Origin of the sequence: Pinisolibacter aquiterrae, assembly GCF_019160155.1 — a bacterium.
GTDB classification, from domain to species: domain Bacteria; phylum Pseudomonadota; class Alphaproteobacteria; order Rhizobiales; family Ancalomicrobiaceae; genus Pinisolibacter; species Pinisolibacter aquiterrae.
In genome coordinates, this window is sequence record NZ_JAFNIH010000018.1 from 112,486 (window position 1) to 170,156 (window position 57,671).

A 57,671-nucleotide genomic window follows, 5' to 3' on the forward strand; every position below is an offset into this window, starting at 1 on the left:
GCGCAATCGATTTGGAATTTCTATCGACCGACGGAACATCATTATTGAATACCGAACGCTCTTCGGGCTCGATGCGGCCGATTTAAACCGATTGGAGCCGTTAGAGGAGCCATGGCAGCCCCCTCCCCCTGGGACGCGACGCGCGCCCGCGAGATCATCGACGCCCATCTCGAGCTGGAAGGTCCGGCCTTGCCGATCCTGCATGCGCTCCAGGAGACCTTCGGCCATGTCCCGCGCGAGGCGGTGCCGATGGTGGCGAGCGCGCTCAACGTCAGCCGTGCAGAGATGCACGGGATCGTCACCTTCTACCACGACTTCCGTGAGGAACCGGCCGGCGAGCACGTCGTCAAGGTGTGCCGCGCCGAGAGCTGCCAGTCGCGCGGCGGGCGCGAGATCGGCGACCGCATCGCCGCCCTGCTCGGGCTGAAGTGGTACGAGACCTCGGCCGACGGACGGGTGACGCTCGAACCCGTCTATTGCCTGGGCCTGTGCACCATGGGTCCCAACGCCATGGTCGACGGCAAGCCGGTCGCCCGGATCGACAAGGTCGGCGCCGCGCGCCTGGTCGAGGAGGTGACGCGATGAGCCGGATCTTCGTTCCGAAGGACGTCGCGGCGCTGGCGCTCGGGGCCGACGCGGTCGCGGCGGCGATCGCCGAGGAGGCGGCGAAGCGCGGCCTCGCGATCGAGATCGTGCGCAACGGTTCGCGCGGCGCCTTCTTCCTCGAGCCGCTGGTCGAGGTGGAAACGCCGTTCGGCCGTGTCGGCTATCGCGAGATCGTGGCCGACGACGTCGCCTCGCTGTTCGAAGCCGATTTCCTCTCCGGCGGCGATCATCCGACCTGCATCGGCAAGACCGACGACTTCCCGTGGTTCGCCGGCCAGACGCGGCTGACCTTCGCGCGCTGCGGCATCGTCGATCCGCTGAGCCTCGACGACTACGCGGCCCTCGGCGGCTGGAAGGGCCTGAAGCGGGCGCTGGCGCTGGGTGAGATCGGCACGCTCGAGGAGGTCTCGCTGTCGGGCCTGCGCGGGCGCGGCGGCGCGGGCTTCCCGACCGGGGTCAAGTGGAAGACGGTCGCCATGGCCAAGGCGGACCGCAAATACGTCATCTGCAACGCCGACGAGGGCGACAGCGGCACCTTCGCCGACCGGATGATCATGGAGGGCGACCCGTTCTGCCTGATCGAGGGCATGGTGATCTGTGGACTCGCCGTCGGCGCCACCAAGGGCTTCGTCTATTCGCGCTCGGAATATCCGCACGCCAACGCCACCTTCGCCCGCGCCATCGAGATCGCGCGCGCGGCGGGTCATCTCGGGCCGAACATCGACGGCTCTGGCCGGGCGTTCGAACTCGAGCTGCGCGTCGGCGCCGGGGCCTACGTCTGCGGCGAAGAGACCGCGTTGATGGAGAGCCTCGAGGGCAAGCGCGGCATCGTGCGCGCCAAGCCGCCGCTGCCGGCGATCGCCGGTCTCTTCGGCAAGCCGACGGTGGTCAACAACTTGCTCTCGCTCGCCACGATCCCGTTCATTCTCGCCGAAGGAGCGCAAGCCTATGCCGACTTCGGCGCGGGCCGATCGCGCGGGACCATGCCGATCCAGATCGCCGGCAACGTGAGATACGGCGGGCTCTGGGAGACCGCGTTCGGCGTGACGCTCGGCGAGATCGTCGAGACGATCGGCGGCGGCACGGCGACGGGCCGGCCGGTCAAGGCGGTGCAGTGCGGCGGGCCGCTCGGCGCTTATTTCCCCGTCTCGCTCTTCGACACGCCCTACGACTACGAGGCCTTCACGGCGGCGGGCGGGCTGATCGGCCACGGTGGCATCGTCGTCTTCGACGACACCGCCGACATGGCCGAGATGGCGCATTTCGCCTTCGAATTCGGGGCGATCGAGAGCTGCGGCAAGTGCACCCCGTGCCGGATCGGCGCGGTGCGCGGCCGCGAGGTGATGGAGAAGGTGCTCGAGGGGCGGGGCGGGGCGGCCGATCTGACGCTGCTCGAGGATCTCTGCGAGACGATGAAGTTCGGCTCGCTGTGCGCGCTCGGCGGGTTCATCCCCTATCCGGTGACCTCCGCCATGACCCACTTCCCCGACGACTTCCGCCGCGCGGGCCTGCCCGCCGCCGCCGAGTGAGGACGCCCATGTCGCTCGTTCCCGAAACCGACTTCGGTACGCCCGCCTCGAAATCCGAGAAGATGGTGAGCCTCACCATCGACGGGAAGCGCGTCAGCGTGCCCGAGGGCACCTCGATCATGCGCGCGGCGATGGAAATCGGCACCGAGATCCCCAAGCTCTGCGCCACCGACATGCTCGACGCCTTCGGCTCGTGCCGGATGTGTCTGGTCGAGATCGAGGGGCGCAACGGCACGCCATCCTCCTGCACCACGCCGGTGCACGAGGGGATCGTCGTCCATACCCAGACCGAACGGCTGAAGAAGCTGCGCCGGGGGGTGATGGAACTCTACATCTCCGACCATCCGCTCGACTGCCTCACCTGCGCGGCCAACGGCGACTGCGAGTTGCAGACCCAGGCCGGCAAGGTGGGCCTGCGCGACGTGCGCTACGGCAAGACGAGCGAGATCGAGACCCATCTGGCTCTGGCCAAGGACGAGTCGAACCCCTATTTCACCTTCGACAGCTCGAAATGCATCGTCTGTTCGCGCTGCGTCCGGGCCTGCGCCGAAGTGCAGGGCACCTTCGCGCTGACGATCTCGGGCCGCGGCTTCGAGAGCCGGGTCTCGCCGGGGATGAACGAGACGTTCCTCGGGTCGGAATGCGTCTCCTGCGGCGCCTGCGTCCAGGCCTGCCCGACGGCGACGCTGTCGGAGAAGAGCCTGATTGCGATCGGCCAGCCGGAACATTCCGTCGTCACCACCTGCGCCTATTGCGGGGTCGGCTGCACCTTCAAGGCGGAGATGCGCGGCGAGGAGGTCGTCCGCATGGTGCCGTGGAAGGACGGCGAGGCCAATCGCGGCCATTCCTGCGTCAAGGGGCGCTTCGCCTGGGGCTATGCCACCCATCGCGAGCGCATCACCAAGCCGATGATCCGCGCCAAGATCACCGATCCCTGGCGTGAGGTCACCTGGCGCGAGGCGATCGAGCATACCGCGTCCGAATTCCGCCGGATCCAGGCGAAGGCGGGGCGGCGGTCGATCGGCGGCATCACCTCCTCGCGCTGCACCAACGAGGAGACCTTCCTCGTCCAGAAGCTGATCCGCGCCGGCTTCGGCAACAACAACGTCGACACCTGCGCCCGGGTCTGCCATTCACCGACCGGCTACGGGCTGAAGGTCGCCTTCGGCACCTCGGCCGGCACGCAGAACTTCGATTCGGTCGAGGACAGCGACGTCGTCGTGGTCATCGGCGCCAATCCGACCGACGGCCATCCGGTCTTCGGCTCGCGCCTCAAGAAGCGGCTGCGCCAGGGCGCGAAGCTGATCGTCATCGATCCGCGCCGGATCGATCTGGTGAAGAGCCCGCATGTCGAGGCCGCCCATCATCTGGCGCTCCGGCCCGGCACCAACGTCGCCGTGCTGACCTCGCTCGCCCATGTGATCGTGACCGAGGGGCTCGTCGACGAGGCCTTCGTGCGCGAGCGCTGCGACTGGGAAGACTTCTCCCATTGGGCCGAATTCGTCGCCGACCCGCGCCACGCGCCGGAGGCGGTCGAGGCGATCTCGGGCGTTCCGGCCAGCGAGATCCGCGCGGCGGCGCGGCTCTACGCGACCGGCGGGCGCGGCGCGATCTATTACGGCCTCGGCGTCACCGAGCACAGCCAGGGCACCACTTCGGTGATGGCGATCGCCAATCTCGCCATGGCGACCGGCAACATCGGGCGGCCGGGCGTCGGCGTGAATCCGTTGCGCGGCCAGAACAACGTGCAAGGGTCCTGCGACATGGGCTCGTTCCCGCACGAGTTCTCCGGCTATCGGCACGTCTCCGACGACGCGACCCGCTCGCTCTTCGAGGAGCTCTGGGGCGTCAGCCTCGACGCCGAGCCGGGGCTTCGCATCCCCAACATGTTCGACGCGGCGATCGAGGGCTCGTTCCTCGGGCTCTACGTCCAGGGCGAGGACATTCTCCAGTCCGACCCCAACACGAAACACGTCGCCGCCGCGCTCTCGGCGATGGAATGCGTGGTGGTCCAGGATCTCTTCCTCAACGAGACCGCCAATTACGCCCATGTGTTCCTGCCGGGCGCGACCTTCCTCGAGAAGGACGGCACCTTCACCAACGCCGAGCGGCGCATCCAGCGGGTGCGCAAGGTGATGACGCCGAAATCGGGCAAGGCGGACTGGGAGATCACCGTCGACCTCGCCCGGGCGCTGGGCCTCGAGTGGGCCTATGCCCATCCGAGCGAGATCATGGACGAAATCGCCCGGGCGACGCCGACCTTCGCCGGTGTCTCCTACGCGCGGCTCGAACGCGAGAGCCTGCAATGGCCGGTCAATGCCGCCCATCCCGAGGGATCGCCGATCATGCATGTCGAGGGCTTCGTGCGCGGCACCGGCAAGTTCATGCTGACGGAATACGTCGCGACGACCGAGAAGGTGGGGCCGCGCTTCCCGCTCCTGCTCACCACGGGCCGCATCCTCTCCCAGTACAACGTCGGCGCCCAGACCCGGCGCACCGACAACGTCGTCTGGCATGCCGAGGACGTGCTCGAGATCCATCCGCAGGACGCGGAGGATCGCGGCATCCGCGACGGCGATTTCGTCAAGGTGGCGAGCCGGGCCGGCGAGACGGCGCTGAAGGCGGTGATCACCGATCGCGTGGCGCCGGGGGTGGTCTACACGACCTTCCACCACCCCGCGACCCAGGCCAACGTGGTGACCACCGAGAACTCCGACTGGGCCACCAACTGCCCGGAATACAAGGTCACCGCCGTGCAGGTCTCGCCCTCCAACGGGCCGACCGCGTGGCAGGAGGACTACGACAGACAGGCCCGCGACGCGCGGCGCATCGCGGCGGCGGAGTGAGGACCATGGACGCGAACCGGCTGGTGACCATGGCCAATCAGATCGCCCAGTTCTTCGCGAGCCAGGGGGCGGGCGCCGAGGCGGCGATCGCCGACCACATCGCCAAGAACTGGGATCCGCGCATGCGCGCGGCGATCCTCGCGCATGTGGCGGCCGGCGGCGCGGGCTTGAGCGACGTCGCCAAGACCGCGCTCGGACGACTTTCCGCCTGAGGGCGAAACCGAAACCCCCGTGGACGCACGGCGCCCACGGGAAGAGCCGGGGGGGCCCGGCCGAGACCGGCGCCGCATCGCGCGCCACAAAAAAAGCGCCATCGAGTTCATCGACGGCCAGGGGGGAATGACATGACCAGCATGGACAGCGTGGGCCGCAACGCGGCCCCGGCGGGAGCGTTCGCGTTCCTCGACCGTTCCCACACGATCGCCGAGCCCGGCTTCAATCGATGGCTGGTGCCGCCCGCGGCGCTGGCGATCCATCTCTGCATCGGCATGGCCTACGGCTTCTCGGTGTTCTGGCTGCCCCTGTCGCGCGCCATCGGCATCACCGCGCCGGTCGCCTGTCCGGCCGACATGGGCCTCGTCGGCGAACTCTTCACCACCACCTGCGACTGGAAGATCTCCAGCCTCGGCTGGATGTACACGCTGTTCTTCGTCTTCCTCGGGTCGTCGGCGGCGATCTGGGGCGGCTGGCTCGAGAAGGCTGGTCCGCGCAAGGCCGGCGTCGTCGCCTCGCTGTGCTGGGGCGGCGGCTTCTTCATCTCCGCGCTCGGCGTCCACTTCCACCAGCTGTGGATGATGTGGCTCGGCTCGGGCGTGCTCGGCGGCATCGGTCTCGGCCTCGGCTACATCTCGCCGGTGTCGACGCTGATCAAATGGTTCCCCGACCGGCGCGGCATGGCCACCGGCATGGCGATCATGGGCTTCGGCGGCGGCGCGATGATCGGCGCCCCGCTCGCCGACATGCTGATGAAGATCTTCGCCACCCCGACCTCGGTCGGCGTCTGGCAGACCTTCATCGTTCTCGGCCTGATCTATTTCGTCTTCATGATCGGCGGCGCGCTCGGCTACCGAGTGCCGCGCGACGGCTGGAAGCCCGCCGGCTGGACCCCGCCGGCGGCCTCCACCAACGCCTTGATCACCTCCAAGCACGTCCATCTCGACGTGGCGTGGAAGACGCCGCAGTTCTGGCTGGTGTGGTGGGTGCTCTGCCTCAACGTGACCGCCGGCATCGGCATTCTCGGCATGGCCTCGCCGCTGTTGCAGGAAGTGTTCGGCGGCAAGCTGATCGGCATCCAGGCGACCTTCTCCGAGCTCACCGCCGCGCAGAAGGGCCAGATCGCCGCGGTGGCGGCCGGCTTCACCGGCCTCCTGTCGCTCTTCAACATCGGCGGGCGGTTCTTCTGGGCCTCGCTCTCCGACAAGATCGGCCGCAAGACGACCTATTTCGTCTTCTTCCTGCTCGGCCTCGCGCTCTATGCCTCGATCCCGTCACTGGCCGGCACCGGGTCGCTCGCCCTCTTCGTGCTCGCCTTCTGCGTCATCCTGTCGATGTACGGCGGCGGCTTCGCGACGGTTCCGGCCTATCTCGCCGACATGTTCGGCACCAAGATGGTCGGCGCCATCCACGGCCGGCTCCTCACCGCCTGGTCGGCGGCGGGCATCTTCGGCCCGGGCATCGTCAACTACATCCGCGAATATCAGCTCGCCCACGGCGTGGCCCGGGCCGACGTCTATTCGATCACGATGTACATCCTCGCCGGCCTGCTGCTCGTCGGCGCGCTCTGCAACTGGCTGGTCAAGCCGGTCGCCGAGAAGCACCACATGAGCGAGGAGGAAGCGGCCGAGGAGAAGAAGGCCGCCGACGACACCCACCAGCACTTCGTCTCCGACGTCACGGCGCTCGGCGGCGAGGTGGTCCATTCCTGGAAGGTGTTCGCGGCCTGGGCGATCGTCTGGATCCCGCTCGCCTGGGGCATCTGGATCACGCTCTCCAAGGCGCTGGTACTGTTCCGCTGAGGACGGCACCCCGTCACGGCGAGACGAAGCGAGAAGGCGTCGGCGCGAACCGGCGCCTTCATCCCTCCGGGCCGATCGCGCCGGTTCGAGGTGCCGGGATGCGCCCGCTCACCGGCGGCGGGCGGCGCGGCGCACTGGACCTCGGCGGCGGATTGGTTCATTAGGAGAGGCGCCGGGGTGGCCGGGACGATCGGACCGGACGACGAACCCTCGCTTCCGCCTCCGAGCCCCCATCGAGAACCCCGTCCTCATGCCGCTCCATTCCTATGTTCTCGCCCTCTCCTGCCGCAACCGCGCCGGGATCGTCGCCGCCGTGTCGATGCATCTGTTCGAGATGGGCGCCAACATCTCCGACGCGCAGCAGTTCGACGACACGCTGTCGGGCCAGTTCTTCATGCGGGTGGTGTTCGAGGTCTCCGGTCTCTCGGTCGAGACGCTGCAGACGAGTTTCGCCGAGATCGTCGAGCGCTTCGGGATGGAGCTCAGGATCCGCGACCGCGCCGAGCCGCGCAAGGTGATGATCCTGGTCTCCAAATTCGACCACTGTCTGGTCGATCTGCTCTATCGCCGCCGCATCGGCGAACTGGCGATGGACGTCACCGCGGTGGTCGCCAACCATCCGCGCGAGACCTATGCCCATGTCGAGTTCACCGACACCTCGTTCCACTACCTGCCGGCCAACAAGGCCGACAAGGCGGCGCAGGAGGGCAAGATCCTGCAGCTGATCGAGACCACCGGCACCGAGATCGTGGTGCTCGCCCGCTACATGCAGATCCTCAGCCACGATTTCGCGGCGGCGCTCCAGGGCCGCTGCATCAACATCCACCACTCGTTCCTGCCCGGCTTCAAGGGCGCCAAGCCCTATCATCAGGCGCACGAGCGCGGCGTGAAGATCATCGGCGCCACCGCCCATTTCGTCACGCCCGACCTCGACGAGGGGCCGATCATCGAGCAGGACGTCGAGCACATCTCGCATCACGACACGCCCGACACGCTGGTCCGCAAGGGCCGCGACATCGAGCGGCGGGTCCTGGCGCGGGCGCTGTCGCATCTGCTCGAGGACCGGGTGCTGCTCAACGGTCACCGCACCGTGGTGTTCAAGGACTGAGGACCGGAATCGTAGGGTGCAATAGCGCGAGCGTATTGCACCATGAGGCAGACTCGGCGGGTGCAATACGCTTCGCCATTGCACCCTACGGAGCCACGGGATCTCGGGCCTCGAACATGACGAAAAGGCCGCCGGATCGCTCCGGCGGCCTTTCGCATTTCTCGCGTCCCCCCGCTCAACTGCGGTTGTAGACGTCCTCGTAGCGGACGATGTCGTCCTCGCCGAGATAGGAGCCGACCTGCACCTCGATCAGATCGAGCGGGATGCGGCCGGGGTTCTCGAGCCGATGGGTGGCGCCGAGCGGGATGTAGACGCTCTGGTTCTCCGAGCACACCGTCACCTTCTCGTCGACGGTGATGCGCGCCGTTCCCGACACCACCACCCAGTGCTCGGCACGATGGAAATGGCTCTGGAGCGAGAGCTTGGAGCCCGGATTGACGGTGATGCGCTTCACCTGATGGCGGCCGCCGGCGTCGATGCTCTCGTAGGAGCCCCAGGGGCGGTAGACCTTGACGTGCTCGGTCGCCTCCTTGCGGCCGGCGGCGGTGAGGCGGGCGACGAGGCCCTTGACCTTCTCCGCCTGGGCGCGATCGACCACCAGCACGGCGTCGCGGGTGGTGACGACCACGACGTCCTTCAGTCCGACCACCGTGGTGAGGCGGCCGGGCGAATGGACGTAGCAGTTCTCGGAATCGAGGAAGGCGGCGTCGCCCTTGGCGCCGTTGCCGTCGGCGTCCTTGTGCGACATGTCCCAGATCGCGTTCCAGGCGCCGACGTCGGACCAGGCGAAATCGGAGGGCACCACGGCGGCGCGCGCGGTCTTCTCCATCACCGCGTAGTCGACCGACTTCGGCGTCGCCTTGGCGAAGGCCTCGGCGTCGAGGCGCAGGAAGTCGAGATCACGGGAGGCGCCGGCGACGGCTTCGGCGACCGGACGGCCGATGTCGGGGGCGAGCCGATCGAGTTCGTCGAGGAAGACCGAGGCCTGAAACAGGAAGTTGCCGGAGTTCCACAGATAGCCCTCGGCGACGTAACGCCCGGCGGTCTCCTCGTCGGGCTTCTCGACGAAGGCGGCGATGGCGGCGACGCCCTCCTCGGCGAGGGCTTCGCCGGGGCGGATGTAGCCGTAGCCGGTCGCGGGACGGGTCGGGCGGATGCCGAAGGTGACGATGCGGCCGGCCGCGGCGGCGGCACGACCGAGACGGACGTGCTCGAGGAAGCCGGCGACGTCGGGCATGGCGTGGTCGGCGGCGAGCACCAGGACGAGCGCCTGCGGATCCCGCGCCAGCGCGAGGCGGGCGGCGGCGGCGATGGCGGCGCAGCTGTCGCGGCGGAACGGCTCCAGGACGATGTCGCCCTTCACCTTCGCGGCGCGCATCTGCTCGGCGACGAGGAAGCGATAGTCCGAGCCGGTGACGATCACGGGCGCATCGAAATCCGGTCCGGTGACGCGCTTCAACGTGTCCTGGAACAGCGAATCGTCGCCGGTGAAGGCGAGAAACTGCTTGGGGTAGCTGTCGCGCGAGGCCGGCCACAGGCGCGAGCCGGAACCACCACACAGGACGACGGGAACGATGAGTGCCATGAGGCCGGTCTCCGATCGGGATCTCGAACGCGAGTGGTCGCATTCGACGGACAGGACCCGATCCTCGCCGACAAACACCAAAAAAGAGAAAATTCGAGGCAAAGCCGCCGCCGGCCGGGCGCGCGATCGGCGACAGGGTGAACGGATCCCTTCCGTCGACGCGGAGCCGCGATGCGCACGAAAGGCGAACATCTCTCTTTCCCCGGCGCGCGTCCCGCGCCATAGTCGGTCCATGGCCCGATCTCCCCGCACCCCGTCCGCCGGCTCGCCGCCCACCGCACCGACCAAGGGACGGCGCGCTCCCGTCGTCGAGACCGACGCCGCCTCGCCGCCCTGGGACGAGACGCCGGCCGCCACGGGCGACGGTTTCGCCGAGGCGCCGCAGAGCGGTTACGACGTCGGCGCGACGCCCCTGTCGGGGTCGATCGGCGACTGGGCGGCGGAGATCGCCAAGGCGGCGAACGCCCCCTCCCCGGCCCCGGCCAAGCCGCGTGGCCGGCCGAAGAAGAGCGACGGCGCGGCGACCGCGAAGGAGCGCGTGGCGAGCGGGCTCAATGCCGTCTCGGGCCTCGAGATCGGTCTGGAACAGGCCGCCGCCGTTCCTCAGGGCGGCGCCACCGCCACGGTCGAGGCGCTGTCGGCGCTGATCTCCTCCGGCAATCCGCTGTTCAAGGACGGCAAACTGTGGACGCCGCATCGGCCGGAGCGACCGCCCAAGTCGGAGGGCGGCATCCGCTTCGTGCTGGAGAGCCCCTACGAGCCCAAGGGCGATCAGCCCCAGGCGATCGCCGATCTGATCGAGGGGATCGAGCGCGGCGACCGCACCCAGGTGCTGCTCGGCGTCACCGGCTCCGGCAAGACCTTCACCATGGCGCAGGTGATCGCCCGGACCCAACGTCCCGCGCTGATCCTCGCGCCGAACAAGACGCTGGCGGCGCAGCTCTACGGCGAGTTCAAGTCGTTCTTCCCGAACAACGCGGTGGAGTATTTCGTCTCCTACTACGACTACTACCAGCCCGAGGCCTACGTTCCACGCACCGACACGTTCATCGAGAAGGAATCTTCGATCAACGAACAGATCGACCGGATGCGCCACGCGGCGACCCGCTCGTTGCTCGAGCGCGACGACGTGATCATCGTCGCCTCGGTCTCCTGCATCTACGGTATCGGCTCGGTCGAAACCTATACCGCGATGACCTTCTCGATCGAGGTCGGCGAGCGGATGGACCAGCGCCAGTTGCTGGCCGATCTGGTGGCGCTGCACTACCGGCGCAACGACGCCGCCTTCCAGCGCGGCGCCTTCCGGGTGCGTGGCGACACCGTCGAAGTGTTCCCGGCCCACTTGGAGGACCGGGCGTGGCGGATCTCGTTCTTCGGCGACGAGATCGAGCAGATCGTCGAATTCGATCCGCTGACCGGGCAGAAGACCCAGGCGCTCAAGTTCGTCAAGGTCTACGCCAATTCGCACTACGTGACGCCGAAGCCGACGCTCAATCAGGCGATCCAGTCGATCAAGGCGGAGCTGAAGCATCGACTCGCCGAACTCGAGGCGGCCGGCCGCCTGCTCGAGATGCAGCGGCTGGAGCAACGCACCACCTTCGACCTCGAGATGATGGAAGCGACCGGCGCCTGCGCCGGCATCGAGAACTATTCGCGCTATCTCACCGGCCGACGTCCCGGCGAGCCGCCGCCGACGCTGTTCGAATATCTGCCCGACGAGGCGCTGGTCTTCGCCGACGAGAGCCACGTCACCATTCCGCAGATCGGCGGCATGTATCGCGGCGACTTCCGGCGCAAGGCGACGCTGGCCGAATACGGCTTCCGCCTGCCGTCCTGCATGGACAACCGGCCGCTGCGCTTCGAGGAATGGAACGCGATGCGGCCGCAGACCGTGGCGGTCTCGGCGACGCCGGGCGGCTGGGAGATGGAGGAGGCCGGCGGCGTCTTCGTCGAGCAGGTGATCCGTCCGACCGGCCTGATCGATCCGGTGATCGACATCCGCCCGGCGACCAAGCAGGTCGAGGATCTGCTCGGCGAGGTGCGGGCGGTGGCGGCGCGCGGCAACCGCGTGCTGGTCACCACGCTGACCAAACGCATGGCCGAGGATCTCACCGAATATTTCCACGAGAACGGAGTGCGGGTCCGCTACATGCATTCCGACGTGGAAACGCTGGAGCGGATCGAGATCATCCGCGATCTGCGGCTCGGGGCCTTCGACGTGCTGGTCGGCATCAACCTGCTGCGCGAGGGTCTCGACATTCCCGAGTGCTCGCTGGTGGCGATCCTCGACGCCGACAAGGAGGGCTTCCTGCGCTCGGAGACCTCGCTGATCCAGACCATCGGCCGCGCCGCGCGCAACGTCGACGGACGGGTGATCCTCTATGCCGACGGCATGACCGGGTCGATGGAACGCGCCATCGCCGAGACCGACCGGCGTCGCGAGAAGCAGGTCGCCTACAATCTCGCCAACGGCATCACCCCGGAATCGATCAAGCGCAACATCTCCGACGTGCTCCATTCGGTCTACGAGCAGGACCACGTCACGATCGAGGCGGGCTTCGCCGAGGAGGGCCATCTCGTCGGCCACAACCTCGCCGCCCATCTCGACGATCTGCGCCGTCGTATGAAGGAGGCCGCGACCAATCTCGAGTTCGAGGAGGCGGCGCGGCTGCGCGACGAGATCAAGCGGCTGGAGGCGACCGAGCTGGTGCTCGCCGACGATCCGCTGGCGCGGCAGACGGCGGTCGACGACGCCACCGGCGGCTATGCGGGCGAGAAGAAATACGGCCGCTCCGCCAATCTGCCGCCGACCAAGGTGCGCAAGAATTCGCTCGACGAGATGACCGTCGGCCGCACCGAGGTGCCGCTCGGCGAGGCCCCACCACGCCGACCGAGCCCGAGCACGGCGGCGGGCACCGCCGGTTACAAGGGCAAGGGACGCGGACGGCGGCGGTGAGCGCGCGCCTTCCGCGCCCGTCGCATCTCACCCCGTGACGTGCGCGGCGATCGTCGCGCGCGCCTCTTCCCGCGCCAGGGCGTCGGGGAAGGCGCGGTCGGGGACGATCAGGGCGACGCCGTTGGGCTCGACCAGGGCGAGGCCCTCGGGGCGATCGATCAGGCGCACGAAGGCGGCCCAGCGATAGGTGCCGTCGTACCAGAAGTTGCTCACGCCGATCCCCTCCTCGGAAATCGTGATCGTCTGCTCGGGATGATCGGGAAAGGTCAGGGCGCCGGCCTGACGATCGGCCCGGCGGGCGAAGACGGTCAGGACCAGCACGGCGAGGGCGAAGCCGAACGCGGGCGTGAGGCCATCCGGCAGGAGATCGCTCCGCTCGCCGAGGATCTTCTCGAGAACGAGCACCGCGACCCATCCCATCGCCAGGGCGCCCGCCGCCACCGCGACGACGAAGCGGGCGATCGGGATCGTCCTGCTCTTCTCGCTCCGGGCGGCGAGGAGGAGCCCGCTCTCGGAGGGCTCGAGGCGATAGGGACGGCAGACGATCGTCATGGGAGGCTCCGAGGCGCGGGCGAGGACCCGCATTCGATCACGGCGGCGCCGTCGCCGCCAGCCGGGCGCGGATGACGTCTTCCGTCACGCAGGCGTTCACGCCGCCCAGCGCCGGCGCAGCCAGGCGGAGCGCCACGCCATCACCCGGCGCTCGAGCGGGACGCCGACGGCGAAGGCGAGCAGGATCGAGACGGCGATGGTGGCGACCATCACGACGCGCGGATCGACCACGCCGGGGTGATGGGCGACGGCGACCGAGGCGGCGACGGTGACGATGCCGTGGCCGAGATAGAGCGGGTAGCTGGCGAGGCCGAGGAGGTGGGAGAGGCGATCGATGCGCGGGCCGCCGGCGACCCGGTGGAGCCGGGTGGCGGCGAGGGCGAGCAGCACCGAGAAGGCGATCATGCCGATCGATTCGGGCACCCGGCGATCGAGCGCGTAGACCGCCAGCGGCAGCGCGAAGACGAAGGCCGCGCCGATCAGGCGGGCGCGATGGCGCTCGACCCATTCGACCGGCGTCTCGGCGACGGCCGCCCCGAGCAGCCAGACGAAGAAATAGAGCGGCAGGGACAGGATCAGCCAGGAGGTCGCGGTATGGACCAGCGCATGGCCGAGCCCGGCGATCAGCAGCGGCAGCAGCGCGATCGCCAGCATCGTGCGGCTGCCGGCGTGGCGCGCGGCGCTGCGCAGCAGCAGACCCCAGACCAGATAGCAGACCATCTCGTGGGTCAGCGACCAACTCGGATTGAAGGCGCCGAAGGGGCCGACGAGGCCCTGCGTCATGGTCAGTTGCGCCGGGATCGCCCAGAACCAGGGGCTCCACAGCGCGTCCGTGCGCCCGCCGACCCGGGCGAAGATCGCCTCGGCCACCAGCGAAGCGGCGAAGAAGACGACGTAGAGCGGCAGGATGCGGCTCAGCCGCGCCTCGAGATAGCGGCGCAGGACGAAGTCGCCGCGCCCGGCCCGGCCGGCGGCGATGCACCAGCCGGACATCACGAAGAAGCCGGCGACCCAGAGTCCGCCCGGAAGAACGCGATCGAAGAAGGCGACGTGCCAATCCTCGTTGCCGAGCCGCGCGAATTCATAGGCATGGCCACAGACGACGAGGGTCGCGAAGACGAAGCGGGCCACGTCGACCGGCCAGTAGAAGCGGACGGAGGCCGAAAACCCCGAAGGATTGATCATGAAGGGAGTCCGTCCGGCGCGCGAGGTCGATCATTCCACCGTTTCGATCGGTTACGAGTGAAGAGTCTTCTTCGCAAAGTCAATCACCGGCGGTGATCCCATCGTTCGATCGATAGCGAACGCACCGTCGCCGTAAAGGTGACTACCTGTGGTGGCGTTCTTCGTCGATCATGGTCGCCGAGATACGGGTCAGGAGAAGATCTAGTCATGCCACAACTCGTGGATGGTCGATGGGTCAAGGACGACGTCGCGGCGTCCGAGATGAAGAGCGGGGCGTTTCATCGGGAGCCGACGCGGTTCCGTCGCTGGATCACCGCCGACGGCGGGCCGGTCGATCCGGCGCTGCTGCCCCCGGATCTCGCCGGCCGGACGATCGAGACGCTGCCGGCGGAGGCCGGACGCTATCGGCTCTACGTGGCGAAGATCTGCCCCTGGGCGAGCCGCACGCTGATCTGGCGGGCGCTCGAGGGTCTCGACGCGGCGATCGCGATCACGGTCGCGGATCCCGAGCTCGGCGACGACGGCTGGAGCTTCCTCGACGCGGACGGGCGCTCGCGCGATCCGGCCGAGGGCATCGCCCATCTCCACCAGCTCTACGTGATCGCCGACCCGACCTACACCGGCAAGGTCTCGGTGCCGGTGCTGTGGGACGAGAAGACCCGAACCATCGTCAACAACGAGAGCGCCGACATCGTGCGGATGCTCGACGGCGCCTTCGACGCCTTCGCCGCCCACCCGGTCGATCTCTACCCGGTCGCGCATCGCGCGGCGATCGAGGCGTGGAACGCGCGGATCTACGACACGCTCAACAACGGCGTCTACCGCGCCGGTTTCGCCCGGTCGCAGGCCGCATACGAGGCCGCCTTCGACGACGTCTTCGCCACGCTCGACGCGCTCGAGGCGCATCTTTCGACCCGGCGCTTCCTTGTCGCGGAGCGGCCGCTCGAGGCGGATTGGCGGCTCTTCGTGACGCTGGTGCGGTTCGACGCGGCCTATTACGGCCTCTTCAAATGCAATCTGCGCCGGATCGCCGATTATCCCGCGCTGTCGGGGTATCTGCGCGATCTCCACCAGTGGCCGGGGGTGGCGGCGACGGTCTCGATCGACGCGATCAAGCGCGGCTATTGGTCGATCCGCCACCTGAACCCGACCGGCATCGTGCCGAAGGGGCCGGCGCTCGATCTCGACGGTCCGCACGGACGCGCCGCGCTCGCCGGCTGATGCGAGCGCCGTGCTTCAGACGAACCGCGCCTCGCCGGCATAGACGGTGAAGCGACCGTCGCGGGCGAAGGCGGCGAGGCCGACGCCGAGCCGTTCGGCGAGGTCGACGGCGAGGCCGGTCGGCGCGGAAACCGAGACGATCAGCGGGATCCCCGCCGCGGCGGTCTTGTGGATCATCTCGTAGGAACAGCGGCTGGAGACCACCACGAAGCCGGCGCCCGGGTCGATCGCCGTGAGCGCCAGCGCACCGACCAGTTTGTCGACCGCGTTGTGGCGGCCGACGTCCTCGCGGGTGAGAAGGACGCGGCCGAAGGCGTCGGCGAGGGCGGCGGCATGGGTCGCGCCGGTCACGGCATTGAGCGGCTGGCCCGCGGGGAAGGCGGCGACGGCGGCGCGGATCGCCTCCGGCTCGAAGCGGGCGGGCGAGAGCGGGCGGGCGACCGGACGCATCGCCTCGGCGATGCTGTCGACGCCGCACAGGCCGCAGCCGGTGCGGCCGGCGAGCGCGCGGGTGCGGGCGCGCAGCGCCAGGGCGCGCGGCTCGGCGATGGTGACGCGCGCCTCGCGGCCGCGCGGCACCTCGGCGACGGCGATCGCCTCGATCTCGTCGAGACGATCGACGACCCCCTCGGTCAGCGAGAAGCCGCGCGCGAAGTCCTCGAGATCCGCCGGGGTCGCCATCATCACCGCGAAGGCGTGGCCGTTGTAGACCAGGGCGATCGGCAGTTCCTCGGCGACGGATTCGCGAAGCTCCGCCACCTCGGCGCCGAGGCGATGGCGCCGGGCGGGCCGTTCACTCGCCCCGGCGGCGACCGTCACGCAGCTCTCGCCCGGTCGGGCTTCCATCGCGGCTCACTCGACGACGATGCGCGGACGCGGACGGGTCGGGGCGACCGGCCCGTCGAGACCGGCGCGGACCTTCTCGGCGATCTCGCGGTAGATCCGCGCCTGCGGCCCCTCCGGGTCGGTGACGACGATCGGACGGCCGCCGTCGGAGCCCTCGCGGATCGCCATGGTCAGCGGCACCTCGCCGAGGAAGGGCACGCCGAGCTTCTCGGCCTCGGCGCGGGCGCCGCCATGGGCGAAGATGTCGTGGCGCGTGCCGCAGTTCGGGCAGACGAAATAGGACATGTTCTCGACCACGCCGAGGATCGGAACGTCGACCTTCTGGAACATGGCGACGCCGCGCCGGGCGTCGATCAGGGCGAGATCCTGCGGCGTGGAGACGATCACCGCGCCGGCGAGCGGCACCTGTTGGGCGAGCGTCAGCTGGGTGTCGCCGGTGCCGGGGGGCATGTCGACGACGAGGACGTCGAGCTCGCCCCAGTCGACGTCGCGCAGGAGCTGGGTGACGGCGCTCATCACCATCGGACCACGCCAGATCATCGGCGCGTCCTCCTCGACCAGGAAGCCGATCGACATCACGCGAATGCCGGCGACGTCGATCGGCACCAGCTTCTGATCGCGCATGTCGGGGCGCCGGCCGCCGAGGCCGAAGAGCTTGGGCACCGAGGGGCCGAAGATGTCGGCGTCGAGCAGACCGACCTTCAGGCCGAGCCCGGCGAGGGCGAGCGCGAAATTGGCCGAGGTGGTCGACTTGCCGACACCGCCCTTGCCGGAGGCGACGGCGACGATGTGGCGAACCCCGGGGAGCGCGCCCTGATGGGCGTTGGTCTTGGGCGCGGCGGCGGCCGGAGCGGCGGCGGCCTTGCGCTCGGCGGTCAGGGTGACCGCCACGCTCTCGACGCCGGGAACGGCGGCGACGTGAACCTCGGCGGCCTTGCGCAGGCCTTCCATCGCGTCGGCGCGGGCGGGATCGACCGCGATCGAGAAATAGACCCGGCCGCCGTCGACGACGACGTCGGAGAGGGCGCCCGATTTCGGCAGCGGCGTCACGCCGTCGGGGCCGGCGAGACCGGCGAGGGCGGAAAGGACGGACTCGCGAGTGACGGCCATGTCGGTTCTCCGATGAAATCTCTCAGGCGCGGGGACGCGACAGACGCCTCCGCCGGACGTTCTTTCGATAGACACCGTCCAAACCGACGCGTCAACGCCCGCCACCCCCGCCATCCCCGGGGTCAGACGTCGCAGGTGGCGGCGCGCGCCACCTCGTCACGCGTGCGCCACCGCCCGAGGAACGACCGGACCACCCGTCGCGACGGGGCGGCCGGCGAAGAAGGGCACGCGCCTCTCGCCTCGTCGTGCGAACCGGGGGGAGACTCGCCCGAGGCGTGTGATTCCCCCTCGTTTCTCGCTTTTCTTCCGAAGCTGAAAATATTGGCGCCGATGACGCTTCCAATATCAATCGATCTCGGCGACGGCGGTAGCGAGCAAGACATCGTCGAATCTGAAATTCCTGCCTCATGTCTTCATTCGCCCCATCGACGTTGTTTCGTGTCGCGTCGATTGACCCGCATCAATGAATTTCGCAGCAGGTCTGCCACAAGACTGGGGCTCGGTTCATGCCCCGGTGGGAAAGCAACGTAAACCGATGTCTCTGCGCGAGTTGGCGGCGAACCTGGGCCTGAGCGTGACGACGGTCTCGCGCGCGTTGGCGGATTATCCGGACGTCGCCGAGGAGACGCGGCGGCGGGTCCGGCAGGAGGCCGAGCGGATCGGCTACGTGCCCAACGCCACCGCGCGGCGGCTTCAGAAGGGCCGGGCCGACGCCATCGGCGTGGCGGCGCCGAACGGGTTCGGAGCGATCGAGGACGCCCATCTCTCCGCCGCATTCGCCGGCGCGTGGTCGCGGCTGGCCGAGCTCGACCAGGACCTGCTGCTGCTGCCGGCCACCGACGTGACCTACCTCACCGGGGCCGAACAACCGACGTCGCAATCCTTCGTCCGCGCGGTCGAGGAGCGCCGTGTCGACGGGATGGTGCTGATCCGTCCGTACCGCGACGATCCGCGCATCGCGGCGATGCGCCGCGCGGGTCTGCCCTTCGTGTTGCTCGGCGCGGAAATGCGGGCGGAGCCCGACCTGCCGGCGGTGGGGACCGACAACGAGGCGGCCGCCGCTCTGGTGTGCGAGCGGCTCGTCCATCACGGCCATCGGCGGCTGGTGTGCATCGGGCCGGCCGAGCCCTACGACTTCACGCTGTCGCGGTTCGAGCATCTGGCGGCGGCGGCGATCCGGCACGGCCTGACGGCGCGGATGGACCGCGCGCCGCTCGGCGAGGACGGAGGCCGCGAGGCGACCGAGCGGCTGCTCGCGGGCGCGTCGGGGCCGCCGCCGCCGCTGGTCTATCTCACCAATCGCATGACCATCGGCGGGCTGACGGCGCTCGCCCGCAGCCCCTGGGTGGTGGGACGGCACGTCGCGGTGATCGGGTTCGGCGACGGGCCGACCCTCCGGCACGGACTGCCGGCGACCACGGTGGTGCATTCGCCGATGTTCGACATGGCGCGCCACGCGGTCGACGCGCTGATCGCGCTGCGCGACGGCCGCCCCTTCGAGGTGATCCGCCGCTGGGCACCGTCCCTGATCCTGCGCCAGTCGGACGGCCCGCCGCAGAACCTCTCCCCCCTGCCCTCCTGACCTCGCCGCTCCCGGCCCGTCGAGAGGGCGGATCGGCGAGATCGGTTCGTCGAGGGCGCCGGGGCACCCGGCCCCCGGACCTCAGCCGGCCGGCGTCGGCTCGGTGTGGCGGCCGGTCGGATCCTCGATGTCCATCTCGACCGAGCCGCCGTCGGCGACGCGATGGTCGAGGTCGGGCTCCTCGGGCTCGCGCACCCGGAAGAAGAGCGCGAAGGCGGCCGGCAGCACGATGATGGTGAGGACCGTCGCCGCGAGGATGCCGCCCATCATGGCATAGGCCATCGGCCCCCAGAAGGCCGACTGGGCGATCGGGATCAGCGCCAGCACCGCCGCCGCCGCCGTCAGCATGATCGGGCGGAAGCGTCGCACCGCCGCCTCGATGGTGGCGTGCCAGGGATGATGGCCGCTCGCCATGTCCTGGTCGATCTGGTCGATCAGAATCACCGCGTTGCGCATGATGATGCCGGCGAGCGCGATGACGCCGAGGATGGCCACGAAGCCGAAGGCGGAGTTGGTCAGGAGCAGCGCCGCCGACGCGCCGATCAGGCCGAGCGGCGCGGTCATGAAGACCAGCATGGTCTTGCCGAAGTGCTGCAGCTGGATCATCAGCAGCACCATCATCACGAGGATCATGATCGGCGCCTTGGCGTTGATCGAATCCTGGCTCTTGGCGGATTCCTCGACCGCGCCCTGCATCTCGATCGTGTAGCCGGGAGCGAGGCTCTCGCGCAGCGGCTTCAGCCCGTCGTAGATGCGCTGAGTGACGTCGTTCGACGGGGTGCCGTCGGGGATGATGCCGCGCACGGTGATCGAGGGCAGGCGGTTGCGCCGCCATTCGATGCCCGGCTCCATCACCGGCACCACTTGAGCGACCTGGGACATCGGCACCGAGCGACCGGAGGCGGTGGTGACGTAGGTCTCCTCGACGGCGGTCAGAAGATCGCGCCGGCTCTCGCCCTGGCGGACGACGATCGAAACGGTCTCGTCGCTCGGGCGGAACTCGCCGATCGGCAGGCCCGAGAGCGCCCCTTGCAGGGTCTGGCGTATGGTCTGGGAGGTGACGCCGAGGGCGCGGGCGCGATCCTGGTCGACGACGAGGCGCAGGGCCGGGACCGGCTCCAACCAATCGTCGTGGACGGTGGAGAGCAACGGATCGGCGCGGAAGGCGTCGGCGACGCGGTCGGCGATCCGGCGCACCTCCTTGCGGTCGGGTCCGGTGACGCGCATCTGCACCGCCCAGCCGACCGGCGGGCCGTTGAACAGCTTGTCGACCTTGAAGCGGATCGAGGGATATTCGGTGCCGATCATGGCGCGGATCTTGTCCACGAGACGCTCGCGCGCGGCGAGATCCTTGGCCACGACCAGCACTTCCGAGAAGTTGGGATTGCGCAGCTGCTGGTCGAGCGGCAGGTAGAAGCGCGGCGCGCCCTCGCCGACGAAGGAGGCGACGTAGTCCTGATCCGCGTCGGCCATGATCTTCTTTTCGATCTCCCGGGTCTTGGCGTCGGTCTCGGCGATGCCGGTGCCCTCGGGGAACCACAGGTCGACGAGCAGCTCGAGCCGGGTCGATTCCGGGAAGAAGCTCTTCGGGACGTATTTGAAGCCCATCACGCCGACCACGAAGGCGCAGAGCGTCAGCACGAGCACGATCAGCCGGTGGCGCACGCCCCAGGCGATGGTGGCGCGCAGCGAGCGATAGAAGCGCCCGTCGAAGGCGTCGCGATGCTCGCCGGTGTGCGGGCGCGCCTTGAGGATCATGTTGCCGATCCAGGGCGTGAAATAGACCGCCGCGATCCAAGAGGTGACCAGCGCGATGCCGACCACCCAGAACAGTGAATTGACGTATTCGCCGGCGGTCGACTTGGCGAAGCCGACCGGAATGAAGCCGGCCGTGGTGACCAGCGTGCCGGTCAGCATCGGGAAGGCGGTGGAGGTATAGGCGAAACTCGCGGCGGAGATCTTGTCGAGACCCTCGTCGAGTTTGCGCTCCATCATCTCGACCGCGATCATGGCGTCGTCGACCAGGAGGCCGAGGGCGATGATCAGCGCGCCGAGCGAGATGCGCTGGAGGTCGATGCCCATCACCTCCATCACCGAGAAGGTGGCGGCGAGCACGGTCGGGATGGTGATCGCCACGACCAGGCCGGCGCGCCAGCCGATCGACAGGAAGGACACGGCGAGAACGATCGCCAGCGCCTCGAGCAGGGCCTCGAAGAACTCGTCGATCGAATGGGCGACGACCTCGGGCTGATCGGAGATGCGGCCGATCTCGGCGCCGAGCGGCAGTTCGCTCTGGATCCGGGTCATGGTCGCGGTCAGCTCGGTGCCGATCTTGGTGACGTTGCCGCCCTTCGACATGACCATGCCGAGCAGGACCGCGTCGTGGCCGTCGAAACGGAAGCGGCGATCGGGCGGATCGATCAGGCCGGAGGAGATCTGGGCGATGTCGCCGAGGCGGATGACCTCGCTGCCCGCGCGGATGCGCAACTCGCGCAGGTCGTCGAGAGTCTTCAGATTGCCGTCGACGGCGATGCGGACCGAGCGGATGCCGGTCTCGACGCGGCCGGCGGGCGTCATCGAATTCTGCTGGGCGAGCGCCTCGGCGATCGACTGGACGGAGATGCCGCGCTCGGCGAGGGTCTTGGAGGCGACGTCGATGAAGATCTTCTCGTCCTGATCGCCGAGGATCTGGGCCTTCTCGATGCCGGGGATGCGCAGGACCGCGTCGCGGGCCTCTTTGGCGAAGTGCTTGAGTTCAGGATAGGAATAGCCCTCGCCGGTGAAGGCGTAGAGGGCGATGTAGGTGTCGCCGAACTCGTCGTTGAAATAGGGACCGAGGACGCCGGCCGGCAGCGTGCCGGAGATGTCGGCGATCTTCTTGCGCACCTGATAGAAGGCGTCGGTCACGTCGCGGCCGAAGACGTCGCCGCGGATCGAGACCATCACCACCGCCGAGCCGGCGCGGGTGTAGGACTTGATGTTCTCGAGGCCGGGGGTCTCCTGGAGCTTCTTCTCGATCTTGTCGACGACCTGATCCTGCATCTCCTCGAGGCTGGAGCCGGGCCACACCGCCTGGACGATCATCACCCGGAAGGTGAAGTCGGGATCCTCCTTCTGACCGAGCGAGGTCACCGAGAAGAACCCGGCGATCACCACCAGCGCGAAGAAGAAGCGGGTCAGATGGCCGTGCCGAATGGCCCATCGCGAGAGGTTGAAGCCCTGGCCGGGCATCATGGAACGGAGCATCGAACTTCTCCTGCCGGAGCGAACCGGGCGAGACGGGCCGATCAGTCGGCGGCGGAGCGGGTGGCGGCGGCGGTGTCGGCCGCCGGCAGGAGAACCTTGCGGCCGGCCACCAGGAACTGGGTTCCGGCGGTGACGACCACGTCGCCGGCGCCGAGGCCCGACAGGACCCGCACCCCGTCCGGGGCGACCGGGCCGAGCACCACGTCGCGCGGCGCGACGGTGGCGGTGGCGGGGTCGACGATCCAGACGCGCGGCTTGCCGGGTTCGCCGGAGAGCGCGGCGACCGGCAGCACGATCGTGCCCTCGGAGACCGGCACGTCGGCCTCGACGGTCGCGGTCATGCCGAGGCGGACGCGGGCGTCGTCGGCGAGCGAGACGCGGATCGCATAGGTGCGCGAAGCGGGATCGGCGGAGCCGGCGATCTCGCGGACGCGGCCGGCGAGCACCAGATCGCGATCGGCCCAGAAGCGCACGGCGACCTTCTGATCCCTGGCGAAGCGCACCACGTCCTGTTCGGGGACGGCGATCGCCACTTCCTTCTCGTCGTCGCGGGCCAGCGTCACCACCGGCGTGCCGGCGGCGACGACCTGACCGACGTCGGCGCGAATGTCGGTGACGATGCCGTCGGCGTCGGCGGAGAGGTCGGCGTAGCCGATCTGGTTCGCCGCCTGATCGCGGGCATAGATCGTCGCCTCGAGCGCGGCCTTGGCCTGGTCGGCCTCGAGGTCGGCGCGGTCGAGGCTGGAATCGGCGACGAAGCCCTTGGTGTTGAGGGTGCGGGCGCGCTGACGGGCGTCGTCGGCGACCTTCACCCGGGCGCGGGCGGCGACCACGTTGGCCTCGGCCGTCTGCAGCGACAGTTTCAGATCGGTGCGATCGAGCCGGGCGAGGACGCGGCCGGCCTCGACCTTCTCGCCGACGTCGACCAGACGCTCGACGATCTTGCCGGGGACGCGGAAGCCGAGGGCGGTCTCGACACGGGCGCGCACCGAACCGGAATAGCGCAGGGTCCGGGTCTCCGAGCCGGAGGACACGGTGAGGGTGCGGACCGGACGGACGGGCTCGCCCGCGTCGGTCTTCTTGTCTTCCTTACAGGCGGCGAGCGCCAGAAGAGCGAGGGCGACGACGGCGAAGCGTCGCGGCGCGGGGATCGGCATGAGGTGACGTCCTTTTCGGGATCGAAATCGTCGGGTGATCGCGATCCCCTCCTCAGGGGTGACGCAGGGCGCGAATGATGAAGTCGGCGAGTTCCTCGGCGTCGGCGCGCTCGCGGTCGTCGGCGCAATGGACGATCAGGGTCGGGTGCATCATCGAGACGAAGCACTGGCGGGCGCAGACGGCGGCGCGGCGGGTGTCGGCGACGGCGAATTCGCCGCCGGCCTCGCCCTGACGGATCAGTTCCTCGATGACGTCGGCGACCTGGGCCAGATGGGTCTCGATCGCCGGCCATTGCTGGGTCATCGCCACCTCGACCATGTCGTGGACCTTGCGGTCGGCGGTCAGGGTCTCGACGCTGAGGCGATGGTTCTCGACGAGCAAACGACGCAGACGCTCGGACGGGGTTCCGGGCGCGGCCATGATCGCCAGATTGTGACGGTGGCGTTCCTCGAACATCCGGACCGCGATGGCCTCGACGATCTCGAGCTTGGAGGCGAAGAAGCGATAGACGTTGGCCGGGGACATGCCCAGTTCGCGCGCCATGTCGGCGACGGTGGTCTTGTCGTAACCGTAGTGACGGAACAGCCGCTCGGCGACCTCGAGAATGCGCGCGCGCGTGTCCGTTCGCTCTTCGCCGGGGTGATGAGGGGGCACTTCGTCTCTCCGCGCGCCACCCGCATCGTGTGGCTTGTGACGATTATCGTAATTCGTCATTCATAAACAAACCGTGACCGACGGTCAACCGTTCCGGGCAGGGAGAGGCGCCGGGGGCCGCGAGCGCGCGTCAGCACGTGTCTCGAAACGCGCGCGAACGCGCAGGGTGCGATGATCGACATCAACGACGCCGCGCCGCGAAGAGTTCCATGGTGCGCGGCGTCCGCATCGGTTATCGAGGTCGTTCGATCGGGCGCGGTGCGCCCGCTCATGGAGTGGAGACGAGCGGAATGGAACTCACCTCAGAGACAGCCGGGGCCGAAGTCGTCCGCCTCGTCGACTACGTCGCCACCCCCTATCGGATCGACACGGTGCATCTCGATTTCCGGCTCGACGAGACGGAGACGGTGGTGGTCGCCGAGACCGCCTTCACGCCGCGCGACGGCACCGCGCCGGGGACGCCGCTGGTGCTCGACGGCGACGAATTGTGGCTGGTGGAAGCGCGTCTCGACGGCGCCCCCCTGGCGGCGACGGCCTATGAGGCGAGCGAGCGGCGCTTCACGCTGAAGGCGCCGCCGGCCGGATCCTTCCGGCTGATGCTGACGACGCGGCTGCGGCCGGCGGAGAACACCAAGCTGATGGGGCTCTATCGCTCCTCGGGCAACTGGTGCACCCAATGCGAGGCGGAGGGCTTCCGCCGCATCACCTATTTCCACGACCGGCCCGACGTGCTCGCCGTCTACACGACCCGGATCGAGGCGCCGAAGGCGCTGGCGAAGTCCCTGCTCTCCAACGGTAATCCGGTCGAGAGCGGCGACGTGCCCGGCACCGACCGCCACTTCGCGGTCTGGCACGATCCGTTCCCCAAGCCGTCCTATCTCTTCGCCATGGTCGCCGGCACCTTCGACACGATCGAGGATCGGTTCGTGACCATGTCGGGGCGCGAGGTGGCGCTCACCATCTACGTCGAGCACGGGCGCGGCGCGAAGGCGGGCTATGCCATGGACGCGCTGAAGCGGTCGATGCGCTGGGACGAGGAGGTCTTCGGGCGAGAGTACGACCTCGACGTCTTCATGATCGTCGCGGTCGGCGACTTCAACATGGGCGCCATGGAGAACAAGGGGCTCAACGTCTTCAACGACAAATACGTGCTGGCGAGCCCGCGCACCGCCACCGACGTCGACTACGCCCATATCGAGGGCGTCATCGCCCACGAATATTTCCACAACTGGACCGGCAACCGCATCACCTGTCGCGACTGGTTCCAGCTGTGCCTGAAGGAGGGCCTCACGGTCTTCCGCGATCAGGAGTTCTCGGCCGATCAGCGCTCGCGCGCGGTCAAGCGCATCTCCGACGTGCGGCTCCTCAAGAGCCATCAGTTCCCGGAGGACGCCGGCCCCCTCGCCCATCCGGTCCGGCCTAATCTCTACAAGGAGATCAACAACTTCTACACGGCGACCGTCTACGAGAAGGGCGCCGAGGTGGTTCGCATGCTGAAGACCCTCTCGGGGGCGGACGGGTTCCGGGCCGGGATGGATCTCTATTTCGACCGCCACGACGGCATGGCGGCGACGGTCGAGGACTTCGTCGCCTGTTTCGCCGACGCGACGGGGCGCGATCTCACCGACTTCATGCTCTGGTACACCCAGTCCGGCACGCCCGAGGTGATGGCCGCGACCTCCTGGGACGCGGGCGCCGGGCGGCTCAAGATCGTCTTCGATCAGACGGTGCCGCCGACCCCGGGCCAGCCGACCAAGAAGCCGATGCCGATCCCGATCCGCTTCGGGCTCGTCGGGCCGGACGGCACCGACGTGCAGGCGACGCGAATCACCGGGGCCACGGTCGAGGGCGACGTGCTGGTGCTCGAGGCGGCGCGCCACGAGGTGGTGTTCGAGGGGCTGACGGCCCGTCCGGTGCCGTCGCTGCTGCGCGGCTTCTCGGCGCCGGTGCGGCTGACCTCCACGCTCGATCCGGCCGATCAGTCGTTCCTCGCCGCCAACGACGGCGATCCCTTCAACCGCTGGCAGGCGATCCAGTCGCTGGCGATGCGCGGGCTGATCGAGGCGACCGACGCGGTGCGCCACAAGCGGAGCCCGACCGTCGACGGACGCATCGCCGAGGCGATCGTCGCAACCGCCGCGCTCGAGACGCTCGACCCCGATTTCCGCGCCCTCGCCGTCGGCCTGCCGTCGGAGGCGGACGTGGCGCGGGAGCTGGCGCTCGACGTCGACCCGGACGCGATCTTCGCCGCGCGCGAACATCTGCGCGGACTGGTCGCGACGCGCGGCCGCGACGTCTTCGCCGACCTCTACGCCCGGATGGCGCCGGAAGGCGCCTATGCCCCGGACGCGGCCTCGGCCGGACGCCGGTCGCTGCGCAACGCCGCGCTCGACTATCTGGTGCGGGCCGGCGACGGCGCGGCGGCGGTGGCGGCCTATGGCGCCGCCGACAACATGACCGACCGTCTGGCGGCGCTGACGATCGTGGTCGGCGCCGATCTGACGGAGGCCGACGCGCTCCTCGACGACTTCCACGACCGTTTCGCCGACGATCCGCTGGTGGTCGACAAGTGGCTGATGGTGCAGGCGACCGCGCCGGTCGACGGCGCGCTCGACCGGGTGCGGGCGCTGACCGCGCATCCCTCGTTCTCGATCACCAATCCGAACCGGGTGCGGGCGCTGATCACCACCTTCGCCTCGGGCAATCAGACCCAGTTCAACCGAGCCGACGGCGCCGGCTTCGCCTTCGTCGCCGACCGGGTGCTCGAGCTCGATCGGATCAACCCGCAGGTCGCTTCGAGGCTCCTCTCCACGTTCCGCTCCTGGCGGGCGTTGGAGCCGCGGCGGCAGGCCTATGCGGAGGCGGAACTGAAGCGCGTGGCGACCACCGCCGGCCTGTCGCGCGACGTCGCCGACATCGCCGAACGCTCGCTCGGCTGAGGGCCGCGAGCGCGGCGAGACGAGAGGATGCGGGAGCGTCGAAAGGCGCTCCCGCCTTCCGTTTCGGAAGGTCGGTGAAACACCAGCGATACGTCTTCGCCCCACTGGACATCGCGAATCCCCTCGATTCAAATGAGGGTGATTCGAGGCGACGCGTGGGGGTATTCGCCGCCTCGAAAATCAAGAATCGACCGGGGGGTCCCAAACATGGCGCAGGCCGAGTCTGCCCGTGAATCCACTTGGATTCCGTTCACGTGGTCGGCTTTCGTCGGCCGGCCGCGTCTCGAGGGTCACATCCACCTCCTGGCCAGCCCCACCTATCGACAGGTCCTGCGCGCCGAGCCGTGGCTGCGCCGTTCGATCCCCGTTCTGATCGTCACCTTCGTCGTGATCATGGCGCTGACCCGGGTGGTCGGCATCATGGAGACGCGGCGCGCGCTCGAGGACAGTGCGCGCGACGAGGCCGTGCTGATCGCGGCGACGCTCGCCGGCCAGCTCGGCCGCGCCGAAACCCGTCCGGGCGAGGCCGGCTGGGCGTCGGCGCTGCGGCCGCTGCTCGACGACGTGCTTCCGGAACGCGCCACCGCCGACGGCCGCCAGATCCTGATCGCCGATCGCGACGGGCGGATCCTCGCCGCCCACCCGACCGACCCGGCCTTCGAGGGGCGTCTTCTCACCGACGTCTTCGGCACCGCGCAACCGCTCACCACCTTCGGCGCGCGCGCCGGCGCGCTGTCGCTGACGCTGACCGACGGCCGCCGGGTGCTGGCCGCCCTCCATCACGTCGACGGCAATCTCGGCTCGATCGCGGTGTTTCAGCCGGAAGAGCGGATCTACGACGACTGGCGCCGCAATCTGCGCACCACGCTGACGCTGTTCGCCTTCACCGCCGTCATTCTGCTCGTCCTCACCTATGCCTATTTCGCCCAGGTGATCCGGGCCAACAGCGCCGACGCGCTCTATGCCGTCACCACGGCGCGCACCGAGACCGCCTTCCGGCGCGGCCGCTGCGGCTTCTGGGACTGGGATCTGGCGCGCGGGCGCTTCTACTGGTCGGCCTCGATGTTCGAGATGCTCGGCCTCGAGAGCCCGGCCGGCCTGATCGGATTCGGCGAGGTGGCCAAGCTCGTCCATCCGGACGACGTCGATTTCGCCTCCTTCGCCAACGGCCTCATCACCGGCGACATCCACACGCTCGACAAGGCCTTCCGCATGCGCAAGGCCGACGGCGGCTGGCTGTGGTTCCGGGTGCGCGCCGAAGTGGTCGATCGCACCGAGACCGGCTCGCGCCATCTCGTCGGCATCGCCGCCGACATCACCGAGCACCGCCGTCTGGTCGAGACCACCGTCGCCGCCGATCTGCGTCTGCGCGACGCGATCGAGACCATCTCCGAGGCCTTCGTGCTGTGGGATGCCGACAATCGGCTGGTGATGTGCAATTCGAAGTATCAACAGCTCCATTCCCTCGGCGACGACGACATCCGTCCGGGCACGCCCTACAACGCCGTGATGAAGGTCGCGCGCCAGCCGCTGGTGCGCCAGCCGGTCGGGATCGAGGGAGCCTCCGACGACGGCGCCTCCTCCTTCGAGGCGGAGATCGAGGACGGCCGTTGGCTGCAGATCTCCGAGCGTCGCACCAAGGACGGCGGTTTCGTCTCGGTCGGCACCGACATCACGCCGCTGAAGCGCCACGAGGAGCGACTGGTGGAGAGCGAGAAGCGGTTGATGGGCACGGTCCTCGACCTGCGCTCGTCCCGCCGCAAGCTCGAGATCCAGGCGCAGCAGCTGGTCGAACTCGCCGAGAAATATTCCGAGGAGAAGGTCCGCGCCGAGGAGGCCAACAAGATCAAGTCGGACTTCCTCGCCAACATCTCTCACGAATTGCGCACGCCCCTCAACGCGATCATCGGCTTCTCCGAGATCATGAGCCAGGGCGACATGTTGGGGGCGTTCGGGCCGGAGAAATATTCCGAATACAGCCGCGACATCCACCATTCCGGGATGTTCCTGCTCAACGTCATCAACGACATTCTCGACATGTCGAAGATCGAGGCGGGGCGGATGGAACTGGCGCACGAGCAGGTTCCGCTCGACGAGATTCTGGCCGAGGCCGGTCGGATCATCAGCCACGCGGCGGAGCAACGGCATCTGGTGGTGACGCCGGAGGTCGAGCCCGGGCTCTCCTTCACCGGCGACCGCCGCGCGATCAAGCAGGTGGTGCTCAATCTCCTTTCGAACGCGGTCAAGTTCACGCCGGAAGGCGGCCACGTCGGCCTCACCGCGAAGCATGTCGACGGCGCGATCACCATCGCCATCGTCGACACCGGCATCGGCATTCCCGCCGACCACATCACCTCGCTCGGACGCCCCTTCGTCCAGGTCGAAAACCAATTCACCAAGTCGCACAAGGGCTCGGGTCTGGGGCTCGCGATCGCCCGCTCGCTGGTCGAACTCCAGGGCGGCCGCATGACCATCGCCTCGACGCCCGACGTCGGCACCACGGTGACGCTGACCTTCGCCTCCGGGGCGAACGCCGAGGCGGCCGAGACGGACACCGCCGGCGCCACCTGAGGCTCGAGGCGAAGCGGGGCGAACGACGCGCCCCCACGCAAACGACGAACGGCGCCGAGGAGGACCTCGGCGCCGTCGTTCGTTTCGCGCGGGATCGGCGTCAGGGGGACCGAGCCCGCTCGATCCGTGAGCCCTCGATCACTTGGCCGGAGCCGGCGGCGGGACCGCCGCGGGGCCCTGGCCGGGGCCGCCCATCGGGCCACCCATGGGGCCACCCATCGGGCCGGGGCCGCCCATCGGGCCATAGCCGCCCATCGGGCCGTAACCGCCCATCGACCAGCCGCCGCCGGGGCCCATCATGCCCCAACCGGGGTGACCGCCACGGCCCATGCCCTTGCCGCCGGGGCCCATGCCCATTCCCATGCCCATCGGGCCGGCGAGCTCGGCCTCGTCGAGGGTCACCTTGCCGTCGTCGTTGCGATCGAACAGGGCGAAGCGCTTCTTGAAGGGCTTCTCGAACTCGGCCTTGGTGACCTTGCCGTCGCCGTCGAGATCGTGCATGGCGAGGAAGTGCTGCACCGCCGCCTCGGGAGCGCGGCGGCCGACCCAGGTCTCGGCCTCGGACTTGTCGATGATGCCGTCGTGGTTGGCGTCGATCTTGTCGAAGCGCTCGCCGACCAGCTTCATCGCCTCCTCGAGGGTGACGGCGCCGTTCTTGTCGGTGTCGAGGCGGGCGAACAGCTTCTCCATGACGCCGTCGCGCATGGCGCCGCGCATCATCGGGGCACCGTGCCAGCCCATCGGGCCGCCCTGCCAGCCCATCGGACCGTCGGGGCCGCAACCCATCGGACCGCGTGCATAAGCGGCACCGCCGGCGGCCACCGCGAGCACGCCCGCTCCGATCACGATCTTGGTGAGGGTCTTCATCTCGTCTCTCCGTTCGCGAGGGAGGAGCGGCGCCGCCGGGGGAGGAACGGCGTCCGTTTCCATCGCTTCGAAGAGGACCCTACCCCCCGCCACCTTGCGGGGAGTTTGTCGGGAAATTACGGTTCGTTCATGTATTTCCGCGCCGTTTCCTCGGCTTGCCGAGGATGCGCTCATGGATCGCGCGCGTCGCCGTCTCCGTCTCGACGAGATGGGCGGTGAGCGTCGAGAAATCGGGCAGTTCGCCGACCCGGCAGAGCAGATCGAGCAGGCCGCGCGGTGCCCCCTCGGGCCTGAACGGGCCGTCGGTGGCAAGCCGCAGCGCCTGGGTCAGGCCCTGATAGAGGCGCAGCGCCGGGCCGAGATCGTCGAAGTCGGCGAGCGAAAGGTGACCGGCGGCGACGAGGCGGTCGAGCGCCTCGGCGGTGTTGGTGGAAAAGAGCGCGGGATCGTCGGATCCGTGCCGGAGCATCAGATATTGGGCGACGAATTCGACGTCGACCAGACCGCCGGGGATCTGCTTGATGTCCCAGGGGTCGGTGGTGCCCTTGCTCTCGGCGATCAGCTCGCGCATCTCGACGACGTCGGCGCGCAGGCGCTCCGCCTCGCGCGGACGCACCAGCGCCTCGCGGATCGCCGCCTCGACCCGTGGGGCGAAGCCCGGGGACCCGGCGACGACCCGGGCGCGGGTCAGCGCCATCGCCTCCCAGGTCCAGGCCTCGCCGTGGTGATAGTCGACGAAGGTGGAGAGCCGGGTCGCCATCGGCCCCTTGTTGCCGGAGGGGCGCAGGCGGAAATCGACCTCGTAGAGGAGGCCCTGCGCGGTCGGCGCGGAGAGGGCGGCGACCAGTCGCTGGGTCAGGCGGATGTAATATTGGCTCGGCGCCAACGGGCGAGCCCCGTCGGAGGCCTCGCAGCTCTCGTCGAAGTCGTAGAGCAGCATCAGGTCGAGATCGGAGGACGCCGTCATCTCGCGGCCGCCGAGCTTGCCCATGGCGACCACCGCCGCGACGCCGCCGACGACCCGTCCGTGCGCCTTGGCGAATTCGGTCTCCACCGCCTCGAGCAGACGGCGAACCAGCACGCCGGCGAGCGCGGCATAGGCGGCGCCGGCCTGCATCGCCGACAAGGTGCCGGTGAGGACGCGCACGCCGATCAGGAACAACTGTTCCTGGCCGAAGATCCGGGCGCGGTCGAGCTGATCCTCGTAGTCGCGGGCGTCGGCGAAATAGGAGGCGAGCCGGCGATCGAGATCGGCGGTGTCGGGCACGCCGTCGTAGAAGGCCGGTTCCATCAGCGCGTCGAGGACGTGCGGGCGGCGGCCGATGGTCTCGGCGAGCTTCGGGGCGGCGCCCATGACGTCGCAGAGGAGGCGCAGCAGCGACGGGTTGGAGACCAGCAACGAGAAGATCTGCACGCCGGCCGGCAATTTCGCGACGAGGCGGTCGAAGGCGAGGAACGCGGCGTCGGCGTTGTCGGTCTCGGCGAGGGTGGTGAGGAGCACCGGGGTGAGCTCGGTCAGGCGTTCGCGCGCGACCGTCGAGCGGGTCGCGGCGTAGCGGCCGAAGTGCCAGGCGCGAATCGCGGCGGTGACGTCGGCGGGGCGGCGGAAGCCCATGGTGGAGAGCGTCTCGAGCGTGCCGGGATCGTCCTGATCGCCGGTGAAGACGAGATTGCCGAGGCCGGAGGAGAGGGTCGGCGCGTTCTCGAACAGGCGCGCGTAATGGCTCTGCACGGTCTCGAGCCGGCGCCGCAGCGCCGGGGCGAAGTCCTTCGTGCCCTTGAAGCCCATCATCCGGGCGATGCGGGCGACGCCCTCCTCCTCCATCGGCAGGCAATGGCTCTGCTCGTCGGCGACCATCTGGATGCGATGCTCGACGTTGCGCAGGAAGAGATAGGCCTCGGTCAGCTCGTCGCGGACGCGCGCCTCGATCCAGCCGGTCTCGACGAGGCGGGCGAGCATGGCGAGCGTCGAACGACCTCGCAGGGAGGGGTCGCGGCCACCGGCGATCAACTGCTGGGTCTGGACGAAGAACTCGATCTCGCGGATGCCGCCGCGCCCGAGCTTGACGTTGTGGCCGGCGACGGCGATCTCGCCGTGGCCCTTGTGCGCGTTGATCTGGCGCTTGATCGAATGGACGTCGGCGATCGCCGCGTAGTCGAAATACTTGCGCCAGACGAAGGGGCGGATCTCCTTGACGAACATCTCGCCACTGGCGACGTCGCCGGCGCAGGCGCGAGCCTTGATGAGGGCGGCGCGCTCCCAGTTCTGGCCCATGCTCTCGTAATATTGGAAGGCCGCATCGAGGCTCATGGCGATCGGCGTCGCCCCGGGATCCGGGCGCAGCCTCAGATCGACGCGGAAGACGTAACCGTCGGCGGTGCGCTCCTGCATGATCTTGACCATGCGGCGGGTCAATTTGACGAAGAGATCGACCGCCTCGTCGGGGTCGGCGAGACGGGCGACGCCGCGATCGAAGAAGACGATCAGGTCGACGTCGGAGGAGTAGTTGAGCTCGAAGGCGCCGTATTTGCCCATGGCGAGCAGGATCCAGCCGGAGCCCTTCGCCGGGTCGGCGGGGTCGGGCAGCGTGATCTTGCCGCGTTGGGCGACCTCGGCGAGGCAGAAGCGGCAGGTTGCCGCCAGCGTCGCGTCGGCGATGCGGGTGAGCGCGCCGGTCACCGCCATGGCGTCCCAGACGCCGCCGAGATCGGCGAGGCCGCAGGCGAGCGCCGCCTCCTGCTTGACCTGACGCAGCCGCTTCATCAGCGCCGCCTCGTCGGTGAGGTCGAGGGCGTCGGTCGCGGCGACGAGCGCGTCGATGGTCGCGGCCGGATCGTTCGACAGAATGCGGGCGAGGCGGCCGAGATCGCGGCCGGCGAGGTCGGTCAGATGCGGGGAATTGGCGAAGACGCCCTCGAGGAAGCGCTTCGTCTCGGGATGGGCGTCGAGGAGGGCGACGAGATCGGCGGCGGTGTCCTGGAAGCGGGCGCGCTCCATCACGCGGGCCATGGCGGCGGTCGCGGTCTTGCGATCGGGCGGCCGCACGTCGACGACGATGCGGTCGAGCAGCGCGGCGGTGGTCTTCGCGACGCGAACGGTATCGGACATGCTCGACGGGGCTCCCCTGCGGACGGACGCGTCGCCGTGACGGCGAACGGTGCCCAATGGATAGGCACCGGGCGCGGCCGGTCAAGCGGGGGAGAACGCTCAGGCGAGGAACGCCACCTTTCCGCCGTCGAGATCGTAATAGGCGGGGACGATCATCACTTTGCCCGCCTCGACGAGGGGGGCGATCACGGAGGAGTGCGCGACGATGCGCGCGGCGGTGCGGCGCGCGCTCTCCTTGGTCGCCTCGGTGACGAAATCGCCGCCGGCATCCTTGACCGCCAGGGCGGCGGGAACGATCGGCTCGATCATCGGGCCGATCGAACCGGGGAAGGTGGCGTTGCGGGTCACCACCGAGCAGGCGGCGGAGACCGCGCCGCAGCGCTGATGGCCGAGCACGACGATCAGCGGCACGCCGAGCACGGCGGCGCCGTATTCGAGCGTGCCGAGCACGCCGGTGTCGACGAGATTGCCGGCGTTGCGGGCGACGAAGAGTTCGCCGAGGCCGAGACCGCCGAAGAGGAGCTCGGGCGGGACGCGGCTGTCGGCGCAGGACACGATGCTGGCCCAAGGCGCCTGACCACCGGCGACATGGGCGCGCTGGCCGCCGAGGTCGGCGGCGCAGACCTGGGCGTCGGTCACGTAACGCTCGTTGCCGGCCTTCAGCTTGGCGAGCGCCTGGGCCGGGGTGAGATCGGTGGTCGGCCCGCCGGCCGCGCCGGCCGGCGTCGCGGAAAAGCCCGCGGAGGTCGCGACCGCGGCGGCCGCGGCCAGACCCAGAAACGCCCGTCGGTCGACGGCGCGCCGTTCACAGATGTCACACATGGTCGTTTCCCCCTCGAACCGGCGGTTGCCACGCGAACCGCCGATTTCAGACTAGAGGAGAATCGCGCGCGTACAACCGGGCGGCGGCGGCGTGGTTTCCGATCTCATTCGGCGACGGGAAGACTCAGAACGATCCGCAGGCCCGGCGCGGCATCCTCGACCGTGATCTCGCCCTTGTGCAGCCGCATCACGGCGGCGACGAGGGCGAGGCCGAGGCCGGATCCGGGGGTCGAGCGGCTCGCCTCGAGACGGGCGAAGCGCTCGAAGATGCGCTGGCGGTCGGCGGGATCGACGCCGGGGCCGTCGTCGGCGACCGAGAGCAGCGCCCGCCCGCCGGCGCGCGCCACCGTCAGGGTGACGTGCGGGGCGTGATCGTCCCGGCGGCCGTGTTTCAGCGCGTTGTCGACGAGATTGGTGAGGGCCTGGGCGATCAGCTCGCGATTGCCGCTGACCGGAACGGGGCCGTCGGCGACCAGGGTGAAGGCACCGCCCTCGTCCTCGGCGACCGGCTCGTAGAGCTCGGCGACCTCGCCGGCGATCTCGCGGACGTCGACCGGGTCGGCGGCGGTGAAGGCACGGCCGGCCTCGACCCGAGAGATCATCAGGAGCGCGTCGAAGGTGCGGATCAGCGCGTTCGATTCCTCGAGCGTCGCCTCCAGCGCGGCGCGGCGGGTCTCGTCGTCGTCGTCGGAGGCCGCCAGCGCCAGTTCGGCGCGGTTGCGCAGGCGGGTCAGCGGCGTCTTGAGATCATGGGCGATGGCGTCGGAGACGCCCTTGACCCCGCCCATCAATTCGCCGATCCGCTCCAACATGTCGTTGAGCCCGACCGCGAGACGGTCGAATTCGTCGCCCGACCCGCTCACCGGCAGGCGCCCGGAGAGATCGCCGTCGACGATGCGGCGGGAGGCGGCGGAGACCTGATCGATGCGCCGCAGCACCCGGCGCGACAGGAACCACCAGGTGAGGCCGGCGATCACCACCATCAGCACGGCGACGTAGCGAAAGGCGTTGCGGAAGACCGCGCGCACCCGCTCGCGCTCGCCGATGTCGCGGCCGACCAGGACACGGAACCCGTTGTCGAGGGCGAAGGCGCGCACCAGCGCGACGTGGTGGATCTCCTTGCCGCCGTCGAAGCGCATGTAATCGAGCGAGCGGGGGGCGGTGTCGTCGGTCGCCAGCGCGCCGGGGGGCAGCTCGGCGACGTTGCCGGCGATCGGATTGCCGGCGACGTCGACCACGTAGAAGAGGCCGGCGTCGGGGCGACGACTGCGGTCCTCGAGCGCGTAGACGAGACGGACGAGGCCGCCGCGCCGGTACTGATCCTGGAGCGCCTCGACGTCGGCGTCGATCGCCTCGTGGATCTGGCGGGTCATGATGCGGGTGGCGTCGTGGGTGACGACGATCACCAGAAACAGCGAGAAGGCGGTGAAGACCACCAGATAGAGCAGAGACAGTCGAACCGCCGTGGTGCGGGAGAGGCGGCGCAACGCGGCACCCGCCTCGGCCAGACGCCGGCCGAGCGAACGGGGGGCGGGACGGGCCGCCGACGGCGCCGGCGTGGTCACTTCGCCGCCTCGCGCACCATGTAACCGGCGCCGCGCACCGTGTGCAGCAGGGGCTTGTCCTGACCCTTGTCGATCTTGGAGCGCAGGCGCGACATGTGGACGTCGATGACGTTGGTCTGGGGATCGAAGTGATAATCCCAGACGTTCTCGAGCAGCATGGTGCGGGTCACCACCTGTCCGGCGTTCTTCATCAGATATTCGAGCAGGCGGAATTCGCGCGGCTGGAGCACGATCTCCTCACCGGCGCGGGTCACTGTGTGGGAGAGGCGGTCGAGGACGAGATCGCCGACGCGGTAGCTGGTCTCCACGTCGCCGGGGCGATGGCGGCGGGCGAGCGCCTCGACGCGGGCGAGAAGCTCGGTGATGGCATAGGGCTTGGCGAGATAGTCGTCGCCGCCGGCCTTGAGCCCGTCGACGCGGTCGTCGACCTGACCGAGGGCGGAGAGCACCAGAACCGGGGTCTGATCGCCGCGTCCGCGCATCTCCTGGACGATCGAGAGGCCATCGCGGCGCGGCAGCATGCGGTCCATCACCACAACGTCGAAACTGCCGGTCTCGACCGCATGCGCGCCGTCGTCGCCGTCGGCGGCGTGTTCGACGGAGTGACCGGCCTCCTTGAGGGCCTTCACCAGATAGGTCGCGGCTTCGCGGTCGTCTTCGACGATGAGGATTCGCATGAGAGCACCTTACACCAAAGACCGGAGGCGCCGACGCGCCCGGTCTCTGAGGGCACGCGAATTTCTCATCTGCGTCAGAGGCATGAAAAATTCGCGTCGGGAATGCCGTCGGCCGTTTTCGACGCCCGATGGTATCGAGCGAAAAGCGGTCGACGGCGGAGCCTCGAGCTCCACCGCCGACCGAACCTCCGCCCGGGGAACGGGGCAAGGGGGGGATTTTGATCCCCGGCGGAGGGAACCGGATCCTCAGGAGGCGACGAGCGGCAGGGGCACGAAGCGGATGCCGTCCTGGGACTTCAGGCGCAGGAGCACCGCCTTGCGGCCCGACGTCTTGGCGACGCGGATCGCCTCGGTGACGTCGGCGACGGTCGCGACCGTCTTGCCCTGGACCTCGAGCACCACGTCGCCCGGCTTGATGCCGCGCTGAGCGGCGACGCCGGAGGGGTCGACGTCGACCACGGCGACACCGCCGCCCTGGATGCCGACTTCGGAAGCCGGCGACATGGCGAGGCCGAGATCGGAGAGCGAGGTCGAGGAGGCGCCGTCGTCCGGCAGCGTCGAGGCGACCTTGACGTCCTTGGGCATACGGCCGAGTTCGACCTCGATCGCGCGCTCCTTGGCGTCGCGAACCACGGTCAGCATGACCTTGGCGCCGGGTTCATAGGCGGCGACGAGACGGGCGAGATCGCGCGAGTTCTTCACCGGACGGCCGTCGACGGCGAGGATCGCGTCGCCGGGCTTCAGGCCGGCCTTGGCGGCGGGCGTGTCGGGCTGGGTCTGGGCGACCAGGGCGCCGCGCGCCTCCTTGAGGCCGAGGCTGTCGGCCATGTCGCGGCCGATCGGCTGAATGGCGACGCCGAGCCAGCCGCGCACCACCTCGCCGCCCCGCTCGAGCTGGGCGATGACCTTCTGCACGGTGGCGGCGGGGATCGCGAAGCCGATGCCGACCGAACCGCCGGAGGGCGAATAGATGGCGGTGTTCATGCCGACGACGTTGCCCTGGAGGTCGAAGGTCGGGCCGCCGGAGTTGCCGCGATTGATCGGGGCGTCGATCTGGAGGAAGTCGTCGTAGGGACCGGCGCCGATCTCGCGGCCACGCGCCGAGACGATGCCGGCCGTCACCGAGCCGCCGAGGCCGAAGGGATTGCCGACCGCCAGCACCCAGTCGCCGGGGCGCACGTCGCCGGTGGCGAAGGGGACGGTCGGGAAGTCCTTCTTGGTGCCCTCGATCTGCAAGAGCGCGACGTCGGTCTTCTCGTCGGAGCCGACCACCTTGGCGTCGTATTCGGTGCCGTCCTCGGTCACCACCGACACGGCGGTGGCGTCCTTCACGACGTGGAAGTTGGTCACCACCTTGCCTTCGGGCGCGATGATGAAGCCCGAGCCTTGCGCGATCACCTGACCGGCGCCGGGGCCGTGGCGCCAACCCTTGCGCGGGCCCTGGCCCATGCCGGGTCCCGGACCCATGCCGCGGCCGGGGCCGCCCCATTCGCGGAACCAGCGGTCGAGCGGACCGCCTTCCGGCAGATCGGGGAAGCTCTGGGCGAAGGATTCGCGCGCGCCGGGGGCCTCGCCCTTGACGCGGATCGAGACGACGGCCGGGCGGACGCGATCGACCACCGGAGCGAAGGAGAAGTTCTGGAGAAGCGGCGAGACCGCCGGGGCTTCGGCACGGACCGGCGGGGTCTGACCGAGCAGCTGCACGCCGGCGAGGACGCCGACCAGGGCGAGCGAGGCGCCGCCGGCCAGCCAGGTCTTGCGACGCAGGGAGCGGGCGTGGGTGGGGATGTTCGGTTCGCGGTTCATCATCGAATGAGGCCCATCGGGTTCGAAGCGTATTTTCGAGACGGCCCGGGGGGTGCCGTCGACGCTCGAGAAGATGGGGCTCGTCGCCTTACGGCGCCCTGTCGAACGGATTAAACATCCGTAATGCGCCCGGGATCCGCCACCGGACGGCGCGCGCGGCATCGAGCGCCCGCCGCCGTCCGGCGTCGCGAGCACCGGGCGGAGGCGCGGCTCGTCCGGAGGGGAAGCCGTCGCGCGGCGGCGCCGTCAGCGGTCGAGCAGATCGGCCAGCCGCGCCTTTTCCGCCTCGGTGAGCGGGGCCTCGACCGAGGCGCGCGCCCCCTTGCGGCGCAGGGTGCGCCACGCCGCGACGCCGCCCAAGAGCAGCACCGCGAAGGGGGCGAGCCAGAGGATCGCCGTGCGCATCTCGAAGCGCGGACGCAGGAGCACGAATTCGCCGTAGCGCGCGACCAGCCAGTTCTTGACCGCCGCGTCGTCGTCGCCGGCGGTGAGGCGCTCGCGCACCAGGATGCGCAGATCCTTGGCGAGCGGCGCGTCGCTGTCGTCGATCGACTGATTCTGACAGACGAGGCAGCGCAGCTCGGACGAGATCGCCCGGGCGCGCGCCTCGAGCGCGGGGTCCTTCAGCATCTCGTCGGGCTGCACCGCGACCGCGACGCCGGTCGCCAGCGGCTGGACGGCGAGCGCCCAGCCGAGCAGCGCGGCGGCGAGGAGGGGACGGCGAGCGAGGGTGGCACGCATCGGATCTCTCCTCACTCGGCCGCGGCCGGCAGGGCGGCGGAGGCGACGCGGCTCGGCTTGGGCGCGCCGATGCGCAGGCGGCGATCGGTGAGCGAGACGGCGCCGCCGATCGCCATCACCAGACAGCCGAGCCAGATAAGGAGCACCATCGGCTTCCAATAGATGCGCATGGCGACGCCGCCGCCCTGGCTCTCGCCCATCGCCAGATAGAGCTGGGAGAAGCCGTCGAAGGTGGCGATCGCGGTCTCGGTGGTGGGCATCTTGCGGGTGCGGTAGTTGCGCTTGGCCGGCTCCAGCACCGCCACCTCGCGGCCCTTCTCGCGCACCACGAAATGGGCGACGGTGGCGTCGTAGTTGGGACCGACGATCGTCTTCTCCTCGGTCAGCGTCAGGTCGAAGCGCGCGACCTGGACGGTCTCGCCCGGCTTCATCACCAGGACGTGCTCGACCTTCCAGGCGCCCTCGGCGACCACGCCGAAGATCAGCAGGCCGACGCCGAGATGGCCGAGCATGGCGCCCCAGGCGGAGCGCGGCAGGCCGACGGCGCGCCGGAAGGCGACCGAGGGCTCGGAGAAGAGCTTGATGCGGAAGGCGATCTCGGCGAGCGCGCCGAGCGACAGCCACAGCCCGAGGCCGATGCCGAAGGGCGCCAGGATCGGCCCGCCGCGCGTCGCCCACCAGGTCGCGATCGTGCCGAGGATCGCCACGACGAAGACCACGGCGAGGCGCTGCGCCACCGCCAGGAGATCGCCGCGCTTCCAGGCGAGGAAGGGGCCGATCGGCATCACCAGGAGGAGCGGCACCATCAGGGGGCCGAAGGTCATCTCGAAGAAGGGCGCGCCGACCGAGATCTTGCCGCCGGTGGTCGCCTCGAGCAGCAGCGGATAGAGCGTGCCGATGAAGACGGCGGCGCAGGCGGCGGTCAGGAACAGATTGTTGAAGACCAGCGCGCCCTCGCGGCTGATCGGGGCGAAGAGGCCGCCCTTGGTCAGGGCTCCCGCGCGCGCCGCGAAGAGGGTGAGCGAGCCGCCGACGAACAGCACGAGAATGCCGAGGATGAAGACGCCGCGGGCCGGGTCGGTGGCGAAGGCATGGACCGAGGTGAGCACGCCCGAGCGGACCAGAAAGGTGCCGAGCAGCGACAACGAGAAGGTCAGGATCGCCAGAAGGATGGTCCAGACCTTGAGCGCGTCGCGCTTCTCCATGACGATCGAGGAATGCAGCAGCGCGGTGCCGGCGAGCCAGGGCATCAGCGAGGCGTTCTCGACCGGATCCCAGAACCACCAGCCGCCCCAGCCGAGTTCGTAATAGGCCCAGTAGGAGCCCATGGCGATGCCGAGCGTCAGGAACACCCAGGCGGCGAGCGTCCATGGACGCACCCAGCGCGCCCAGGCGGCGTCGATGCGGCCCTCGATCAGGGCGGCGACCGCGAAGGAGAAGGCGATCGAAAAGCCTACATAGCCGAGATAGAGCAGCGGCGGGTGGATGGCGAGGCCGGGATCCTGGAGGATCGGGTTGAGGTCGCGGCCCTCCATCGGCGCGCGCAGGATGCGGGCGAAGGGATTCGAGGTGAGCAGCACGAAGAGATAGAAGGCGACCGCCACCCAGGCCTGGACGCCGAGCACGGCGGCGAGCAGCGTCTTCGGCAGATTGCGCCCGAACCACGCCACCATCGCGCCGAACAGCGCCAGGATCGACACCCACAGGAGCATCGAGCCCTCGTGATTCCCCCAGACGCCGGAGATCTTGTAGATCATCGGCTTCTGCGAATGGGAGTTCTCGAAGACGTTGGCGACCGAGAAGTCGGAGGCGACGTGGGCCCAGGTGAGGGCTGCGAAGGAGATCGCGACGAAGCCGAACTGACCCCAGGCGACGGGGCGCGCCACCGCCATCAGCCGCGCGTCGGCCGCCTTCACGCCCCAGATCGGCAGCACCGACTGGACGAGAGCGAGCGCCAGCGCCAGAACCAGCGCGTAATGTCCGACTTCGACGATCATTCCGTCTCTCCCATCGACCCCGGCCGGGAAGGGCCCCTCGCCCCCTCGGCCGGACGGTCGCCTCAGTTGGTCTTCGGCGTGGCCTTGGCAGCCTCTTCCTGCCAATGGCCGCTCTGCTTGAGCGCGTCGGCGACTTCCTTGGGCATGTATTTCTCGTCGTGCTTGGCGAGCACGCTGTCGGCGACGAAGACGCCGTCGGTGCCGACCTTGCCCTCGGCGACGGTGCCCTGCCCTTCCCGGAAGAGATCGGGCAGGATGCCGGTGTAGGTCACCGCGACCGCATTGGCGCCGTCGGTGACGCGGAAGTGGACGGTGGCGTTCTCGCGCTTCACCGAGCCTTCCTCGACCAGTCCGCCGAGCCGCAGGCGCATGCCCGGCTTCACCGTACCCTGAGCGAGATCCGAGGGCGAGGTGAAGAAGGTGATCTTGTCGTCGAGCGCGAAGAGCACCAGCGCGACGGCGGTGGCGAGCACCAGGCCGGCCAGACCGATCAGCGTCAGTCGCTTCTGTTTACGGGTCATCCTCGGTCTCTCCTCACGATGTCCGACGATCTCATTTCTGCGCGGCGAGCGCATCGAGACGCGCGGTCGCGGCGGGGTCGGCGGCGAGCGCCGTCCGTGCCCGGGCGATCGCGTCGTCGGCCTCCGCCGTCCGGCCCATCACGCGATAGGCGCGGACCAGACGCTCCCATTCCTCGATGGTGCCGCCGGAGCTCTTCAGGCGCTCGTCGAGACGGGCGACCATGTCGCCGATCATCTTGGAGCGGTCGGCGGCCGACATCTGGCCGGCGGCCTGCACTTCCGCGGCGGTCGGACCCGGCGGGGTCGCGGCCTCGGGCGTGGCGAGCGGGGTGACGGCCTTGCCGGCGGCGACCGCCTCGGCCTTGGCCAGTTCCTCGCGGGCGACGCCCATCCACGGATCGGCGTCGGTGCCGGAGGCGACCAGCGCCTTCCAGGCGGCGACCGCCTCGTCCTTCTTGCCTTCCTGCGACAGGGCGGCGGCGAGATACATGCGCGGCAGGACCGCCTTCGGCTCGGCGGCGAGCGCGCCGCGGAAGGCGGCCTGAGCCTCCGGGCCGATGGCGCCGTCGCCGGCCGCCACCAACGCCTCGCCGAGGCCGATGTTGCGGCGCTCGGACGGGCCGGCGATGCGGATCGCCGTGGTCCACGCCTTGGCGGCGTCGTCCATACGGCCGAGCCTCATGTAGACCGGCGCGACCACCTCCCAGCCCCGGGCGTCCTCGGGATTGGCGGCGAGATGCGCCTCGACACGGGCGACCAGCGCCTCGATCGACTGGCCCTCGGCGCCGGCGAGACGCCGGGCGAGCGGGGCGTCGGGCAGATCGGGACGGCCGATCATCAGATAACCGCCGACCGAGAACACGGGGATCACCACCACCGCGAGGACGGCGACGACACGGGCGAGACGGTTCGAGCCGGCGGCGGCCTCGCCCGGCTCGCCACGGCGCGCGGCGCGCAGCAGGCGGCGGGAGATCTCGGCGCGCGCGGCTTCCGCCTCGGCCTCGGGCACCAGCCCGGCCTCGCGATCGCGATCGAGTTCGGAGAGTTGATCCCGGTAGACGGCGAGATCGCCGTCCTCGGTCGCGGCGGCACCGCGGCGGCCGCGCACCAGCGGGGCGAGAACGATCACGACGGCGACGGCGGTCAAGCCGGCGAACAGGGCCCAGATGAACATCACGCCGACAACCGCTCCTCGTTCCGCTCGTTCGTCCCGCCGGCCGAACCATGGGCGGCGAAGGGTCGCTCGAGGGTCAGATACCCTCGGTGGCCGACGACGGCAATGGGACAAGGATCTATCGTGGTCGACCACACGAGATGTTGACCACGGTCAAGATGCGGATTTCGACGGATCAACCGGCGGCGCGGGCGGGCTTGGCGACGCCCAGATCGCGGCTCTTGCGCAGCACCGCCGCGTAGTCCTCGCCGAACACCAGGGCGCTCAGACGGATCGCGCCGTCGACCGCCTCGACCAGCACCGAACGATCGTGGACGGCAGGCGTCTTCAGTTCGTTCATGAGCCGATTGACGATCAATTCCAGGGTGTTCTCGACCTGCTTGCGGGCGCGGACGGCGAGTTCGTTGACGGCGAGACTGTCGACCGCGAGGCGCGCCTCGAGGGTCACGCGGACGGCGAATTCGGCATCGGCGAAGCCCGCCTCGTCGAAGCGCCCCGACCAGCCGTCGTGGCTCTCGATGCGCAGGCAACGGCGCACCAGACCGGGCGCCGCCTCGAGTTGTTTGGACACGGTCTGCGACATCGCACCGCGCGCCGCGCCGAGGCGACGGAACCAGGACGAGACGCTCTCGACCGGCAGGGTCAGCTCGAAATTGCGGGTCAGCTCGTGATAGGCGCGCAGATCGGCGAGGAACCCCTCGCGCGAGGCGGCGTCGTTGCCGCGCGCGGCGGCCTGGGCGGCATGCAGCTCGATTCGGGCGATGACCGCGTCGACCAGGGGCGCGTAGCGGCTGGTGGCGATCAGGCGGGGATCGGAGGTGGCGGCCAGCCGGCAGGCGAGATGGGCGAGGACGGCCGGATTGGCGGCGCGGGTCGAGACCGCGACCGCGATCCAGTCGGCGCCGAGCAGTCCCTGATCGAGCGAGGTGCGCACCACTTCGGTCAGCCGCGAGGGTTCAGCCACGTCGAAGGCGGTGATGTTGTGCGGCAACTGGCCGAGGAGATTGGCGAAGGCGGCTTCGTTCTGGAGGACGTAGGCGATGTCCGACATGGCCCGGAAGGCCGGTTCACCGCCGAGATGGCCGGCGAGCTTCTGGCGCGCCTTGGGATCGGCGCCGACCTCGCGCAGCAGCTCGACCATGACCGCGGCGACCTCGCGACGCAGCTTGCGGGCGATCGGGGCGGCGTCGGCGGTGGCGTCGAGCGGATCGGCGGCGAGCGCGCGCTCCCAGGCGGCGCTGGCGAGATCGCGGCGGATCCAGTTCCAGATGTCGGAGAGGCGCCGGCGCGGGATGCGGCCGAGCGCGGGGGCGGCGGGCGTCTCGTCGACGAAGAAGGGTTCGACCGGGGCGAAGAAGGCGCGTTCCAGCCGGCTCGACCAGGGCTCGGCACCGGCCGCCACGTGGCGTTCGGCCTCCTCTGCCAGTTCGAGGCCCTCGACCGCCTTGAGGATGATCTCGCTCGGGAGGTCGGCATGGCCGGCGGCCCGCAACGAACGGACCAGCATCGCCCTCGCCGCCGGCGAGAGCGATTCCATGTAGGTGCGAACCTTGGACGTGAGGAGCCCCGGTTCGGGCATCGCGCGCTCTCCGTCGGTCTTTCGGGGCCGCTCGTCGCCTCGGCGCGAGCAGCCTCCTCCCAATGTCGTCGAACCGCTCCGGCGGATTGCGAGACGCTCGACGAACGAGGATCCGAAAACGCGCACGAGGATCGGCGCTCGAAGGATCGGCCTTATTTTTTAAGAATTGATGAGTGGCGCGGGGGCATCGTCTCAGGAAATCGGATGCCAGCTGCCGTCGGGCTGGCGGCAGGCCGTCGACCGCCGGGTCTCCTTGCGTCCGTCGATGGTGACGACGTCGACGAAGTCGCGGCAGGTGTACTGATTGACCGCGTAGGCAGGCCCCGGGGTGACCTGACCGCGATGCGAGGTCGCGGCGTTGTGCCATTCGCGGGTGACGCCGGCGGCGCCCGATTCGAGGGCGATGTAGTCGGCCTCGGCGGCGAGACGGCGATCGGTGTCGTCGAGCTGGCGCGCGATGTCGCCGGCGACCCAGCCGGCGTGGAGCGCCATGGCGCCGGCGGAGACCGTCTCGGTGCCGGCCGGGCGGCTCTTGGGGGGCGAACCGATGAGACCTCCGGTCAGTTTCGTGGTCATCCCGTCGAGGTTCGATCCCGACGAGGTCTCCACGCATCCGCCGAGCAGGGCGCAGAGGATGCCGACCGCGCCGATCATGCCGATGTTCATCGCCGCCTTCCGTGTTCGTCCGTGTCCGCCGAGCCCGTTCCGGGGGACGTCGCTTCGCCGATCCGGCCCTCTTTGTCCATGGCATCATGGCCGAAATGGGTCGCGCGAACACGCGAAATCACAGTGCCGGCAGATGCAGCCGGCAACAGAGGCCGCCGAGCGAGGAGGCGTCCAGTTCGAAGGCGCCGCCGTAGAGACGGGCGGTCTCGTCGACGATCGACAGGCCGAGGCCCGAGCCGGGAACGGTCTCGTCGAGGCGGCGGCCGCGCTTCAGCGCCTCGGGGCGCGAATCCGGGTCGAGACCCGGCCCGTCGTCCTCGACGGTGAGGATCAGACGGTGCGGCGCGCCGTCGGCGCCGGTCTCCGGCTCCGCCGTCACCACCACCCGGCTCGCGCACCATTTGCAGGCGTTGTCGACGAGATTGCCGAGGGCCTCCTCCAGGTCCTCCCGTTCGCCGCGGAAGCGCAGGCCCGGGGCGATCCGCGTCTCGATCGCGACGCCCTTGTCGGCGTGGATGCGGCGCATCGCCCGGACGAGGCGCTCGATCACCGGATCGAGGTCGGTGACCACGCCGATGACGCGGCGTTGGGCGGCGATCCGGGCACGGTCGAGATGGTGCTGGACGTGCTCGCGCATCAGGTCGGTCTGCTCGATCACGTGGCGGGCGAGCGACTGATCGGAACTGCGCGCCTCGTTGACGAGCACGGAGAGCGGCGTCTTCAACGCGTGGGCGAGATTGCCGACATGGGTGCGCGCGCGCTCCATCGCCTCGCGATTCGTCTCGATGAGCGCATCGAGTTCGTGGGCGAGCGGGGCGATCTCGGTCGGCATGTCGTCGTCGAAGCGGTCGGCGTCGCCGGAGCGGATACGCGCCAGCGCCCGGCGCATTCTCTCGAGCGGCGCCAGGGCGAGACGCACCTGGAACAGCGCCGACGCGACCGAGCCGAGACCGACCAGGGCCAGAACCGCGATCGCGCGCCAGCGGAAGCCGGCGACGTCGGCCTCGAGTTCGCCGGTGTTGCCGGCGACCGCGAGGCGGAATTCGGAGGCGCCGTCGAAGTCGACGGTGCGTTCGAGCACGCGCAGCCGCTTCTGGTCGGGACCCGCCACATAGGCGGAGGCGACCCGTCCGCGCGACACCGGGACGCCCTCGTCGCTGGGCAGACGCAGGATCTCGCCGATCAGCGAGGGCGAGGCGACGACGACGCGTTCGTCGCCGACCCGGCGCACCACCCAATACCAGCCCGACAGCGGCAGCTCGAACCGCGCCTCGCCGAGATCGTCGGGGACGCGGAAACTGCCGCCGGCGTCGGCCTGCGCGGCGAGCGCGCCGACCAGGGTCTTCATGTGGACGGTGAGGCGGTCGTCGAAGGAGCGTTCGACGAAGTCGCGATAGACGGCGATGAGGACGAAACCCGCGACCACCAGGGACAGCGTGCTCCACAGCGCCGCCAGCAGGAAGAAGCGACGTGCGAGCGACTGGCCGGTCATGTCCCGTCGGTGCTCACGGTGTAGCCGAGCCCGCGCACGGTTTCGATGACCCGATCGCCGAGCTTCTTGCGCAGGCGCCCGACGAAGACCTCGATCGTATTGGAATCCCGATCGAAATCCTGATCGTAGAGGTGCTCGACGAGTTCGGTTCGCGACACCACCCGGCCCTGATGCAGCATCAGATAGGCGAGCAGGCGATATTCGTGGGAGGTCAGTTTGACCGGCGCGCCGGCGATGGTGACGCGCCCGGAGCGGGTGTCGAGGACGACGTCGCCGACCGTCATCTCGTTGCTGGCGCGACCGGCGGCGCGGCGCACCAGGGCCCGGACGCGCGCCAGGATCTCCTCCATGTGGAAGGGCTTGGCGACATAGTCATCGGCGCCCGCGTCGATCCCCGCGACCTTGTCGGACCAGCGATCGCGCGCGGTGAGCAGCAGCACCGGCATCTTGCGGCCGGCGCGGCGCCATCTCTCGAGCACGGTGATGCCGTCCATCTCGGGCAGGCCGATGTCGAGGACGACGACGTCATAGGGTTCGGTGTCGCCGAGAAAATGTCCCTCGGTTCCGTCGAAGGCGGTGTCGACGGCGTATTCGGCCTCACGGAAGGCCTCGGCGAGTTGTCGATTGAGATTGATGTCGTCTTCCACGATCAGCAGTCGCACGTCCGATGTCCCTCTCGCGGTTCGGCCCGGTCGTTCGTCAGCGCCCATCGTACACCACGCGACCGTCGCGCGCATCGAGCAGGATCCGCCGGACGCTGCCGCGCGAATCGAGCAGCGTCACCCGATAGACCAGAATTCCGTCGTCGCCGCCGCAGAGTTCGGCGCGGACGATCTCGCCTTCGAACCGGCGCGCGATTTCGGCGAGGCGCACCGCCCGCCCCTCGCGCAGGGCGCGATCGACGGCGGCCGGGGCGAGGCAGGCGTGATCCGTGACCCCGAGCTCTCCGGCGCCGGCGCCGGACAGGGTCGTGAGGAGGAGGAGCGCCGCGAGACGGATGGACATGGAGCCATTGTCGACGCGGCGCTCTGAACCCATCATGAACGGGCGGGGCCCGAACGGGTCGGCCCGCGCCCTCAGCCGCCGGAGCGCGGCGCGCCGACCGGGCCGTCGGTGAAGAACCGCAGCACGGTGTTCGACAGGCCGAGGCCGCCGACGATCAGACCGGCGGTCTGGGGATCGGCGATGCTCAGCCAGTCGGTCGACATCAGGACGCCGACGACGGCGGCGGCCAGATTGAGCGCGATGGTGCGAAAGCCCTTCATGGGACTGTCCTTTCGATGAGCGGTGGGGGTCTCCGCGGAAGGCGGGGTCAGGTGGCGAAGACCCGGCTGGGGGTCTGCGGTTCGATCCGCGCGGTGTCGAAGTCGGGCGGGGTGCCGTCCGACCACAGGAGATCGACGTGGAAGCCGGGGACGACTTCCATCACCGCCTCCTCGATCGGGCCGAGGTCGGGGTCCTCGACGGTGGTCGTCCCGATCTGGCGGCGATGGACGCCGTCGCCGCCGACCAGAGCGAGATCGACGCGGATGCCGTCGGGCCGGGCGGTCGGGGCGAATTGCGTCTCGCCGGTCTCGGGATCGTCGAGGGTGAGGCCGAAGGGCGCGAGGGCGGCGAGGGCCTCGGCCTCGTCCTCGAAGCGGAGATAGATCGTGGTGGCGGTCATGGGGTCACGCTCCGTAGACGTGGGCCTGTGCCTGGAGGGCGCCGTCGGATCCGACCAGCGGCCAGATCACGAGGTCGTCGATCCAGCCGTTGCAGGCGGCGCCACCCGTGTCCGAGGCGAAGAGCCGGGCGGTGGCGAAGGTCTCGGCCGGGTCCGTGGTCAGATTGCCGACGGTGCCGCCGTTGAGGCAGAGCTTACTCGCCCCGCCGAGGACGCGGGCGACGACCACCCCGAAGCCGCCGGACAAGGTGCCGGTCGCGGCGGTCGCCGAACCGATCGCGTCGCCGTAATAGGTGCCGATCTGGGTGTCGGAGTTGTTGGTGTAGAGGAGGCGCCGGGCGTTGACGTCACCGACCAGGAACTGGATGCCGACGGGCGCCGCGTCGAGCTGTCCGCGCAGGCACAGGGTGGACGCCGCCCCGTTCGGCACCGCGAGGGCCGTCGCGGTGAAGCGGAGGTCGTCGGCGATGCGGGTCACGGCGGCGGTCGCCGGGATCGACACGTAGGAGGACGGCGGCGAGGTCGCGGAGGCGACCTTCTCGACGTTGAAATAGCCGACGTGAACCGAGGAGGCACCGTCGCCGGTATAGGAGGACGCGTTGCTCGACATCAGATAGACGATGAACTGGGTCGCGCCGGCCGCGGTCGCCGTCGTGGTCGCCTCGACGTGCCAGATCCCGCCCGGACGCGCCGTCACCGAGACGCGCGACATCCCCGACGACTGGGAGACGACGGCGCCGGTCGCCGGATTGACGACGAGCGTCTGCGTCGTCGAGAAGGCGGCGCCGGTCACGTAGACGGCGACGTTGCGGCTGCCGGCGCCGGCCTTCACGTCGACCTGCATGGCGAAGGCGTCACCGGCGGCAGCGGCCGTCGGATAGTAGGAGGAGCTGACATAGGCCCGGTGGACGCCGGTCGAGGTGTCCTCGATCAGCTCCGAGAGGCCGGCGGTGCCGTCGGCACCGAGCGCCGTACCGCCGGCCAGCGCGCCACCGAGCGTCCAATTGGCGGCGATCGCCTCCGAATAGGGGCCGTATTTGGTCGCCGACTTGGCTTCGACCAGCAGGCGGCGCCGGCCGGTCGACCAGTCGAAGGCCGGCTGGTTCGCGGCGACCGTGACGAGGGACCCGGTCGGGCCGATCACCCGTTTGGAGCCGGTGGAAATACCGAGGAGATCGGCGATCGCGACCGCTCCGGTGGCGACACGAAAGACGTTGCGGGGCATGTCGAGGAGAACGACCGGGGCGGTGCCGTCGAGCAGACGGTCGGGCGAGACCGACCAGGGCGTGCCGCCGCGCCGCAACGACGACACGCCGACACCGAGCGCGAGACCGAGCATGGGGGCACCTCACACGGTCAGGAGAAGGACTTCGACGGAGGCCGCCGTCAGACCGGCGAGGAGGCCGGTCGAGCCGGTCGCCCAGATCCGCCGCACCGAGATCGCCTCGTAGCCGGCCTGACCGGAGGGCACGGTGATCGGCACCGCGGCGGCGGCGAGATCGCTGGAGGCGCCGAGCGGCGTCACCAGGAGGGTGATCGCCGAGCTGCCGCCGTTCCACACCCGCAACGCCTTGGCGTAGGTGGCGAGATCGGCCGTGTCGGACACCATGGCGGAGGTCAGCGCCACCGCCTCGACGGCCGGCGACTGGCGGGTGGAGGCGGCGGCGCCGAAGCGATCGGCCTCGATGTGATAGGTCATGGGACGTCCTTTCGAGAGATTGAGACGAGACCTCGCGGGGTCACGCGGGTCGGGTGATCGCGGGCGGATGGACGAGGCGCGGGCGCGCTCATTCGAATTCCCAGAGCCAGAGCAGTCCGGCGGCGCCGGCGCCGCCGGCGAGCCCGGTCGCCGAGGAGGCGACGGCGGCCCCCGACCCGCCGGCGCCGCGCGCCGATCCGGCCGCACCGGCGACGTTGCCGACGTTGCCGCGCGCGCCGCCGCCGAAGAACGAGGAGCCGCCCGCCCCGGAGAGGACGTTGGCGGCGTCGAAGCGCAGACCGGCGCCACCGGGTTCCCCGGCGAAGGTCGGATCGCCAACGGTCGCGGTGCCGCCGAGGCCGCCGGTCACCGCCGTCGCCCAGGTGCCGGCGGGCATGCCGATGCCGCCGCCACCGCCCTGGACGACGACGTCCGTGCCGAAGGAGGTGGCGCCACCCGATCCGCCGTTGCCGCCGCTCGCGCTGCCCGCGGCGCCGGCCGCGCCGATGGTGACCGCGCGCGAGGCGATCGCCGACACGTCGAGGAAGCGCAGGCCGAAGCCGCCGGAGCCGCCGCCGCCGCCCGCCGCGCCCGACGACGCCACGCCGGCGGCGCCACCGCCGCCGCCACCGCCGCCGAGCGCCCAGATCAGGACCCAGCGGACGCCGGAGGGGCGGGTCCACGTGCCGGAGGCGGTGAAGAGCCGGGTGGAGAGGAGGCGCCCGCCGCCGGCGAGGCCGCCGGCCGGCAGGGTCATGCGGCCGGTGCTCGCGGCGATGCGCAGCGCCTCGGTCCAGGCGCTGCCGTCGGACGACACCTTGACGGTGAAATCGTCGTCGCCGAGGAGGCCGAGCAGGGCGCGGCCGCTCCATCCGGTCTCGAACAGCAGGGCCGCGTCGCGCGCCGGCAACGCCTTGTCGACGGCGAGCCGCATGTCGCCGCTGCCGCCGGTCTCGTCGCAGGCGAAGAGCGCGGCGTCGGATTTCACCGCGAAGCGATTGACCGCATCGGCGGCGGTGCCGACGCCGAGGCGGGCGAGCGATCCATCGGCGAGCGACGCGGCCTCCACCCAGCCGGCGGCCTCGGCGAGATCGGCCCAGGCGCTGCCGTCGTGGAGCAGCATCCGGCTCTCGTCCTCGACCCAGCACAGCCATCCGGCGCGCGGGGTCAGGATCTCCCAGGCCCCGTCGCGCTCGCAGGCGATCGCCCCGGCGGCGCCGCTCCAGGCCCCGCTCGCGCCCGCGGCGACGAGCCAGCGTCCGCCGCTCGCCGGGGAGGCCGGTGGCGCGGCGAGATCGCGGTCGGCGACCGAGAGCTGGATCGCGCCGTCGAGGCGGACCAGGGCCTCGTTGTGGGTGACGTGTTTCTGCGCCTGCGACGCCTCGATGACGGGCAGGACCAGACGCGGGGTCGTCGACATGGCGGACATCTCCGGGGATCGCCCGCCGACGGCGGCGGGACGGTCGATGAGCGAGGAACGGGGAGCGGAACGGGTTCAGAGACGGAAGACGGCGGCGCGGGCGGTGCCGACGCCCCATTCCCCGTCGATCTGGGCGACCGAGACGGTGACGTCGACCGGGCTCGGGCCGAGGGCCGCGTCGCGCTCGGCGCGCGGCCAGGTCCAGGTGGACGACGTCGTCTCGGTCGTCAGGATCTCGGTGCCGTCGCGGACGAGGGTCAGCCGCCACCGTTCGCTCGCCGCCCCGAGCGGAACCTCGAGCAGAGCCCAGGAATCGGCGCCGGCCACCCGCGACCGGCGAATCCAGGTGACGGTGACGTCGCCGCCGGCGGGATCGACGGCGACGGCGAGATGGGCCGGGCTCCAGGGCCTCAGTCCGTTGCCGAGCGGGGTCGCCGTGGTGGCGATCCAACTGGCGGCGGTATAGGCCTCGGCCGCGGGGCCGATCCGGAGATCGACGGCGCGGCCGAGATCGTCGCGGGCGACCGGCAGCGTGATCAGCCGGTCGTCGAGTAGGACGAAGGGCGCGCCGGCCGGAACGATCTCCGCGCCGGCCGCGTCCGATCCGCCCTGCCGGCGCAGAAGCCCCGACAGTCTCCACGTCGAGGCGGCGATCAGCTCGGCCTCGACGAACTGGACCACCTCCCACTCGCCGCTCGGCGCCCGGACGGCGGCGCGGTTCGCCCCGTCGAGGACGAGACGTTCCGAGGCCCCGGCGAGGGCGCCGCCCCACAGGCGGACGTCGAGGACGGTCCTGCGATCCCAGATCGCCACCGGCCCGGGCGCGAGATCGGTCGCGGTGACGCCCATCACCGCCGGGCGGCCGATCGTCGCGATCTCGACGAAGGTGGCGGCGTCGTAGCCGCGTCTCACCGACAGCGGTCCGGTCCAGGGTGCGGCCCAGGCGGCGAGATAGGGCCGGTGGAGGTCGGCATCCTCGGCCGCATGGGCGATGTCGAGGACGTGGACGATCGGCGCGCCGCGCACCGTGGCGAGCAGGCCGACGCGGTCACGGGTGCCGCCACGGATCGGCCGATAGGCGGCGGGATCGAGGGTTCGCGCCTCGACCGCTCGGGTGTCGCCGTCGGCGATGCCGGTGATCACCACGCGCTCGGCGCGCCCGTCGACGTCGAGGGTGACGACGTCGCCGGGCTCGAGGTCGACGCGGCTCGGATCGAGCCGGAAGCTCGCCGTCGTCCGCCCGGCCCAGAGATCGGCGAGCCACCCCTCGGCGACGCCGCACATCACCTCGATCGGCGCGACGACCGCGAGATCGGCGCCGGAGGCGCGCCGGCTCGAGCCGAGACGCCGTCCGACCGAGACCGTCGTGCGGCGATGGTCGAGCAGGGCATCGGAGAAGGTCGCCGAGATCTCGCCCGGCAGCTCGCTCTCCTGGCCGCGCCGCCATTCGATGCGCGCCGCGTCGGCGGTCTCGACGAGCTCGTCCCCGGCGACGGCGACGTCGACCCGGCGGTCGCGCCCGGCGAAGCGGATCGCCGTGCCGACGTCGAGGGCGTCGACGCCGAAGGCGGCGAGGATCGGGTCGAGCGCGTCGCGGGTCGACATGCGCCGGTCGATGACGAAACCGTCGACGCACCCGGCGACGGCGCGGAATTCGACCGCCTCGAAGCCGGCGTCGGCGAGGACGGCGGCGATCAGCCCCTCGATCGAGAGGCCGCCCAGGCGTCCGCTCAGCCAATGGCCGTTGTGCCAGGCGGAGGCGTCCGCCCAGACGTCGGAGGCGCTCGGGAAGGCGGGAAACGGCCGCGCGTCCCAGGCCCACAGATGGATCCCGTCGGGATCGACCATCGCCCGGCCGGTGAGCGCCGAGACGGGGTTGTTTCCGGGGTTGCGATCGGGATCCCAATGGTCGAGCACGGTCTCGATCACGCGGCGCTGGAGGAAGTCGTCGCGCACGCCGGAGGAGAACACGGGCAGGCGCGCCTCCGCCGACTTCGGGTCGGGAAAGGCGGCCGGGTCGTTGGAGCCGAGATCGACGGCCGGGCAGCCGAGTTCGGTCAGCCAGATCGGCTTCGACCCCGGCACCCAGGCGGTCGGCGTCGGCGAGCGCACCCCGGCGGGGCGGTCGTGATGGGCGTTCGACCACCAGCCGAAGAGATCCTTCGGCCGGAACACCCAATCCTCGCCATGGGCGGCATCGGCGATCGGCGTGCGGATCTGGGCGAGACGGTCGGCGTCGGAGGCGTAGTACCAGTCGTAGTTCTCGCCCCCGGCGACGCGGGCGTCGAGGTGGTCGCGATCGGTCGGCCGGTCGGCGAGCGCGGCGTCGAGATGGGGGCCGGGTCGCCAATCGGTCAGCGGGAACCAGGCGTCGATGCCGACGACGTCGATCGCCGGGCTCGCCCACAGGGGATCGAGGTGGAAGATCACGTCGCCGGAGCCGTCGTCGGGGTGATGGCCGAACCACTCGCTCCAGTCGGCGCCGTAGGTCAGGGTCGCCGCGGGACCGAGAACCGTCCGCACGTCGGCGGCGAGGGCGACCAGCGCCTCGACGAAGGGGTGGGCGCCGGTCGCGTCGCGCAGGCGGCCGAGGCCGACCAGTTCCGAGCCGATCAGGAAGGCGTCGACGCCGCCGGCCGCGACCGCCAGATGGGCCATGTGCAGGATCATCCGGCGATACGACCATTCGTCGGGCCGCGAGCAGACGACCTGCGTCCCCGACACCGCGAAGGCGGAAACCGGGACCGTGCCGACGAACGCGGCGATCTGGGTCCGCGCGGCGGCGGTGCGATCGACCGTGCCCGGGCGACCGGGCGCGGGATCGCAGGTGATGCGGCCGCGCCAGGGAAAGGCCGCCTGCTCGGTGCCGCCCCAGGGGTCGGGCAGGCCGTTGCCGGCGGCGATGTCCATGGCGAGGAACGGATAGAGCGTGACGGCGAGGCCGCGTTCGCGGATCGCGGCGATCGCCTGGACGATCGAGACGTCGGTCGGGGTGCCGCCATAGGCGGCGCGGCCGTCGACCCGGGCGACGACGCGCGCCTCCGCGCGGCTCACCCCGGCGACGGACCAGACCGCGCCGGTCTGCGGCGCGAAGATCCAATCGGCGAGACCGCCCATCACCTTGTCGGCGCTCTCGACCGCCGGGCGCACCCGGCAGGTGCCGGCCCGCAGATCGTCGCCGAACCAGGTGACCACCAGCGCGATGCGCCGAAGCTCGGGACAGAGCTCGATCGCCTCGTCGAGAGCGGCGAGGAAATCGGTGGCGCCGGTGGTGACGTGGCGGTTCTCGGCGAGCGCGGCCCCGTCGACGGTCCGGGTCAGGGCGGTGGTCGCATAGCCGTATTCGGTCGCGCCCGGGATCATGGTCAGCGCGCGGATCTTGCCCTCGAGCGTATCGGCGACGCGGATCACCTCGAAGGTGAGCTGGGGGATGCGATTGCCCCAGTCGTCGAGCGGCAGGCGTTCGAACACCACATAGGCGGTGCCGCGATAGGCGGGCGCGTCGTCGCCCTGACGCGCCAGGATCAGCGCGTCGGGCTCCTGATCCTCGCCGCCGTGGTGGACCCGCATGGTGATCGTGTCGGTGTCGAGCAGGGTTCCGTCGGCCCAGACCCGGGCGATCCGGTGGATCGGTCCCTCGCAGAGGCCGACGGCGAAATTGGCGTAGTAGTGATAGGACGTGACCGAGACGCCGCCCTTGCCGCCGCGGGACTCCTCGTTCGCGACCTCCTCGTGACGGGTCGCCCAGATCACCTGGCCGGCGAGGCGGACCCGGCCGTAGACGCGCGGGATCGGTTCGCCCTCGGTCGAGGCCTGGACGTCGAGATCGGACAGGCGCGGCCCCTCGACCGACCTGCCGGAGCGCAACAGGGCGCGGTCGATCACCGCCCCGGCGAGGCCGCCGATCGCCTGAGCGACGACCGCGCCGAACCCGAGCGCGCCGCCGAGGGCACTGCCGGCGGCGGCGAGAAGAAGCGTGGCCATGGGACGTCACTCCGAGGAGGTCGGGTCGGCGAGGACGCCGGGAAAGGCGAAGGCGCAGGCCAGACGGCGGCGCCACCAGGTCCCCAACGGGCTCTCGACCACCGCCGAGCCGTCGTAGGCGTGGACGAAGCGGGTCGGCGTGGCGAGGATGCCGGCGTGTTTGGCCGGCAGATCCGGGCGCCAGCGGAACAGCACCACGTCGCCGGGGGCGGCGCGATCGACCGGGACCGGCACGAGATGGCGCCCGGCAGCGGCGGCGAGGGTCTCGCGGCGCCCGGCCTCGGCCCAATCGGCGGCATAGGCGGGGAGATCCTCCGGCTCGTCGCCGTAGAACTCCCGCCAGATGCCGCGCACCAGGCCGAGACAGTCGCAGCCGACCCCTTCCAGGCTGGCGCGATGGCGATAGGGGGTGCCGATCCAGCGGCGGGCGGCGGCGACGATGGCCGCGCGGCTCGAAGGCGCGGCGGGGGCGACGGGATCGAAGGTCATGTGACGTAGGCTCCGCCGTCGTTGACGACGCTTCCGACGGTCGGCGAGACGATCAGGAAGTCGTTGCCGGGAATGTGGGGAAAGCCGCGAAAGGCGACCGCGTTGTCGAAACGGTCGCGGCAGGTCTCGAAGCGGCGGTCGCAGCCGGGTGTCACCGCGAGCGCGACGCCGACGGCGAGGCTCTCGGCGATCGGCTGCCACAGATCGAGCACCACGCCCTGAAGATCGACGCCGTGAAAGCGGATCTCCGAGCGCCGTCCGGCGAGCGGACCGGAGACGAAACGGGCCATGCCGCGATCGAAGTCGCCGGCGGCGACCGCCTCGAGCCCGGAGACCCGGATGCGATGGGGATCGAGCACCGCGTCGACCACCGCCGGCACCTCGGCGACGGCGAGACCGCAGCGCGCGTCGCCGAGCTCGGCGTCGCAGCGATGCTGGAAGAGCCGGCCCCGGGTCTCGTCGAGGACATGGGCGAGCGAGCGCACCTCGGCGGTGAAGGCGCCGTCGATGCGGACGATCTCGCCGAGGGTGCCCTTGCGCAGGGTCACGCGCCGGTCGGGCGCGCTCCAGTCGACGAGGTCGATCTCGACGGCGGCGCCGTCCCACAGACCCGCCTCGACGTCGGCGGCGGTGATCGCCTCGGACGACAGCGCGCCCTCGATCTCGAGGCCGCCGACGGAGAGATCGGCATGGGCGGTCGCCTCGGTGGCGCCGAGGCCGGTCGCCGCCTCGTGGGTGACGCCGCCGTAGACCAGCGCGTGGTCGTGATCGGTGAAGCCGAAGACCCGGCCGTCGACGCGGGTCAGGCGCCAACAGGTGGCGAAGGTGCCGACGCCGCTCGCGAGCGCGGCGGCGAGATCGGGGGGAAGCGTCTTCATGCGGCGAGTTCCACGATCGGAATGGTCGGGATGGCGCCGGCGAGAAAGGCGGTCAGATCGACGCGGATCTCGTCGGTGTCGAAGCGGGCGGGCACCAGGAAGCGAAATCCGGCGGTGACCGCCGCGCCGGCCGGCGGGATCGACCCGGCGAGAAAGGTCACGCCGCCGTCGCTCGGCGACACGGTGAAATGGACGCCGCGCGTCTTCTCGACCCCGGCGACGGCGACGCGGACGCTGTCCTCGACCGGCCGGGTGAGAACCCGCGTCCACGGCCGCAGCGGCGCGCCGTAGACCTTGATCAGCTGAAACCGCGCGGTCGTGCCGTCGCCGGTTCCGAGCGGCTGGTCGAGCGGCGTCGGCGCGGCGGAGGCCGGCCCCGAGCGATCGTCGAGCGGGTCGCGGAAGAGAAACCCGTGCAGCCGGCCGCGCCGCGCCTCGAAGAAGGCGATCACCGCCTGGAGATCGTCGAGGGAGAGGACGCCGGATCCGGCGTCCCAGCGGCGGCGGCTGTCGGCCCAACGGGCGTTGCGGACCTCGCGACCCGACCCGAGGGCGACGATCTCGGTCTTGCGCCCCGGCCCGCCGGTGGCGCCCAGGGCGACGGCGAGCGGAAACTCCACCGCGTCGACGATGACGGTGTCGGTCATTCGCTTCGTCCTCCATACATTTGATTTTCCTCAACGACGCTTCCGGGCAGGCCGGGTAACCATCGCGTAGAAGGAGGAGACGAGAGAGATGAGCGTTCATTCTTCCCATGACCTCGCGGAGGAATTCCCCGAACACGCCGAACGGATTCGTTCGCTGGTGCTG

At 70.1% G+C, this 57,671-nt stretch carries 44 protein-coding genes (1 of these 44 running past the window's edge); 12 read left to right on the forward strand and 32 right to left on the reverse strand.

The window, feature by feature from the left end:
- The first annotated feature begins 111 nt into the window (after positions 1 to 111).
- From J3S89_RS03620 to purU, 6 genes are all read left to right on the forward strand, one after another.
- On the forward strand, positions 112 to 585 hold the full coding sequence (locus J3S89_RS03620) for a formate dehydrogenase subunit gamma (protein WP_217926108.1): 474 nt from the start codon (positions 112 to 114) through the stop codon (positions 583 to 585).
- On the forward strand, positions 582 to 2,135 hold the full coding sequence (locus J3S89_RS03625) for an NADH-ubiquinone oxidoreductase-F iron-sulfur binding region domain-containing protein (RefSeq protein WP_217926109.1): 1,554 nt from the start codon (positions 582 to 584) through the stop codon (positions 2,133 to 2,135). Before J3S89_RS03620 ends, J3S89_RS03625 begins: the two co-directional genes overlap by 4 nt.
- Before the next feature lie 8 nt (positions 2,136 to 2,143).
- Positions 2,144 to 4,981, forward strand: a complete 2,838-nt coding sequence (fdhF, locus tag J3S89_RS03630; protein ID WP_217926110.1) for a formate dehydrogenase subunit alpha — start codon at positions 2,144 to 2,146, stop codon at positions 4,979 to 4,981.
- Positions 4,982 to 4,986: 5 nt separating this feature from the next.
- On the forward strand, positions 4,987 to 5,193 hold the full coding sequence (locus J3S89_RS03635; protein ID WP_217926111.1) for a formate dehydrogenase subunit delta: 207 nt from the start codon (positions 4,987 to 4,989) through the stop codon (positions 5,191 to 5,193).
- Between the two features lie 132 nt (positions 5,194 to 5,325).
- Positions 5,326 to 6,996, forward strand: a complete 1,671-nt coding sequence (locus tag J3S89_RS03640; RefSeq protein ID WP_217926112.1) for an OFA family MFS transporter — start codon at positions 5,326 to 5,328, stop codon at positions 6,994 to 6,996.
- Between the two features lie 250 nt (positions 6,997 to 7,246).
- Positions 7,247 to 8,104: a formyltetrahydrofolate deformylase gene (gene purU, locus J3S89_RS03645; RefSeq protein WP_217926113.1), complete on the forward strand. Its 858-nt coding sequence runs from the start codon at positions 7,247 to 7,249 to the stop codon at positions 8,102 to 8,104.
- Between the two features lie 175 nt (positions 8,105 to 8,279).
- Here purU and J3S89_RS03650 read toward each other — a convergent pair whose 3' ends face one another.
- Positions 8,280 to 9,689, reverse strand: coding sequence for a mannose-1-phosphate guanylyltransferase/mannose-6-phosphate isomerase (locus tag J3S89_RS03650; protein ID WP_217926114.1), 1,410 nt, complete (start codon positions 9,687 to 9,689; stop codon positions 8,280 to 8,282).
- A 232-nt stretch (positions 9,690 to 9,921) separates the two neighbouring features.
- Between J3S89_RS03650 and uvrB the strand changes: the two genes are divergently transcribed.
- Positions 9,922 to 12,645 carry an excinuclease ABC subunit UvrB gene (gene uvrB, locus J3S89_RS03655; RefSeq protein ID WP_217926115.1) on the forward strand — a complete coding sequence of 908 codons (2,724 nt, stop codon included), beginning with the start codon at positions 9,922 to 9,924 and terminating at the stop codon, positions 12,643 to 12,645.
- Positions 12,646 to 12,672: 27 nt separating this feature from the next.
- Here the strand turns inward: uvrB and J3S89_RS03660 are convergent, their stop codons facing one another.
- Both J3S89_RS03660 and J3S89_RS03665 read right to left on the reverse strand, forming a co-directional pair.
- On the reverse strand, positions 12,673 to 13,197 hold the full coding sequence (locus J3S89_RS03660) for a YcxB family protein (protein ID WP_217926116.1): 525 nt from the start codon (positions 13,195 to 13,197) through the stop codon (positions 12,673 to 12,675).
- Positions 13,198 to 13,293: 96 nt separating this feature from the next.
- Positions 13,294 to 14,382, reverse strand: coding sequence for an acyltransferase family protein (locus tag J3S89_RS03665; RefSeq protein ID WP_217926117.1), 1,089 nt, complete (start codon positions 14,380 to 14,382; stop codon positions 13,294 to 13,296).
- 207 nt (positions 14,383 to 14,589) lie between these two features.
- Here J3S89_RS03665 and J3S89_RS03670 point away from each other — a divergent pair, with 207 nt between their 5' ends.
- Positions 14,590 to 15,603 (forward strand): glutathione S-transferase family protein, encoded by a 1,014-nt coding sequence (locus J3S89_RS03670; RefSeq protein WP_217926118.1) that lies wholly within the window; start codon positions 14,590 to 14,592, stop codon positions 15,601 to 15,603.
- A gap of 15 nt (positions 15,604 to 15,618) precedes the next feature.
- On the opposite strand, the gene fdhD is transcribed toward J3S89_RS03670, so the two are convergent.
- Together fdhD and J3S89_RS03680 are read right to left on the reverse strand one after the other, a co-directional pair.
- Positions 15,619 to 16,449, reverse strand: a complete 831-nt coding sequence (fdhD, locus tag J3S89_RS03675) for a formate dehydrogenase accessory sulfurtransferase FdhD (protein ID WP_217926119.1) — start codon at positions 16,447 to 16,449, stop codon at positions 15,619 to 15,621.
- A 6-nt stretch (positions 16,450 to 16,455) separates the two neighbouring features.
- Positions 16,456 to 17,559 (reverse strand): Mrp/NBP35 family ATP-binding protein, encoded by a 1,104-nt coding sequence (locus tag J3S89_RS03680; RefSeq protein ID WP_217926120.1) that lies wholly within the window; start codon positions 17,557 to 17,559, stop codon positions 16,456 to 16,458.
- A 535-nt stretch (positions 17,560 to 18,094) separates the two neighbouring features.
- On the opposite strand from J3S89_RS03680, the gene J3S89_RS03685 reads away from it, so the two are divergent.
- Positions 18,095 to 19,141, forward strand: a complete 1,047-nt coding sequence (locus J3S89_RS03685) for a LacI family DNA-binding transcriptional regulator (protein WP_217926121.1) — start codon at positions 18,095 to 18,097, stop codon at positions 19,139 to 19,141.
- A gap of 81 nt (positions 19,142 to 19,222) precedes the next feature.
- On the opposite strand, the gene J3S89_RS03690 is transcribed toward J3S89_RS03685, so the two are convergent.
- The 3 genes from J3S89_RS03690 to J3S89_RS03700 are packed head-to-tail and all read right to left on the reverse strand — an operon-like array spanning position 19,223 to position 24,199.
- Positions 19,223 to 22,387, reverse strand: coding sequence for an efflux RND transporter permease subunit (locus J3S89_RS03690; protein ID WP_217926122.1), 3,165 nt, complete (start codon positions 22,385 to 22,387; stop codon positions 19,223 to 19,225).
- Positions 22,388 to 22,428: 41 nt separating this feature from the next.
- On the reverse strand, positions 22,429 to 23,544 hold the full coding sequence (locus J3S89_RS03695) for an efflux RND transporter periplasmic adaptor subunit (protein ID WP_217926123.1): 1,116 nt from the start codon (positions 23,542 to 23,544) through the stop codon (positions 22,429 to 22,431).
- Positions 23,545 to 23,596: 52 nt separating this feature from the next.
- Complete coding sequence (locus J3S89_RS03700) at positions 23,597 to 24,199, reverse strand: TetR/AcrR family transcriptional regulator (protein ID WP_217926124.1); 603 nt, start codon at positions 24,197 to 24,199, stop codon at positions 23,597 to 23,599.
- 290 nt (positions 24,200 to 24,489) lie between these two features.
- Between J3S89_RS03700 and pepN the strand changes: the two genes are divergently transcribed.
- Together pepN and J3S89_RS03710 are read left to right on the forward strand one after the other, a co-directional pair.
- Positions 24,490 to 27,138, forward strand: a complete 2,649-nt coding sequence (pepN, locus tag J3S89_RS03705; RefSeq protein WP_217926125.1) for an aminopeptidase N — start codon at positions 24,490 to 24,492, stop codon at positions 27,136 to 27,138.
- A gap of 207 nt (positions 27,139 to 27,345) precedes the next feature.
- A complete protein-coding gene (locus tag J3S89_RS03710; RefSeq protein ID WP_217926126.1) occupies positions 27,346 to 29,709 on the forward strand; it encodes an ATP-binding protein in 2,364 nt (787 codons plus the stop codon).
- 138 nt (positions 29,710 to 29,847) lie between these two features.
- Here the strand turns inward: J3S89_RS03710 and J3S89_RS03715 are convergent, their stop codons facing one another.
- The 24 genes from J3S89_RS03715 to J3S89_RS03830 all read right to left on the reverse strand — a co-directional run bounded on the left by J3S89_RS03715 (position 29,848) and on the right by J3S89_RS03830 (position 57,508).
- A complete protein-coding gene (locus tag J3S89_RS03715) occupies positions 29,848 to 30,576 on the reverse strand; it encodes an EF-hand domain-containing protein (RefSeq protein WP_217926127.1) in 729 nt (242 codons plus the stop codon).
- Positions 30,577 to 30,703: 127 nt separating this feature from the next.
- Positions 30,704 to 33,685: a bifunctional [glutamine synthetase] adenylyltransferase/[glutamine synthetase]-adenylyl-L-tyrosine phosphorylase gene (locus tag J3S89_RS03720; RefSeq protein ID WP_217926128.1), complete on the reverse strand. Its 2,982-nt coding sequence runs from the start codon at positions 33,683 to 33,685 to the stop codon at positions 30,704 to 30,706.
- A gap of 99 nt (positions 33,686 to 33,784) precedes the next feature.
- The gene (locus tag J3S89_RS03725; protein ID WP_217926129.1) at positions 33,785 to 34,507 is read right to left on the reverse strand and encodes a carbonic anhydrase; all 723 of its coding nucleotides are present in this window, start codon (positions 34,505 to 34,507) and stop codon (positions 33,785 to 33,787) included.
- A gap of 104 nt (positions 34,508 to 34,611) precedes the next feature.
- Positions 34,612 to 36,072 (reverse strand): sensor histidine kinase, encoded by a 1,461-nt coding sequence (locus tag J3S89_RS03730; protein WP_230488935.1) that lies wholly within the window; start codon positions 36,070 to 36,072, stop codon positions 34,612 to 34,614.
- Positions 36,069 to 36,749 carry a response regulator transcription factor gene (locus J3S89_RS03735; RefSeq protein WP_217926130.1) on the reverse strand — a complete coding sequence of 227 codons (681 nt, stop codon included), beginning with the start codon at positions 36,747 to 36,749 and terminating at the stop codon, positions 36,069 to 36,071. Before J3S89_RS03735 ends, J3S89_RS03730 begins: the two co-directional genes overlap by 4 nt.
- A gap of 246 nt (positions 36,750 to 36,995) precedes the next feature.
- Positions 36,996 to 38,555, reverse strand: coding sequence for a Do family serine endopeptidase (locus J3S89_RS03740; protein WP_230488936.1), 1,560 nt, complete (start codon positions 38,553 to 38,555; stop codon positions 36,996 to 36,998).
- Between the two features lie 246 nt (positions 38,556 to 38,801).
- Positions 38,802 to 39,296 carry a cytochrome c-type biogenesis protein gene (locus J3S89_RS03745; protein ID WP_217926132.1) on the reverse strand — a complete coding sequence of 165 codons (495 nt, stop codon included), beginning with the start codon at positions 39,294 to 39,296 and terminating at the stop codon, positions 38,802 to 38,804.
- A gap of 11 nt (positions 39,297 to 39,307) precedes the next feature.
- Complete coding sequence (locus J3S89_RS03750; protein ID WP_217926133.1) at positions 39,308 to 41,293, reverse strand: heme lyase CcmF/NrfE family subunit; 1,986 nt, start codon at positions 41,291 to 41,293, stop codon at positions 39,308 to 39,310.
- Between the two features lie 62 nt (positions 41,294 to 41,355).
- Positions 41,356 to 41,814, reverse strand: coding sequence for a cytochrome c maturation protein CcmE (gene ccmE / locus J3S89_RS03755; protein ID WP_217926134.1), 459 nt, complete (start codon positions 41,812 to 41,814; stop codon positions 41,356 to 41,358).
- 31 nt (positions 41,815 to 41,845) lie between these two features.
- On the reverse strand, positions 41,846 to 42,988 hold the full coding sequence (ccmI, locus tag J3S89_RS03760; protein WP_217926135.1) for a c-type cytochrome biogenesis protein CcmI: 1,143 nt from the start codon (positions 42,986 to 42,988) through the stop codon (positions 41,846 to 41,848).
- Positions 42,989 to 43,163: 175 nt separating this feature from the next.
- On the reverse strand, positions 43,164 to 44,567 hold the full coding sequence (locus J3S89_RS03765) for a hypothetical protein (protein WP_217926136.1): 1,404 nt from the start codon (positions 44,565 to 44,567) through the stop codon (positions 43,164 to 43,166).
- 192 nt (positions 44,568 to 44,759) lie between these two features.
- Positions 44,760 to 45,233 carry a hypothetical protein gene (locus J3S89_RS03770; protein WP_217926137.1) on the reverse strand — a complete coding sequence of 158 codons (474 nt, stop codon included), beginning with the start codon at positions 45,231 to 45,233 and terminating at the stop codon, positions 44,760 to 44,762.
- A gap of 118 nt (positions 45,234 to 45,351) precedes the next feature.
- The gene (locus J3S89_RS03775; RefSeq protein WP_217926138.1) at positions 45,352 to 46,725 is read right to left on the reverse strand and encodes a sensor histidine kinase; all 1,374 of its coding nucleotides are present in this window, start codon (positions 46,723 to 46,725) and stop codon (positions 45,352 to 45,354) included.
- The gene (locus tag J3S89_RS03780) at positions 46,722 to 47,387 is read right to left on the reverse strand and encodes a response regulator transcription factor (RefSeq protein WP_217926139.1); all 666 of its coding nucleotides are present in this window, start codon (positions 47,385 to 47,387) and stop codon (positions 46,722 to 46,724) included. Before J3S89_RS03780 ends, J3S89_RS03775 begins: the two co-directional genes overlap by 4 nt.
- Before the next feature lie 37 nt (positions 47,388 to 47,424).
- Entirely contained in the window at positions 47,425 to 47,730 is a 306-nt protein-coding gene (locus tag J3S89_RS03785; RefSeq protein ID WP_217926140.1) for a PepSY domain-containing protein, read from the reverse strand.
- Positions 47,731 to 47,801: 71 nt separating this feature from the next.
- Positions 47,802 to 47,990 (reverse strand): hypothetical protein, encoded by a 189-nt coding sequence (locus J3S89_RS03790; RefSeq protein ID WP_217926141.1) that lies wholly within the window; start codon positions 47,988 to 47,990, stop codon positions 47,802 to 47,804.
- Positions 47,991 to 48,037: 47 nt separating this feature from the next.
- Positions 48,038 to 48,391, reverse strand: coding sequence for a hypothetical protein (locus J3S89_RS03795; protein ID WP_217926142.1), 354 nt, complete (start codon positions 48,389 to 48,391; stop codon positions 48,038 to 48,040).
- 4 nt (positions 48,392 to 48,395) lie between these two features.
- Positions 48,396 to 49,730 (reverse strand): phage head spike fiber domain-containing protein, encoded by a 1,335-nt coding sequence (locus J3S89_RS03800; RefSeq protein ID WP_217926143.1) that lies wholly within the window; start codon positions 49,728 to 49,730, stop codon positions 48,396 to 48,398.
- Positions 49,731 to 49,739: 9 nt separating this feature from the next.
- A complete protein-coding gene (locus J3S89_RS03805) occupies positions 49,740 to 50,090 on the reverse strand; it encodes a spike base protein, RCAP_Rcc01079 family (protein WP_217926144.1) in 351 nt (116 codons plus the stop codon).
- 88 nt (positions 50,091 to 50,178) lie between these two features.
- The gene (locus J3S89_RS03810) at positions 50,179 to 51,510 is read right to left on the reverse strand and encodes a DUF2793 domain-containing protein (RefSeq protein WP_217926145.1); all 1,332 of its coding nucleotides are present in this window, start codon (positions 51,508 to 51,510) and stop codon (positions 50,179 to 50,181) included.
- A 75-nt stretch (positions 51,511 to 51,585) separates the two neighbouring features.
- A complete protein-coding gene (locus tag J3S89_RS03815; protein WP_217926146.1) occupies positions 51,586 to 55,494 on the reverse strand; it encodes a baseplate multidomain protein megatron in 3,909 nt (1,302 codons plus the stop codon).
- A gap of 6 nt (positions 55,495 to 55,500) precedes the next feature.
- Positions 55,501 to 55,983 carry an NlpC/P60 family protein gene (locus J3S89_RS03820; protein ID WP_217926147.1) on the reverse strand — a complete coding sequence of 161 codons (483 nt, stop codon included), beginning with the start codon at positions 55,981 to 55,983 and terminating at the stop codon, positions 55,501 to 55,503.
- Entirely contained in the window at positions 55,980 to 56,861 is an 882-nt protein-coding gene (locus J3S89_RS03825) for a DUF2163 domain-containing protein (protein WP_217926148.1), read from the reverse strand. The genes J3S89_RS03820 and J3S89_RS03825 overlap by 4 nt, the downstream gene beginning before the upstream one ends.
- A complete protein-coding gene (locus J3S89_RS03830; protein ID WP_217926149.1) occupies positions 56,858 to 57,508 on the reverse strand; it encodes a DUF2460 domain-containing protein in 651 nt (216 codons plus the stop codon). The genes J3S89_RS03825 and J3S89_RS03830 overlap by 4 nt, the downstream gene beginning before the upstream one ends.
- An 88-nt stretch (positions 57,509 to 57,596) precedes the next feature.
- On the opposite strand from J3S89_RS03830, the gene J3S89_RS03835 reads away from it, so the two are divergent.
- Positions 57,597 to 57,671 carry the start of an HP1242/YdcH family protein gene (locus tag J3S89_RS03835; RefSeq protein ID WP_217926150.1) on the forward strand. Its footprint extends 183 nt past the window's final position, so the window shows 75 of its 258 coding nt (coding positions 1-75); the start codon lies at positions 57,597 to 57,599; its stop codon lies off the right edge, out of view.

Coding starts and splice junctions, on each gene's coding strand:
- J3S89_RS03620 (WP_217926108.1), top strand. CDS start 112: ATGGCAGCCCCCTCCCCCTGGGACGCGACGCGCGCCCGCGAGATCATC.
- J3S89_RS03625 (WP_217926109.1), top strand. CDS start 582: ATGAGCCGGATCTTCGTTCCGAAGGACGTCGCGGCGCTGGCGCTCGGG.
- fdhF (WP_217926110.1), top strand. CDS start 2,144: ATGTCGCTCGTTCCCGAAACCGACTTCGGTACGCCCGCCTCGAAATCC.
- J3S89_RS03635 (WP_217926111.1), top strand. CDS start 4,987: ATGGACGCGAACCGGCTGGTGACCATGGCCAATCAGATCGCCCAGTTC.
- J3S89_RS03640 (WP_217926112.1), top strand. CDS start 5,326: ATGACCAGCATGGACAGCGTGGGCCGCAACGCGGCCCCGGCGGGAGCG.
- purU (WP_217926113.1), top strand. CDS start 7,247: ATGCCGCTCCATTCCTATGTTCTCGCCCTCTCCTGCCGCAACCGCGCC.
- J3S89_RS03650 (WP_217926114.1), bottom strand. CDS start 9,689: ATGGCACTCATCGTTCCCGTCGTCCTGTGTGGTGGTTCCGGCTCGCGC.
- uvrB (WP_217926115.1), top strand. CDS start 9,922: ATGGCCCGATCTCCCCGCACCCCGTCCGCCGGCTCGCCGCCCACCGCA.
- J3S89_RS03660 (WP_217926116.1), bottom strand. CDS start 13,197: ATGACGATCGTCTGCCGTCCCTATCGCCTCGAGCCCTCCGAGAGCGGG.
- J3S89_RS03665 (WP_217926117.1), bottom strand. CDS start 14,382: ATGATCAATCCTTCGGGGTTTTCGGCCTCCGTCCGCTTCTACTGGCCG.
- J3S89_RS03670 (WP_217926118.1), top strand. CDS start 14,590: ATGCCACAACTCGTGGATGGTCGATGGGTCAAGGACGACGTCGCGGCG.
- fdhD (WP_217926119.1), bottom strand. CDS start 16,449: ATGGAAGCCCGACCGGGCGAGAGCTGCGTGACGGTCGCCGCCGGGGCG.
- J3S89_RS03680 (WP_217926120.1), bottom strand. CDS start 17,559: ATGGCCGTCACTCGCGAGTCCGTCCTTTCCGCCCTCGCCGGTCTCGCC.
- J3S89_RS03685 (WP_217926121.1), top strand. CDS start 18,095: ATGTCTCTGCGCGAGTTGGCGGCGAACCTGGGCCTGAGCGTGACGACG.
- J3S89_RS03690 (WP_217926122.1), bottom strand. CDS start 22,387: ATGCTCCGTTCCATGATGCCCGGCCAGGGCTTCAACCTCTCGCGATGG.
- J3S89_RS03695 (WP_217926123.1), bottom strand. CDS start 23,544: ATGCCGATCCCCGCGCCGCGACGCTTCGCCGTCGTCGCCCTCGCTCTT.
- pepN (WP_217926125.1), top strand. CDS start 24,490: ATGGAACTCACCTCAGAGACAGCCGGGGCCGAAGTCGTCCGCCTCGTC.
- J3S89_RS03710 (WP_217926126.1), top strand. CDS start 27,346: ATGGCGCAGGCCGAGTCTGCCCGTGAATCCACTTGGATTCCGTTCACG.
- J3S89_RS03715 (WP_217926127.1), bottom strand. CDS start 30,576: ATGAAGACCCTCACCAAGATCGTGATCGGAGCGGGCGTGCTCGCGGTG.
- J3S89_RS03720 (WP_217926128.1), bottom strand. CDS start 33,685: ATGTCCGATACCGTTCGCGTCGCGAAGACCACCGCCGCGCTGCTCGAC.
- J3S89_RS03725 (WP_217926129.1), bottom strand. CDS start 34,507: ATGTGTGACATCTGTGAACGGCGCGCCGTCGACCGACGGGCGTTTCTG.
- J3S89_RS03735 (WP_217926130.1), bottom strand. CDS start 36,749: ATGCGAATCCTCATCGTCGAAGACGACCGCGAAGCCGCGACCTATCTG.
- J3S89_RS03740 (WP_230488936.1), bottom strand. CDS start 38,555: ATGAACCGCGAACCGAACATCCCCACCCACGCCCGCTCCCTGCGTCGC.
- J3S89_RS03745 (WP_217926132.1), bottom strand. CDS start 39,296: ATGCGTGCCACCCTCGCTCGCCGTCCCCTCCTCGCCGCCGCGCTGCTC.
- J3S89_RS03750 (WP_217926133.1), bottom strand. CDS start 41,293: ATGATCGTCGAAGTCGGACATTACGCGCTGGTTCTGGCGCTGGCGCTC.
- ccmE (WP_217926134.1), bottom strand. CDS start 41,814: ATGACCCGTAAACAGAAGCGACTGACGCTGATCGGTCTGGCCGGCCTG.
- ccmI (WP_217926135.1), bottom strand. CDS start 42,988: ATGTTCATCTGGGCCCTGTTCGCCGGCTTGACCGCCGTCGCCGTCGTG.
- J3S89_RS03765 (WP_217926136.1), bottom strand. CDS start 44,567: ATGCCCGAACCGGGGCTCCTCACGTCCAAGGTTCGCACCTACATGGAA.
- J3S89_RS03770 (WP_217926137.1), bottom strand. CDS start 45,233: ATGAACATCGGCATGATCGGCGCGGTCGGCATCCTCTGCGCCCTGCTC.
- J3S89_RS03775 (WP_217926138.1), bottom strand. CDS start 46,725: ATGACCGGCCAGTCGCTCGCACGTCGCTTCTTCCTGCTGGCGGCGCTG.
- J3S89_RS03785 (WP_217926140.1), bottom strand. CDS start 47,730: ATGTCCATCCGTCTCGCGGCGCTCCTCCTCCTCACGACCCTGTCCGGC.
- J3S89_RS03790 (WP_217926141.1), bottom strand. CDS start 47,990: ATGAAGGGCTTTCGCACCATCGCGCTCAATCTGGCCGCCGCCGTCGTC.
- J3S89_RS03795 (WP_217926142.1), bottom strand. CDS start 48,391: ATGACCGCCACCACGATCTATCTCCGCTTCGAGGACGAGGCCGAGGCC.
- J3S89_RS03800 (WP_217926143.1), bottom strand. CDS start 49,730: ATGCTCGGTCTCGCGCTCGGTGTCGGCGTGTCGTCGTTGCGGCGCGGC.
- J3S89_RS03805 (WP_217926144.1), bottom strand. CDS start 50,090: ATGACCTATCACATCGAGGCCGATCGCTTCGGCGCCGCCGCCTCCACC.
- J3S89_RS03810 (WP_217926145.1), bottom strand. CDS start 51,510: ATGTCGACGACCCCGCGTCTGGTCCTGCCCGTCATCGAGGCGTCGCAG.
- J3S89_RS03815 (WP_217926146.1), bottom strand. CDS start 55,494: ATGGCCACGCTTCTTCTCGCCGCCGCCGGCAGTGCCCTCGGCGGCGCG.
- J3S89_RS03820 (WP_217926147.1), bottom strand. CDS start 55,983: ATGACCTTCGATCCCGTCGCCCCCGCCGCGCCTTCGAGCCGCGCGGCC.
- J3S89_RS03825 (WP_217926148.1), bottom strand. CDS start 56,861: ATGAAGACGCTTCCCCCCGATCTCGCCGCCGCGCTCGCGAGCGGCGTC.
- J3S89_RS03830 (WP_217926149.1), bottom strand. CDS start 57,508: ATGACCGACACCGTCATCGTCGACGCGGTGGAGTTTCCGCTCGCCGTC.